Source organism: Bacillus sp. SH5-2, assembly GCF_008368905.1.
In the GTDB taxonomy this organism is placed as follows: domain Bacteria; phylum Bacillota; class Bacilli; order Bacillales; family Bacillaceae_G; genus Bacillus_A; species Bacillus_A luti.
Window position 1 is genome coordinate 1 of record NZ_QOSD01000007.1, and the last position, 57,671, is coordinate 57,671.

The 57,671-nt window shown below is 35.5% G+C and carries 59 protein-coding genes, 1 tRNA gene, 1 pseudogene and 1 riboswitch; of the genes and pseudogenes, 19 read left to right on the forward strand and 42 right to left on the reverse strand.

Annotation, left to right across the window (positions count from 1 at the left end; translation table 11 throughout):
* Positions 1-389: 389 nt before the first annotated feature.
* The 8 genes from DN410_RS06345 to DN410_RS27860 all read right to left on the reverse strand — a co-directional run bounded on the left by DN410_RS06345 (position 390) and on the right by DN410_RS27860 (position 8,560).
* Complete coding sequence (locus DN410_RS06345; RefSeq protein WP_000117664.1) at positions 390-1,172, reverse strand: DeoR/GlpR family DNA-binding transcription regulator; 783 nt, start codon at positions 1,170-1,172, stop codon at positions 390-392.
* A gap of 40 nt (positions 1,173-1,212) precedes the next feature.
* Positions 1,213-2,397, reverse strand: coding sequence for a saccharopine dehydrogenase family protein (locus tag DN410_RS06350; protein ID WP_149175850.1), 1,185 nt, complete (start codon positions 2,395-2,397; stop codon positions 1,213-1,215).
* Positions 2,394-3,491, reverse strand: coding sequence for a 2-aminoethylphosphonate--pyruvate transaminase (phnW, locus tag DN410_RS06355; RefSeq protein WP_149175851.1), 1,098 nt, complete (start codon positions 3,489-3,491; stop codon positions 2,394-2,396). Before phnW ends, DN410_RS06350 begins: the two co-directional genes overlap by 4 nt.
* Positions 3,492-3,506: 15 nt before the next feature.
* Positions 3,507-4,301: a phosphonoacetaldehyde hydrolase gene (phnX, locus tag DN410_RS06360; RefSeq protein ID WP_149175852.1), complete on the reverse strand. Its 795-nt coding sequence runs from the start codon at positions 4,299-4,301 to the stop codon at positions 3,507-3,509.
* A 21-nt stretch (positions 4,302-4,322) separates the two neighbouring features.
* Positions 4,323-6,080, reverse strand: coding sequence for a putative 2-aminoethylphosphonate ABC transporter permease subunit (locus DN410_RS06365; protein WP_149175853.1), 1,758 nt, complete (start codon positions 6,078-6,080; stop codon positions 4,323-4,325).
* A complete protein-coding gene (locus tag DN410_RS06370) occupies positions 6,081-7,082 on the reverse strand; it encodes a putative 2-aminoethylphosphonate ABC transporter ATP-binding protein (RefSeq protein ID WP_149175854.1) in 1,002 nt (333 codons plus the stop codon).
* A gap of 20 nt (positions 7,083-7,102) precedes the next feature.
* A complete protein-coding gene (locus DN410_RS06375) occupies positions 7,103-8,179 on the reverse strand; it encodes a putative 2-aminoethylphosphonate ABC transporter substrate-binding protein (RefSeq protein ID WP_044741031.1) in 1,077 nt (358 codons plus the stop codon).
* Positions 8,180-8,407: 228 nt separating this feature from the next.
* Positions 8,408-8,560, reverse strand: coding sequence for a hypothetical protein (locus DN410_RS27860; RefSeq protein WP_000240799.1), 153 nt, complete (start codon positions 8,558-8,560; stop codon positions 8,408-8,410).
* A 146-nt stretch (positions 8,561-8,706) separates the two neighbouring features.
* Between DN410_RS27860 and DN410_RS06385 the strand changes: the two genes are divergently transcribed.
* Entirely contained in the window at positions 8,707-9,042 is a 336-nt protein-coding gene (locus DN410_RS06385; RefSeq protein ID WP_149175855.1) for a DUF3905 domain-containing protein, read from the forward strand.
* A gap of 40 nt (positions 9,043-9,082) precedes the next feature.
* Here the strand turns inward: DN410_RS06385 and DN410_RS06390 are convergent, their stop codons facing one another.
* The 5 genes from DN410_RS06390 to phaR form a co-directional block, all read right to left on the reverse strand.
* Positions 9,083-10,432, reverse strand: a complete 1,350-nt coding sequence (locus tag DN410_RS06390) for a TrkH family potassium uptake protein (protein ID WP_149175856.1) — start codon at positions 10,430-10,432, stop codon at positions 9,083-9,085.
* 23 nt (positions 10,433-10,455) lie between these two features.
* Positions 10,456-11,649, reverse strand: a complete 1,194-nt coding sequence (locus DN410_RS06395) for an NAD(P)/FAD-dependent oxidoreductase (RefSeq protein ID WP_149175857.1) — start codon at positions 11,647-11,649, stop codon at positions 10,456-10,458.
* Positions 11,650-11,744: 95 nt separating this feature from the next.
* Positions 11,745-12,830: a class III poly(R)-hydroxyalkanoic acid synthase subunit PhaC gene (gene phaC / locus DN410_RS06400; protein ID WP_000206837.1), complete on the reverse strand. Its 1,086-nt coding sequence runs from the start codon at positions 12,828-12,830 to the stop codon at positions 11,745-11,747.
* Positions 12,831-12,913: 83 nt separating this feature from the next.
* A complete protein-coding gene (locus DN410_RS06405; protein WP_000250412.1) occupies positions 12,914-13,657 on the reverse strand; it encodes an acetoacetyl-CoA reductase in 744 nt (247 codons plus the stop codon).
* Between the two features lie 153 nt (positions 13,658-13,810).
* Positions 13,811-14,293: a polyhydroxyalkanoic acid synthase subunit PhaR gene (gene phaR, locus DN410_RS06410; protein ID WP_149175858.1), complete on the reverse strand. Its 483-nt coding sequence runs from the start codon at positions 14,291-14,293 to the stop codon at positions 13,811-13,813.
* Between the two features lie 198 nt (positions 14,294-14,491).
* On the opposite strand from phaR, the gene phaQ reads away from it, so the two are divergent.
* From phaQ to DN410_RS06445, 7 genes are all read left to right on the forward strand, one after another.
* Positions 14,492-14,944, forward strand: coding sequence for a poly-beta-hydroxybutyrate-responsive repressor (phaQ, locus tag DN410_RS06415; RefSeq protein ID WP_149175859.1), 453 nt, complete (start codon positions 14,492-14,494; stop codon positions 14,942-14,944).
* Between the two features lie 42 nt (positions 14,945-14,986).
* The gene (phaP, locus tag DN410_RS06420) at positions 14,987-15,511 is read left to right on the forward strand and encodes a polyhydroxyalkanoic acid inclusion protein PhaP (RefSeq protein ID WP_071709899.1); all 525 of its coding nucleotides are present in this window, start codon (positions 14,987-14,989) and stop codon (positions 15,509-15,511) included.
* 101 nt (positions 15,512-15,612) lie between these two features.
* Positions 15,613-16,056 (forward strand): MaoC family dehydratase, encoded by a 444-nt coding sequence (locus DN410_RS06425; protein ID WP_071709900.1) that lies wholly within the window; start codon positions 15,613-15,615, stop codon positions 16,054-16,056.
* A gap of 146 nt (positions 16,057-16,202) precedes the next feature.
* Positions 16,203-16,388, forward strand: a complete 186-nt coding sequence (locus DN410_RS06430) for an alpha/beta-type small acid-soluble spore protein (protein ID WP_000241212.1) — start codon at positions 16,203-16,205, stop codon at positions 16,386-16,388.
* A 114-nt stretch (positions 16,389-16,502) separates the two neighbouring features.
* On the forward strand, positions 16,503-17,822 hold the full coding sequence (locus tag DN410_RS06435) for a TrkH family potassium uptake protein (protein ID WP_149175860.1): 1,320 nt from the start codon (positions 16,503-16,505) through the stop codon (positions 17,820-17,822).
* 38 nt (positions 17,823-17,860) lie between these two features.
* Positions 17,861-18,026, forward strand: a riboswitch (yybP-ykoY riboswitch).
* Between the two features lie 90 nt (positions 18,027-18,116).
* Complete coding sequence (locus tag DN410_RS06440) at positions 18,117-18,911, forward strand: TerC family protein (RefSeq protein WP_149175861.1); 795 nt, start codon at positions 18,117-18,119, stop codon at positions 18,909-18,911.
* 202 nt (positions 18,912-19,113) lie between these two features.
* Entirely contained in the window at positions 19,114-19,965 is an 852-nt protein-coding gene (locus DN410_RS06445) for a formate/nitrite transporter family protein (RefSeq protein ID WP_149175862.1), read from the forward strand.
* Between the two features lie 27 nt (positions 19,966-19,992).
* Here DN410_RS06445 and DN410_RS06450 read toward each other — a convergent pair whose 3' ends face one another.
* The 9 genes from DN410_RS06450 to DN410_RS06490 all read right to left on the reverse strand — a co-directional run bounded on the left by DN410_RS06450 (position 19,993) and on the right by DN410_RS06490 (position 28,116).
* On the reverse strand, positions 19,993-20,304 hold the full coding sequence (locus tag DN410_RS06450) for a cyclic-phosphate processing receiver domain-containing protein (RefSeq protein ID WP_149175863.1): 312 nt from the start codon (positions 20,302-20,304) through the stop codon (positions 19,993-19,995).
* 14 nt (positions 20,305-20,318) lie between these two features.
* The gene (locus DN410_RS06455) at positions 20,319-21,041 is read right to left on the reverse strand and encodes a prepilin peptidase (RefSeq protein ID WP_149175864.1); all 723 of its coding nucleotides are present in this window, start codon (positions 21,039-21,041) and stop codon (positions 20,319-20,321) included.
* A 112-nt stretch (positions 21,042-21,153) separates the two neighbouring features.
* A complete protein-coding gene (locus DN410_RS06460; protein WP_149175865.1) occupies positions 21,154-21,864 on the reverse strand; it encodes a LutC/YkgG family protein in 711 nt (236 codons plus the stop codon).
* Positions 21,864-23,285 carry a LutB/LldF family L-lactate oxidation iron-sulfur protein gene (locus DN410_RS06465; RefSeq protein WP_149175866.1) on the reverse strand — a complete coding sequence of 474 codons (1,422 nt, stop codon included), beginning with the start codon at positions 23,283-23,285 and terminating at the stop codon, positions 21,864-21,866. Before DN410_RS06465 ends, DN410_RS06460 begins: the two co-directional genes overlap by 1 nt.
* Positions 23,286-23,301: 16 nt before the next feature.
* Positions 23,302-24,021 (reverse strand): (Fe-S)-binding protein, encoded by a 720-nt coding sequence (locus DN410_RS06470; RefSeq protein WP_149175867.1) that lies wholly within the window; start codon positions 24,019-24,021, stop codon positions 23,302-23,304.
* A gap of 168 nt (positions 24,022-24,189) precedes the next feature.
* Complete coding sequence (locus DN410_RS06475) at positions 24,190-24,879, reverse strand: FadR/GntR family transcriptional regulator (RefSeq protein ID WP_255446690.1); 690 nt, start codon at positions 24,877-24,879, stop codon at positions 24,190-24,192.
* A 194-nt stretch (positions 24,880-25,073) separates the two neighbouring features.
* A complete protein-coding gene (locus tag DN410_RS06480) occupies positions 25,074-26,474 on the reverse strand; it encodes a sensor histidine kinase (RefSeq protein WP_149175869.1) in 1,401 nt (466 codons plus the stop codon).
* Positions 26,475-26,477: 3 nt separating this feature from the next.
* On the reverse strand, positions 26,478-27,149 hold the full coding sequence (locus tag DN410_RS06485; RefSeq protein WP_149175870.1) for a response regulator transcription factor: 672 nt from the start codon (positions 27,147-27,149) through the stop codon (positions 26,478-26,480).
* Positions 27,142-28,116, reverse strand: a complete 975-nt coding sequence (locus tag DN410_RS06490) for a YncE family protein (protein ID WP_149175871.1) — start codon at positions 28,114-28,116, stop codon at positions 27,142-27,144. Before DN410_RS06490 ends, DN410_RS06485 begins: the two co-directional genes overlap by 8 nt.
* 127 nt (positions 28,117-28,243) lie before the next feature.
* Here DN410_RS06490 and DN410_RS06495 point away from each other — a divergent pair, with 127 nt between their 5' ends.
* The 4 genes from DN410_RS06495 to DN410_RS06510 all read left to right on the forward strand — a co-directional run bounded on the left by DN410_RS06495 (position 28,244) and on the right by DN410_RS06510 (position 33,510).
* Positions 28,244-29,368, forward strand: a complete 1,125-nt coding sequence (locus DN410_RS06495; RefSeq protein WP_149175872.1) for a CdaR family transcriptional regulator — start codon at positions 28,244-28,246, stop codon at positions 29,366-29,368.
* Between the two features lie 117 nt (positions 29,369-29,485).
* A complete protein-coding gene (glcD, locus tag DN410_RS06500; RefSeq protein ID WP_149175873.1) occupies positions 29,486-30,898 on the forward strand; it encodes a glycolate oxidase subunit GlcD in 1,413 nt (470 codons plus the stop codon).
* The gene (locus tag DN410_RS06505; protein WP_149175874.1) at positions 30,895-32,223 is read left to right on the forward strand and encodes a (Fe-S)-binding protein; all 1,329 of its coding nucleotides are present in this window, start codon (positions 30,895-30,897) and stop codon (positions 32,221-32,223) included. Before glcD ends, DN410_RS06505 begins: the two co-directional genes overlap by 4 nt.
* Positions 32,224-32,688: 465 nt before the next feature.
* On the forward strand, positions 32,689-33,510 hold the full coding sequence (locus tag DN410_RS06510) for a CAP domain-containing protein (RefSeq protein WP_149175875.1): 822 nt from the start codon (positions 32,689-32,691) through the stop codon (positions 33,508-33,510).
* A 40-nt stretch (positions 33,511-33,550) separates the two neighbouring features.
* On the opposite strand, the gene DN410_RS06515 is transcribed toward DN410_RS06510, so the two are convergent.
* From DN410_RS06515 to inhA1, 11 genes are all read right to left on the reverse strand, one after another.
* On the reverse strand, positions 33,551-34,156 hold the full coding sequence (locus DN410_RS06515) for a DUF1648 domain-containing protein (protein WP_149175876.1): 606 nt from the start codon (positions 34,154-34,156) through the stop codon (positions 33,551-33,553).
* Between the two features lie 91 nt (positions 34,157-34,247).
* On the reverse strand, positions 34,248-35,171 hold the full coding sequence (locus DN410_RS06520; RefSeq protein ID WP_149175877.1) for an RluA family pseudouridine synthase: 924 nt from the start codon (positions 35,169-35,171) through the stop codon (positions 34,248-34,250).
* A 98-nt stretch (positions 35,172-35,269) separates the two neighbouring features.
* Positions 35,270-35,686: a histidinol dehydrogenase gene (locus tag DN410_RS06525; RefSeq protein ID WP_149175878.1), complete on the reverse strand. Its 417-nt coding sequence runs from the start codon at positions 35,684-35,686 to the stop codon at positions 35,270-35,272.
* 101 nt (positions 35,687-35,787) lie between these two features.
* A complete protein-coding gene (locus DN410_RS06530) occupies positions 35,788-37,980 on the reverse strand; it encodes an MMPL family transporter (protein ID WP_149175879.1) in 2,193 nt (730 codons plus the stop codon).
* Between the two features lie 108 nt (positions 37,981-38,088).
* Positions 38,089-38,736 carry a phosphatase PAP2 family protein gene (locus tag DN410_RS06535; protein WP_149175880.1) on the reverse strand — a complete coding sequence of 216 codons (648 nt, stop codon included), beginning with the start codon at positions 38,734-38,736 and terminating at the stop codon, positions 38,089-38,091.
* A gap of 59 nt (positions 38,737-38,795) precedes the next feature.
* A complete protein-coding gene (gene potD / locus DN410_RS06540) occupies positions 38,796-39,845 on the reverse strand; it encodes a spermidine/putrescine ABC transporter substrate-binding protein PotD (protein ID WP_149175881.1) in 1,050 nt (349 codons plus the stop codon).
* A 38-nt stretch (positions 39,846-39,883) separates the two neighbouring features.
* Positions 39,884-40,684 (reverse strand): spermidine/putrescine ABC transporter permease PotC, encoded by an 801-nt coding sequence (gene potC / locus DN410_RS06545; protein ID WP_000714187.1) that lies wholly within the window; start codon positions 40,682-40,684, stop codon positions 39,884-39,886.
* A 6-nt stretch (positions 40,685-40,690) separates the two neighbouring features.
* Positions 40,691-41,539: a spermidine/putrescine ABC transporter permease PotB gene (gene potB / locus DN410_RS06550; RefSeq protein ID WP_071709917.1), complete on the reverse strand. Its 849-nt coding sequence runs from the start codon at positions 41,537-41,539 to the stop codon at positions 40,691-40,693.
* The gene (gene potA, locus DN410_RS06555) at positions 41,536-42,519 is read right to left on the reverse strand and encodes a spermidine/putrescine ABC transporter ATP-binding protein PotA (RefSeq protein ID WP_000720332.1); all 984 of its coding nucleotides are present in this window, start codon (positions 42,517-42,519) and stop codon (positions 41,536-41,538) included. The genes potB and potA overlap by 4 nt, the downstream gene beginning before the upstream one ends.
* 238 nt (positions 42,520-42,757) lie before the next feature.
* Positions 42,758-44,125, reverse strand: a complete 1,368-nt coding sequence (locus DN410_RS06560) for an aldehyde dehydrogenase (protein WP_149175882.1) — start codon at positions 44,123-44,125, stop codon at positions 42,758-42,760.
* A gap of 273 nt (positions 44,126-44,398) precedes the next feature.
* Complete coding sequence (inhA1, locus tag DN410_RS06565; RefSeq protein ID WP_149175883.1) at positions 44,399-46,786, reverse strand: M6 family metalloprotease immune inhibitor InhA1; 2,388 nt, start codon at positions 46,784-46,786, stop codon at positions 44,399-44,401.
* Between the two features lie 344 nt (positions 46,787-47,130).
* On the opposite strand from inhA1, the gene DN410_RS06570 reads away from it, so the two are divergent.
* A complete protein-coding gene (locus tag DN410_RS06570; RefSeq protein WP_000276217.1) occupies positions 47,131-47,265 on the forward strand; it encodes an anti-repressor SinI family protein in 135 nt (44 codons plus the stop codon).
* 90 nt (positions 47,266-47,355) lie between these two features.
* The gene (locus tag DN410_RS06575) at positions 47,356-47,679 is read left to right on the forward strand and encodes a helix-turn-helix domain-containing protein (RefSeq protein WP_149175884.1); all 324 of its coding nucleotides are present in this window, start codon (positions 47,356-47,358) and stop codon (positions 47,677-47,679) included.
* Positions 47,680-47,752: 73 nt separating this feature from the next.
* On the opposite strand, the gene calY is transcribed toward DN410_RS06575, so the two are convergent.
* The 6 genes from calY to DN410_RS06605 all read right to left on the reverse strand — a co-directional run bounded on the left by calY (position 47,753) and on the right by DN410_RS06605 (position 52,700).
* Positions 47,753-48,346, reverse strand: coding sequence for a biofilm matrix protein CalY (gene calY, locus DN410_RS06580; RefSeq protein ID WP_149175885.1), 594 nt, complete (start codon positions 48,344-48,346; stop codon positions 47,753-47,755).
* A 346-nt stretch (positions 48,347-48,692) separates the two neighbouring features.
* Entirely contained in the window at positions 48,693-49,502 is an 810-nt protein-coding gene (locus DN410_RS06585; RefSeq protein WP_149175886.1) for a DUF4047 domain-containing protein, read from the reverse strand.
* A gap of 117 nt (positions 49,503-49,619) precedes the next feature.
* Positions 49,620-50,207 carry a CalY family protein gene (locus tag DN410_RS06590; protein ID WP_149175887.1) on the reverse strand — a complete coding sequence of 196 codons (588 nt, stop codon included), beginning with the start codon at positions 50,205-50,207 and terminating at the stop codon, positions 49,620-49,622.
* A gap of 62 nt (positions 50,208-50,269) precedes the next feature.
* Entirely contained in the window at positions 50,270-50,839 is a 570-nt protein-coding gene (gene sipW / locus DN410_RS06595; RefSeq protein WP_149175888.1) for a signal peptidase I SipW, read from the reverse strand.
* Positions 50,840-51,032: 193 nt separating this feature from the next.
* A complete protein-coding gene (locus DN410_RS06600; RefSeq protein WP_149175889.1) occupies positions 51,033-52,319 on the reverse strand; it encodes a D-alanyl-D-alanine carboxypeptidase family protein in 1,287 nt (428 codons plus the stop codon).
* 153 nt (positions 52,320-52,472) lie between these two features.
* A complete protein-coding gene (locus DN410_RS06605) occupies positions 52,473-52,700 on the reverse strand; it encodes a hypothetical protein (RefSeq protein WP_000251865.1) in 228 nt (75 codons plus the stop codon).
* A 436-nt stretch (positions 52,701-53,136) separates the two neighbouring features.
* Between DN410_RS06605 and DN410_RS06610 the strand changes: the two genes are divergently transcribed.
* The 5 genes and pseudogenes from DN410_RS06610 to DN410_RS06625 all read left to right on the forward strand — a co-directional run bounded on the left by DN410_RS06610 (position 53,137) and on the right by DN410_RS06625 (position 55,542).
* Positions 53,137-53,892, forward strand: coding sequence for a class I SAM-dependent methyltransferase (locus tag DN410_RS06610; RefSeq protein ID WP_149175890.1), 756 nt, complete (start codon positions 53,137-53,139; stop codon positions 53,890-53,892).
* Positions 53,893-54,160: 268 nt separating this feature from the next.
* Positions 54,161-54,385 (forward strand): hypothetical protein, encoded by a 225-nt coding sequence (locus DN410_RS06615; protein WP_149175891.1) that lies wholly within the window; start codon positions 54,161-54,163, stop codon positions 54,383-54,385.
* A 189-nt stretch (positions 54,386-54,574) separates the two neighbouring features.
* A tRNA-Val gene (locus DN410_RS06620) sits at positions 54,575-54,647 on the forward strand.
* A 173-nt stretch (positions 54,648-54,820) separates the two neighbouring features.
* Positions 54,821-54,928: pseudogene (locus DN410_RS28720) on the forward strand (integrase); the annotation flags it as partial.
* Positions 54,929-55,032: 104 nt separating this feature from the next.
* Positions 55,033-55,542, forward strand: a complete 510-nt coding sequence (locus tag DN410_RS06625) for a hypothetical protein (RefSeq protein ID WP_149175892.1) — start codon at positions 55,033-55,035, stop codon at positions 55,540-55,542.
* A 394-nt stretch (positions 55,543-55,936) separates the two neighbouring features.
* Here the strand turns inward: DN410_RS06625 and DN410_RS06630 are convergent, their stop codons facing one another.
* The 3 genes from DN410_RS06630 to DN410_RS06640 all read right to left on the reverse strand — a co-directional run bounded on the left by DN410_RS06630 (position 55,937) and on the right by DN410_RS06640 (position 57,646).
* A complete protein-coding gene (locus DN410_RS06630; protein ID WP_149175893.1) occupies positions 55,937-56,533 on the reverse strand; it encodes a DUF4878 domain-containing protein in 597 nt (198 codons plus the stop codon).
* Between the two features lie 168 nt (positions 56,534-56,701).
* Positions 56,702-57,247 (reverse strand): hypothetical protein, encoded by a 546-nt coding sequence (locus DN410_RS06635; protein WP_149175894.1) that lies wholly within the window; start codon positions 57,245-57,247, stop codon positions 56,702-56,704.
* A gap of 39 nt (positions 57,248-57,286) precedes the next feature.
* Positions 57,287-57,646 (reverse strand): hypothetical protein, encoded by a 360-nt coding sequence (locus DN410_RS06640; protein WP_149175895.1) that lies wholly within the window; start codon positions 57,644-57,646, stop codon positions 57,287-57,289.
* Positions 57,647-57,671 lie beyond the last annotated feature (25 nt).

Consider the following 57,671-nt stretch of genomic DNA (forward strand, 5'->3'; position numbering starts at 1 on the left):
ATCAATTACTTACAATATATGATAATGAATATCATTATCAATGTCAATGGTAATATTACATTAAATTTTTATTTATAAATATAAAAAATAAAAAACCCTTTATCTAAAGGGCTTTTTTACTTAACGTATGAAGAATTTCACTTTTTTCCTTCTCATTGATTACACCGATTTTTTGTAGGATATTTGTATACAATACAAGTTTGTTATAAATCCGTTCTGACATATTACCCCTTCTTTCCTCCGACCAACTTTTTTTATATTGGTAAATTATATGAAGGAAACAAGAAAATGTGTCCATTTTTTGCATAAATGCAAATCTTTTATTCCTTTATTTATGGACAGTAAGACTCCCACCAAAAAATTAGGTGGGAGTCTTACTGTCACTTTATTTAGCAAACTGTCCATTGAATATTATGCTTTTTAGCTTCTTCTTCAAAACTATATGGCATTTTTTTATCACAAATAACATGCTGAATACGAGAAAATGCTGCTATTCGATAATTCCCTTTTACGCCTACCTTTGTATGATCACATAGAATATATGTTTTTTCCGCTAATTTCATCATCGCTTCTGACAGTTTTGCTTTTTCTAATTCAAAGCTGGAAACTCCAAAACTAGGCAATAACCCATCCATCGAAATAAACGCTTTATGAAAATGAAATTGATGAATTACTTGCTGAGAAATAGACCCTGATACGCGTGAATGCTTTGGAGATACTTTCCCGCCAATAAATAAAACTTCGCCGTGAAACATCTTTTTATTAATAGAAGAAATTAATTGTGTTGCAACTGGAAAAGAGCTCGTAACTATCGTTAAATTTTTACGATGAACAAGATATGGTACCATTTGAAGTGGTGTACTCCCATCATCAATCGCAATAACATCTCCATCTTCCACAAACGTTGCTGCTTTATAACCAATTCTTTTCTTCTCTTCTATATGCAGCATTTCTCTCTCTAACATCGGTGCCTCTACCCCAGCACCAGGAAGTTGAACAGCTCCACCATACACTTTCTTCAGCTTCTTTTCACGATCTAATTCTTCTAAATATCGACGAATTGTTTCTGTTGATACAGCAAATTCTCTCGCTAATTCTGAAACTTTCACTTTCCCTTTAAACTCTACCTTTTCAAGAATGGTTCGTTTTCTTTCTTCTCCTACTACAGACATAGCTTCACCCCATTTATATCTACCTCATAAACTTCCTTGCTTATACAAAGTTATACTTTTCTTTGTAAGTAGAAACCTCTTCATGAATATGAATACCACGCTTTTCTAACTCATCAAAAATCATTTGTGGATTCTCAAAGGCTTCTTCGGGTGTAACAATACCAACTCTATTTACATTTCCATTTGCAATTAGCTCTGTAGCAATCCCAAACGGAATACCAACATTTCTCGTATACGCCCTTAATTTTTCCCATCCTGCAATAGATCCATCAGATAACGGATGCGTATGATACAATACATGCCTTTGCTTCTCATTATTTTTCATACCTATTACTTCTACATGAAGTGCATAACCGTAAACTTCCGTCTCTTGACCTTCTTTCGATTCCAATAAATATTTCGAAATACAATCCATGATACCGATTTCTTCCCCATTTATTTCAATCCGATCATTACGTAATATACCATAATCATATAAAGCACGTACGAGCTGCATATTTTGCTTTGGCCAAGTTCCTCTCGTCTCTATCAGTTTGACACCTTTATTTTCTAGTGCTTTTGCTAATGTAATTGTTTCCGAATGCGGTATGATATACTGCGTTGCCTTACCATAAGGCGCCGGTAATTCGATTTCTCTCGGACGCGCAAACGGAGGTGCTTGCTTAAACTCACCATCTTCATACACTGTACGCGATGGCAAATGTGGATCATACTCATATGTCGTTGTCTCTGTAATGGATGCAGAAAAAGCAATCGGACGATATGAACCATGACTTACACGAACTGACTCTACAGTATCTAGCTGATTTGCTGCATGCATCGCCATCATTTGCGTTACACCTGGCGTCATACCAAATCCAGGTAAACATATTTTTCCATTTTGAACAAATATAGAATGCGAATCATTTTCTTCACCAAATCCGTTCAAGTTCACACCATGACAACCTGCTTCTGCAATACATCGAGTAGACAATCCATTTAACTTAATTGTCGTACCATCCATTACAATGTCATAGCCCTTCATTTTTGCAACTGTATCCTCATGATTTGTTACATCTACTTTCACAAAATCAACGCGAGGATCGTTGAGCCATTCTACTACTTTAAGGCCCTCTTCTTCATTAAAATCAGCTACTGTAATCGTCTCAAAAGATGAAAATTGCACTAAATCCAAAATTGCTTCACGACAAATTTTACCTGCTCCACCTAAGCAAAATACTTTCATCCTATAACAACTCCTTTAGCGATACTATCAACTAAACGATTTATGTCTGCCTCATGTACATCACCGATATTTCCAATGCGGAACGTATCTACTTTTGAAATTTTCCCAGGATAAATAACAAATCCATAGCGCTTTAATTCGTTATATAACTGTTGAAACTCGAAGTTCTCTTCTGGATAAATGAAAGATGTAATAATAGGAGATTGATATTTCTCATCTACTAATGCCTGAAAACCAATTTCTTTCATTCTATTCACCAATAACTTTTGATTGTTGTAATATCGATTGTAACGTGCTCTTATCCCACCCTCTTCTTCTAATTCAAGCAAAGCTTGATAAAAAGCATGTACAACATGTGTAGGTGACGTAAAACGCCATTTCCCATTTTGATTTTCCATCGTTTCCCACTGATCGTATAAATCTAAAGATAATGAACGTGCCTGCCCTTTACATTTCAACAATTCATCGCGTTTTGCAATAACAAAACCGAACCCTGGAACTCCTTGAATACATTTATTCGCACTACTAATTAGAAAGTCCATTTGCAACTCAGCGATATCTATTTCAATGCCACCAAAACTACTCATTGCATCAACTAGTGTTACTTTTCCATATTGCTTCCCTAATTTACATACATCTACAATTGGATTGATAATACCTGTTGTTGTTTCACAATGAACAACTGCAATATGTGTAATCTCTTTATCTTGTTGTAATATCTTTTCTACTTCTGCAATATTAGTAGGCTCCCATTCTTCCGTTTGACTAACCACCACATCTATATGTAACATCTCTGCCATTTGTACAATTCGCTTACCGTACGCACCATTTGTACAAACAAGCAACTTTCCATTTCTAGGAATAACAGAACCAATTACTGCTTCAACTGAAAACGTACCGCTTCCTTGCATGAGAACAGTCGTATATTTTTCTTCTTCCTTCGTTGCTAACGATACAAGTTTAGCTCTTACATCTTGCACCATCGTGTTATATTCAGCATCCCACGTACACCAATCGTATAACATAACTTCTTTTACTGTATTTGTTGTCGTTAATGGTCCTGGCGTTAATAATAAGTAGTGATTTTCAGTCATGATCCTATTCCCCTTTTATGAAATAATAAGTTCTTGTTTCTCGATATGTTCCATTACGCTTTCGAGTTCCTGCATCGTTTCTATCGTAAAGTGCGCCCCATTTTCAACGAAACGATTGCGAACTACTTCTATTTTTTCACGAAGTTCTACCGAATCCATATTCTCCACTTCTTCTTCCGTTAAACCAAGCTCGCTACTGCCAAGAATTACACCAACTGTCCACATTCCAGCATTTCTTCCCTCTTTCATATCCGATACCGTGTCTCCAACTTTTATCATATGATTCATTGGATATACACCAAGTTCCATCGCATTTTTATAACACATCCACGGATATGGACGACCCGCTGGAACATCATCTGGCGTTACAAGAAAATCAGGTTTATACCCTTGTAGCTCTGCTTCTCTTGCTACAATATCCATCATTTCTCTCGTATAACCAGTCGTTGAACCAATTTTAATTCCTCTTTCACGTAAAGAAGCAATCACTTTTTTTACTCCATTAATCGGCGACGCATAGCGCGGTAAAATAGCGAAGAGAATTTCTTCAAATTCTTCATACATCTCCTGGATATCTGCTTCTGTTGGTAATTGTCCGAAAACACGATTCCACTCACTCGCAATACGAGGCATCTCTGTTAATGCCCTAACATGATCAATTTTTAATAACCCCATTGGCTTACGAGCTTCTTCTGCAGTAATTTCAACACCGCGTTTATGGAAAATCTCCATAAATACTTCCAGTGGTGCAAAACATCCATAATCAACTGTCGTACCTGCCCAATCAAAAATAACTGCTTCTATTTTCATTCAATCCATCACCCTTCTTATTTATCGTTTTTGCCATTGTGAAGTTCGGTTACGAAGTGCTTTCGTTCCCCATTCATATACAACTCTTACTACAATATTTGTAACAACAATAAGTACACTCATTGCAGCTGCTGGCGCTACATTTCCTGCATCATCCATATTTACAATTGATACAGCAGCTAGTTTAAAATCAGCTGCATATAGGAATACGACTGCCGAGACAGTTACCATTGAATTTACGAAGTAGTACATTACCATTTCTAAAATCGCCGGTAAACACATCGGTACTGTTACTCGAAAGAATGTTTTATAAAACGGAATTCCCATCGACTGTGAAACAAGTTCAAACTCTCGATCTAATTTCTTTAAAGCTGTCGTTGCTGTAACAAATGTTACAGAATAAAAATGAATGATATTGACTAGTACTAGCACAGCGATTGTTCCGTATAGAGAATGAAACGGATTCGTTACTGAAAGTCCAAGTATTTGAATCGTTGGTTGACTAAAGAAAAAGACGTATCCCAATCCAAGTACTAGACCTGGAATTGCTAAAGGTACGATCGAGAAAAAGTAGCCTGTTTTTCGGAAAAACTGTAGCTGATCTATTTTCTCAATCGCATATGCGAACATAAATGTTAAGATTGCCCCAATAACTGCTGTAATTGCTGAGACAATTACACTATTTTTAAATGCTTCAAGTCCATCTCCTGTTAAACTCGAAAAATTAAAATGCTCAAATGTAAAACTCATATTATATGGCCATACTTTCACACTTGCCGCAATACCAACTGCCACAAATAAAAGAATGATCATAAGTGTAATCACACTACAATATATGAATGAGACTACATCTCTTTTCTTATTAGCCGTTATTCTATATGGCACTGCTTTTGAAGATAAGAAATTTGCCTGCTTTCTTTGCGTAATACGATCAACTGCAAACGCAAATATAGCCGGGATTAATAAAATCATTCCGACAGTTGCACCCATCGGCATATTTTGTTGTCCAATTACTTGTTTGTATACATCAGTAGCAAGTACATTATATTGCCCACCAACAATTTTTGGTGCGCCAAAATCAGTAAAACTAAGTGTAAACACAACAAACATCGCACTAATTAATCCGTACTTTACACTAGGTAAAGTAACAGTGAAAAATTGCTTTATTTTACTCGCTCCCAACATATTAGAAGCTTCATATAAACGATAATCAGAACCTTGGAAAGCAATTAATAATATAAGAAATGCTTGCGGAAATGTATACATAACTTCAGCCATCACAATTCCTACTGGTCCATATAAAGGGATTTGTATTCCTTCAAATAAGCCAAACATTCCTTTCGTTACTAATCCTTGATTACCAAATAAATATGTAAGTGCGATACCATGCATCATCGTCGGTGCGAATAATGGTAATAACGCTACGTATTGAAATACACGCTTCCCAAATACATTCGTACGAGCGATCGCATAGGCGTAAGCGAAAGCAAGTGTCACTGCAATAATTGTTGTCGCGCCCGAAATCCATATCGTATTTTGTAATGATTGAACTAACGTTGGTGTTGTGAAATATTTACTGAAATTCGCAACACCAATGAAAGCTCCATCTTTATCATAAAAAGCTTGTGTAAACAATTGTAATAGTGGCAATACAAGCATGATCAAAAAAGCAAGAATCATACCAATAATTAATAGTCTTTGTATCCACTCTTCTTTACCGATACGTCTCTTAATCTTTTTTTTCGTACTTTCTACCTTTAAATCTTCTAACATCTCCATCTATACAACAACCTTCTTCCCATATGACAACATATGATTTTCTGAGAAAGAGATTTGAATCGGCTTTCCTTTCCTAATAGCTGTTTTTTCTACTTCTGAGGCTAATATATCTACAACGATTTTCTCATTATATAGATGTGTTTTCTCATCTATAACTCGCACTTCTGTCCGGTATACAGATCCGCGAAACTCCATGCTTTCTACAATTGTTTTAATACCATTATTTTGTACCACTGTTACATGTTCCGGACGAATTGCATGTTCTTCGTTATTTTTCGAAAAGAAGTTAATAGAACCAATAAAATCTGCCACAAACGGATTGGCTGGTCTTTGATAAATTTCCTCTGGTGTGCCAATCTGCATAATTTCCGCATGATTCATTACAACAATTTTATCAGCCATCGTTAATGCCTCTTCTTGATCATGCGTGACCATAATAGTTGTTACTCCTACTTTTTCTTGCAAATCACGCATTTCTCTACGTAACTTTTCACGTACTTTTGCATCTAAAGCTGATAACGGCTCATCGAGTAACAAAATATCCGGAGACAGAGCGAGTGCACGTGCAAGTGCTACTCGCTGCTGTTGTCCACCAGACATTTGAGCAGGGTATTTATCTTTTACATTCAGTAAATCAACTAGTTCTAACGCCGATAGCGCCTTCTCTTTTACTGCTGCTTTTCCATATTTTTTTGTCTTTAAGCCGTATTCAATGTTTTCAAGTGCTGTTAAATTCGGAAATAATGCATATGATTGAAACACCATTCCGAAATTCCTCTTTCCAGGAGGTAATGCTGTAATATCTTTTCCATTCACAGCTATACTACCTGTTGTTGCCTCTTCTAGCCCTGCTAAAATTCGAAGCAATGTTGTTTTCCCACAGCCACTTGGGCCTAATAAACATACAAACTCATTTTTTTTCACAGTAAAAGAAACATCTTTTAACGCTGTAAATGCATCAAACTGTTTTTGAATGTGTTGAATTGATAAATATTCGCTCATTTTTTCTCTCTCCCACTCACTTACTTTTTCGGTTCTGCTTTTTGGCCAAACTCTTTTTCCCATTTTTCTAAAATTTTGTCGCGATTTTCTGCTGCCCACTTAAAGTCATTCTTTTTGTATAACTTTTCCGTTACATCTTTCGGGAATCCATCTGGAAGTTTATAATCATTTTTAATTGTCGCAAATCCATTTTTCTCGAAGTACAACTTCATTACATCATCCGTAATTGCCCAATCTAAAAATGCTTGCGCTAATTTTTCATTTTTGGCATTATCTTTTTTAATAAGTGCGTTCGCTTCTACTTCCCAACCTAATCCTTCTTTCGGCAATACAACTTCAACTGGTGCACCTTTTTGCTTCTCTTTCAAAGCACTATAAACCATCGATACGCCCACTGGATATTCACCTGCACCTGCTAATTTCGCTGGTTTTGAACCTGAATGAGTATAAGTTGCCATATTATCATGAAGTTTCTTCATGTAATCCCAGCCTTTATCTTCGCCCATAATTTGTAACCATGCAGAAACTGTTAAGAATCCTGTTCCCGAAGATGCTGGATGTGGCATAACAAGCGTTCCTTTATACTCTGGTTTCGTTAAATCTTCATACGATTCCGGCATTGGTAAATTTTTCTTTTTCAATTCTTCTTTATTTACAGCAATCCCCGTCATAAATGCAGTATTTCCTACCCATTTTTCCGGTTGCTTATCATCTTTAAATTGCGGAAGAACACGATCTGCTCCTTTTGGAGAGTATCCTTTTAACATATCTTTTTTATCTAAAGCTAATAGACTTGATGCAGCAGTTCCCCATACAACATCTGCTTGTGTATTTTTTCCTTCCGCTAGCAATTTCGCTGTAATAACTCCTGTTGAATCACGTACAATGTTCAACTTCACATCGGGATATTTCTTTTTAAAAGAATCAAGATAAATTGGTACAAGTTCTTCTTCAATCGCTGTGTAAACAGTTAATGATCCAGATAATTTATCATCTTTTACTTTCGCCCCAGCACTTTCTTCTTTCTTTGCACCACACCCCATTAATAACGAAAATACCATTCCAGTTGCTACAGCTTTAAAGATTGTTTTTTTCACTGTCTCTCTCTCCTTTTACAAATCTTATGTACAACTCAAATATAAACAACTAGTGTAAAAGCAGTATTAAACCAACATTAATCTTTTGTTTGTTGTTTGTTTTTGTGTAATACGTTGCTACTTCTATGTTTTTTCATATTTTTCTGCTAATAGAAAACACAAAATTTACAAACAATTAAAAAAACCTTTATAATCCCACAAAAAAATGAGGCGTTTGTAAAAAACGCCTCATTTTTGTTTACCTTTTTTTGAATTACGATTTGCATACTTTGCGCTATTTTCTCCTTCGTACTCTAATGCAAATTCTGCATCTGGTAAGCTTTCTTTCGGAGTTTTATTATTATTGATTGCCGCATTTTGCTTCACTTTTCTTTTTACCAATACATTCACCTGCTCTCAAAAATTCACTTTCTACTCTAGTTTGAAGCAAGCTGAAATAATTATTACTGGCAAGTGTTAACAAGTACATAAGAGCCGCTAGATGGAAATACTACATATGAACAAATGATTAAAAAGGAGCGATGATTTTGAAGAAGAAAGAAGAGATTCAGTCCCCAATTTTAGACGAAACGCTCCCCCATCAAATGAATTTTCCATCTTTTAAAGGAACAGGAAAGAAAATGCAACAACCTTTCATAAATCAATATGACGTCGTAATCGGAGACAGTAAATATGATTCCGAGAACAGTCCACTTCACAATTGGAGTGATGAAGTAGATCCTGCCATTATGGCTGGAGAAGAATGGATCCATCCTACAAATGATATTGGGTGGGTTTCAGAAGAAAATCAAGAGTTGCTAAAAAAAGAAGTGGACAATAAGAATGAGGCTTTTATGCATCCGCAATTTGGCATTAATGACTAAAAAACCATTCTACCTAACATAGGTAGAATGGTTTCATATGCTATCCAATAATGATTCGCTCTTTCGGATATTTATAGCGTGGCGGCTGTTCCCTTCCACCGCTAGCTAAAATAAATGTTAAAATACCAACACGTCCAATAAACATGAGTACAATGAGTACAAGTTTACCTACAGTTGTTAAATCTGGCGTAATACCCGTTGATAGTCCTGTCGTTCCAAAGGCCGAACAAACTTCAACGATTAAGCTCATAAGTGGCACATTTTCCGTAATAGATAAAATGAATAACGCTGTGGCACATAATAAAATCCCCATCGTCATAACGACTGATGCTTTCAGTACGTCCTCTTCATGTAGCTGACGTTTGAAGACTCTAACTGTTCTCCCGCCCCTGGCAAACGTGTATAGCGATAAGATGCTAACAGCAAATGTTGTCGTACGTATTCCGCCCCCAACCGAACTTGGTGATGCCCCGATAAACATTAATATACTCATAAACAAAAGCGTCGGTTGTGACAGTTCGCGTATATCCATTGTAGCAAGTCCACCACTTCGCGTCGTCACAGATTGGAATAATGTATAAAATACCGTTTCATGCCATGATTTCCCTACTAAAAAATGATTGCGTTCTAGTAAAAAAATCATAATAGTTCCAACAACAACGAGTGCAAAAAATGTTGTCGTCGTCAGTTTTGTAAATAATGAAAAACGAAATAGTTGCTGTCTCCTTTTACTAAGAAATTGCTTCACTTCCATTAATACAGGAAAGCCGATAGCTCCTAAAATAATAAGCAACATATGAATCATTTGAACAATATAATCTTTTTTATACGGAATTAATGATTGTCCTGTTAAATCAAATCCACCGTTCGTCGTTGCACTAACAGCCGCAAAGAAACCGTGGAAATAAGCTTCTTGCCAAGTCGGAAAGTAAAGTAGAAATCTTGTCCCTAACAGTATCGCTCCAATAAGTTCTATTGAAATAATTACAATTAAAATAGAACGCATCAATTCTACAAGCCCCGATAAATTCCCTTGATTATGGTCTGCCATAATTAATCTTCTTCTCTGCAAACCAATCTTTTTCCCCGTGATTATCCAAACAAATGTACCAAGCGCCATAATTCCTAAACCGCCCAATTGCAAAATAAGGGCTAAAACAATAATGCCTGCTGTAGTAAATGTATCTGAAATTGTAACAACAGATAATCCCGTAACACTTACTGCACTAACGGATGTAAATAAGGCGTCGATAAACGTCCATTTCACACCAGCCTTCGTAACAAACGGTAAACTAAGTAATATCACTGATACGACTACTGCTAATAAATAAAACAAAACAATGAGTTGTACAGGACGTAATTTTTGTAAAAACTTTTTTATATCTCTCATTCCATCACTTCGCTACCTTTTTTCTATCGATTAAATAAAGAAAAATCTTCGTTTTCTTTATTTGTAAATAACTGCTCAAATAATTTGGCAAACACCATACCATACACAGTTCCATTACCTCCATACGGCAATGCATAAAATAAATTATGTATATGCGGATCTTCTTTTAATATAGGGAGACCATCATGACTTCCCCCAAATGCTGCTGCCCAATAGTACTCTGCCTGTATATTTTTATACTGCGGAAACATTTCTTTTACAATGTTAATAAGGATATCGCGCTTATGCAATAATTTCGTATCACCAACTGCTTGAATTTGCATTGCTTCATCTAATCCACCTATAATAATGCGTTTTTGACACGTTCGAAAATACAAATAAGGACGTGCTGTTTCCCAAATTAATGATTGCTCATGCCATCCCTCAAAATGATCTACCTCATTTGTCACAACTGCATAAGATGTTTCTACTGTTATATTTTTTTCTTTTTTTCCAAAAAGTGCTTCATAACCTGTAGCCATAATAATATTCTTTGCTACGATTTGATTTCCTGCTTTCGTATAACATATTAAATCATTTTGAAGTTTTTTTATATGTATTGCCTCTGTATGTTCATGTATAGTGGCTCCCATTTGATTTGCTTTATGCAAGAGACTATGCGCTAATAAATATGGATTCACCTCAGCATCACCATGCGTATATAGCGCTGCTTTTCTTATAAAAGAATAATGTTTTTTAATATCAGATTCTGCAAAGTATTCAACTGGAAATCCATACTCATGTAACGTATTATATTCCTCTTGTAAAAATGAAACATCTTCACTTTTACTTGCATAATACAAACTATTTCGTGGAATAAAATGTGGATTTATATCGAGAGTTGGCACAACTTTCTCCATTGTTCTTAACGCTTCATAACAGAGTCTATATGCCCGTACCCCTTTTTCTTTACCAAATGTATGAATTAGAGAGGTTAACGATTTATCATGAAGAAATTGTAATAAACCTGTATTAGCAGCTGTGCTACCACATGCGATTGCTCTTTTTTCAATGAGCGTAACACTCATTCCAATTTTCGCTAACGAATACGCTATATGAGCGCCTGCTTCCCCACTTCCCACTACGAGCACATCACATATCATATCACTTTCTAACGGTGGATAACAAGGTACAGAAACGTCTGTATTCCAAAACAACTTACCAGTCATAAGTTTCATAATTATACTCCTACAATGTAAATTTCTCCTTTCTATGTTTTGTTATTTCCCATAAAAAAATCCAACTAACGTGCGCTAGTTGGACTTTTTTATTTTTAATTCGAACGCTCTTCAAGCCAATTTCCAATCGTCGGATATGTTTGTTTTACAGCTGTTCCACCGTAAACGATAGACATATGTCCTGTTGGTAAACATACATATTGTTTATCTGTGCTAGAAATATGATCAAGTAAAGCTTCTACTTGACATGGCAGAGCAATATGATCACGCTTTGCGGAAATATTTAAGACATTAGCCTTAATATTTGCAAGGTCTACCTTTTGTCCGCGAATAACGAGTTCACCCTTAACCAGTTTATTATTTTGATAGAAATCACGAATCCACTGTCTATATGATTCACCTGGGAACGGAATACCATCGCCAACCCACTTTTGAACTAATTTCCAACTTTCGACGAAGCGCTCATTTTCTGAGCGATCAACTAAAGCAACATATGGACCAACAAAGTTTGTAATTGGCTTTAACATCTTGTTTCCGAAATCAATCATTTCTGGTGGAATGTTTCCGAATGTATCAACCGCTTTATCTAAATTGAAATATTTTTCATCTAGTAAAGGACCATATAATCCTGTTTCAGAGAAATCAAAAGGACTTGTCATGAAAATTAAATTACGAATTGGCATGTGCGGATGAAGTGCTGCATAAATAGATGTTAACGTTCCACCCATGCAATAACCAAGTAAAGAAATCTCGTCCGATTTTGCAGTTCGCATTACTTTTTTCACTGCTTTCGCAATATAATCGAACACGAAATCATCGAATTTCAAATGACTATCTTCTAAACCAAATGTGCCCCAATCTAGCATATACACATCAAAACCACGATCTACTAAATATTCCACTAAACTATTTCCTGGAGTTAAATCCATAATATATGGCTTATTAATAAGAGCATATATTAATAAGATTGGTACTCTCTGTGTTTTTTCTTGTTTTGGAATGTAACGATAAAGCTTCGTTTTATTCTTCGTCCAAATAACCTCTTTTGGTGTTAAACCAACTTGTGGTTCTGGTTCGCGTAATAAAATTTCACTCGCTCTTTTCACACGACGATATGCTTTGCGATATTCTTCTGGGTACAACTCTAATTGCTTTTCCCATTCTGTTACGAATGTAGTCATTTTTCTATCTCCTTTTCGGTCGATTTCTTTCTAAAAAAAAGAAGTGCATTCCTGCTATGGATATGCACTTTTTTCTTACTTCATTACATGTATAATCCGCCGTTAATATTTAATTGCTGACCTGTGATATAAGCACCGTCACGGCATAGGTATACTACACCTTTTGCAATTTCATCAGCTTGACCAAAACGTTTTTTCGGGATTTTCGCAACGATTTTTTGACGTACTTCTTCCGGTACTTCTGCTACCATTTCAGTATCAATAAATCCTGGGCAAATTGCGTTTACAGTTACATTTGTTTTTGCAAGTTCTAACGCTAATGATTTTGTAAATCCTAGCATACCTGCTTTCGCTGCTGAATAGTTTGTTTGTCCAAATCCACCAGCTTGACCGATAATAGAAGAAATACTAATGATTCTTCCTTCTTCTGCTTCCGTTATGTATGGAAGTACCGCACTTGTCGTATTAAATACACTGCTTAAGTTCACGTCAATTACGCGCTCCCAATCTTCACGATTTAACTTTTTGAATGTACGATCTCTTGTAATACCAGCATTATTAACAAGAATATCAACTTTACCAAAATGATTCACAGCTTCTTCTACAAGACGGTTTGCATCTTCTACTTTAGAAACATCCGCTTGAACTGCATAAACGTCATGTCCTTCTTTTCCTAGTTCATTTACTAAATTTTCAGCCGCTTCTTTACTGCTGTTATAATTAATAACAACTTTAGCGCCCTCTTGTGCTAATGCTACTGTAATTGCTTTTCCAATTCCTTTTGCCCCACCTGTTACGATTGCTACTTTGCCATTTAATTGAACCATTTCTTTTCCCCCTTAAATGAATTTGTGAACGATTGTTATGAATCATTTCGGTACTCATATGAATAGAGTCCATATATTAATTATGTTTCGTTGTTTATACATGAAAAAGAGATTCTCCCTGTCTCTCTTACACGTTATAAACAAACGCTTTTATCATTTTTTATTTTCCGGCTTATTCGCAGGTTTTACTTCTTCTTTTACAGGTGCTTGTAATTTAGCTAGTACCGCATTTTGCTTTTCTAGCAATTCTAAAATTTGATCAACTTTCGTTTCTAACGTACGAATATCTTGTTTTACTTTCGTAACATCACGCTTTAATGTAGGAGCTTGTCCTAAAGAATCTACTTTCTCCTCTAGAAACTCCTCGATGTTATCTACTTTATTTTCCAAGTTAATAACAAGCGTAGCCACTCTTGCAATATCCTCTTTTGTCGGCACATTTACTTGTTCTAAATAGCTTTTTGTCGTATCATTTAATGCTTTTTGATAAAACAAATTCAAATCTAGAACGCTGCCCATCCAAGCAGAATATTCTTCTGTTTTAATTGTTTCATTGAGCGCTTTTCCCCAAAATGTTTCGGTTTGTTCATAAGCATTTTTCCATGCTTGTAGTGGATCGAATTTTTGATCAATCACTTTACCTACACTCCCTTTTTCGTTTTTGAAACAATTCAACCTATTCACTATTTTCTAATATTCTGAATAAAACTTCAAGTCTATATTTTATTTTTCTTTATTTTCCAACAAATGTATTGACATTAAAAACAGATAGGTGTAAATTGCACTTATAAGCAAAAAATTCCATCTTACTGATTCATGAGGTGATGCACAATCATGCTACAAAATGAACCAGAACAACGCGAAAGTTTGGAAAGCAACCAAGCGAAACAACCAAACTCCATGCCAAAAAACTTCTTAGTTCCCTTCTTACTTCTCTGTCTAAAAGACTGGAGTCTTCATGGTTACAAACTTATTCAAATGCTAATGGATATCGGCTTTTCTTCTGTTGACCAAGGTAATGTGTATAGAACACTACGCAAATTAGAAAAAGAAAACCTTATTTCTTCTACTTGGGATACAAGCGATGGAGGGCCAGCAAAAAGGATTTATTCTTTAACTGAATATGGAGAGCAATATTTAACAACATGTGCAACTTCTTTTGAGCATTACCAAAATATGCTGCGGACGTTTTTCACGTTATACACCAATGCATTCTTTCCATTTTCTACTTCTCCAGAAAAGGATGAAAAGGATTCTTCATCTTCACCTGGTGGTACAGCAGATTAATCTGCGTTCACAATATGCAAAAAAACATTTGGGGGTCAAACAATGGAAACTAAGCCATACGAATTAGTCGATGCATTTTGGAAAAACTGGTCTCAATCTCTTTCCCTTTTCTCTTCAGCTGGGAAACAATTAGAACAACTGACTTTAGAAACGTTAAAACAACAACAAGACGCTCTGCATAAATTAACATCAGGAGTAGATGAACTAGAAAAAGAACTACAACAATTCACTGCTCAGTTCAATAACCAATATACGGATTACGTAAAGCAATTAACTGGAAACTCCTTAAATGATCAAATTAACGAGTGGCAAGAAAAATGGAATGAGCTTTCTACTCAAATGCACCAACTTACTGTTTCTCCTACGAAAACATCTCTGTCTATTCTTACTCAAACTAGCGGTCAATTTGAAGAAACAACAAAACACTTTATCGAACAACAACAAACGCAACGTGAAGAGGTTCAAAAACAGTTAGAAGTTTTTTTGGGAGAGTTCAAAGCCAAACAACTAGAACTCGCAAAGCAATTCGAGGAAAACTCAAAAAATCTATTTACTTCCATCAAGTAAGAAAAATGTGGCAACTAACCGCAGCACAAACAAAACTCTTTCTTCCTCCTACTACATCAAGATGGCTGGCATTTTTCGATATGGAAAAGAAGGAGGACAAAATGAATCCATTTCAAGAAGCACAAACTGTTCCGGAGCTTCGTTATGATGAGATTCAAGTCGGTGATCAAGCATCTTTAACAAAACAAATTACGGATGAGGACGTTATCAATTTTGCAAAATTGACTGGAGATGTCAATCCCATTCATATTTTAGATTCGTTTGCAAAAACGACAATGTTTAAAGAGCGTATTGCCCATGGCATGCTCGTTTCCAGTTTTATTTCTACCATCCTTGGAACGAAACTCCCAGGCAAAAATACGATTTACTTATCTCAAAACGTTTCATTCCGTGCTCCTGTCAAAATCGGCGATACACTTCGTGTAGTGGCAGAAGTTATTAAAAAACGGGATGATAAAAAAATCATTACATTACAAACAAACATCTATAATCAATCAGGTGATATTGTCGTAGAAGGTACAGCGACAATACTGAAAAAAGAGTAGCAAATTTGCTACTCTTTTTTCTATCCAAGAACTTCTAATCACACCGATTACTTCCGGGTATGTACACATCGTTTTCACATAAAATAACGTTACCAGTTTAAATAGTTCTTTGCTAAACTGGACTACTCATAAGGATGTGTATCAACATGGTAAAAACAAACAAATTACTAGTTCCAGGTGCAGAACAAGCGCTTGAACAATTTAAATATGAAATTGCACAAGAATTCGGTGTTAGCTTAGGATCTAATACAGCATCTCGATCTAACGGTTCAGTTGGCGGTGAAGTAACAAAACGCCTTGTTGCTTTAGCTCAACAACAATTACGTGGATAATACTATAACATATGGCTTAGAGGCAGATATTCTCTGCCTCTTTCTATTTTTAACATACATAATAGCGCTTTTTCACATACTAGTAAAAGCAAACCAAAAGGAGCGATATGTGACATGAAACGGATTAATATTAGCATGAGTCCTCCCCGCGTTCTTACTTTATCTTTCATTGTGTTATCAATTGTGGGCACATGCTTATTAAAATTACCAATTGCTACAACAACGTCTATTTCATGGCTCGATGCCTTATTTACAACCGTTTCTGCTTGTACTGTTACTGGGCTTGGTGTTGTGGATACTGGAAAAGTGTTTACTTTGTTTGGACAGTGTGTCATTTTAACGCTTATACAAGTGGGTGGACTTGGCATTATGAGCTTTGCTGTTTTAATTGCCATTATGCTCGGCAGAAAAATCGGGCTTCAAAACCGAATTTTACTACAACAAGCGTTAAATCAGACGAATATTGGCGGTGTCATTCGTCTTGCCAAAGCATTATTTTTATTCTCTTTTACAGTCGAATGTATTGCTACTTTGTTTCTCTCTTTTGAATGGGTACCAAAATACGGGATTGCTAAAGGGCTATATTATAGCTTTTTTCATTCAATCTCAGCCTTTAACAATGCTGGTTTTTCTGTGTGGAGTGATAACTTAATGTCCCATTCCCATAGTATTCTTGTCAATCTTGTTATTTCCTCTCTCATCATTTTAGGCGGGATTGGGTTTACAGTAATCGTAGATATAAAAAGAAAGAAAAACTTTAAAAATCTTACTTTACATTCAAAACTCATGCTTTCTTCTACTCTAATCGTCAATATTATTGCTACCGTGTTTATTTTTATATTCGAGTTCCATAACTCCCTTTCTATGAGAGGGTTTACTCCCTTTGAAGAAGGAATGGCCGCTTATTTCCAAGCAATTTCAACGCGAACTGCAGGGTTTAATACGGTTGATATTTCTGCATTATCCAAACCTTCCCTACTATTAATGATGCTCCTTATGTTTATTGGTGCCGGTAGTGCTTCAACTGGTGGTGGAATTAAGTTAACGACATTTTTAATTATGTTTTTTGGCGTATTTAAATTTTTACAAGAACAAGATGATATTGTCGTGTTTAAAAAATCCATTAAAGATACTCTCATTGTCAAATCATTAACCATTACTATTATTTCCATTTCATTTATCTTTTTTGCTATTTTGATTTTGAGTATTACTGAGCGTGTTCCTCTATTGATGAGTGCTTTCGAAGTATTTTCAGCATTCGGTACTGTTGGTCTCAGTATGAATTTAACTCCCCATTTAACTATGATCGGAAAAGCTATTATTATCTTTATGATGTTTTTTGGGAAAATGGGACCTTTAACATTGGCTTTTTCCTTTGCACGTAAAAAGAACCGGAAAATAAAATATCCGAATGAAGATATTTTAACAGGTTGACAACCGTATAAATTATCCATATAATGAGAATACAATAGCATATCTCCAAAGGGGAGTAGCGTCCAAGAATGTTTCTTGGAAACAAAGTCGTCATTACGTAGAACTTGGTTCTTCCGGCTTTGTTGGCATTTTCATTACATATGTCTAGCAAGACCTTTGCCTATTAACGGCAGAGGTCTTTTTTGTATTAACTACCAAATTCTTCCAAAGTTAATAGGCAGGAGTATGGGGAAACTAAATAGTGGGGAAATTCTTCACTTATTTAGTACTTATAGAAATGAGAGGAGAATGTACATGGATGTATCATTATTATTGGAGTACGGTTGGGTATTACTCATCCTAATTGCACTTGAGGGGATTTTAGCTGCTGATAACGCGCTTGTTCTTGCAATTATGGTAAAACATTTACCAGAGGAAAAACGTAAAAAAGCACTATTTTATGGATTAGCGGGGGCATTTGTTTTCCGATTCGGATCGTTATTTATGATCTCGTTCTTAGTCGATGTATGGCAAGTCCAAGCAATCGGTGCCATTTACCTTATGTTTATCGCTGGTAATCACTTATTTAAAACGTATGTTAAAAAGAATACAGATGAAGAAACAGAAGAAAAAGAAGCAAAGAAAAAACAAGAGAACTTTTGGTGGACTGTATTTAAAGTTGAAGTTGCAGATATAGCCTTCGCAGTTGATTCTATTTTAGCTGCTGTTGCATTAGCAATGACTTTACCAAAAACAGGATTAGGTACAATTGGTAGTCTTGATACTGGGCAATTCGTTGTTATCTTTGTAGGTGGACTTATCGGATTAATCATTATGCGATTTGCAGCAACTGCTTTCGTACAAATCTTAAAACGTAAACCAGGACTTGAAACTGCAGCATTCTTAATTGTAGGTTGGGTCGGTGTAAAACTAGCAGTTTATACATTAGCACACCCTGCATTAAATGTAATTCCGCATTCATTCCCAGAATCTACACCATGGAAGCTTACATTCTGGATTGTATTAGTTGGAATCGCAGTTAGCGGTTGGTTCTTCTCTAAAGAAGTAGAAGTAAAAGTAGAAAAGAATTTAGACGAAAAAGCGCTGTAATTACAGCGCTTTTTCTTTTTCCCTTCCTCCCCTCAATGTCCAGAAAAAATTCCATTATACTATCTTTTGTAAACGTTTTCTCAATATATGTATGTCCTTTTTGTGAAACATTGCACAAACTTATTGAAACTGTGAACAATTCCATGTACTTTATTCATATAAGGAGTATTTATAGATGATGTACTAAAGGAGCGTATTACTCATGCTAGAACAAGGATTAGATTATGTTGTCAAACTGGCTAAAACCAAAAAACAAATACTAGATACAAACCCAATGCAATATTTCATTCGTGCAGCACTTGCGGGTATTTATATCGGTTTTATTATTGTTCTATGTTTTAAATTAGGTAACTTTTTTCACATTGCAGATTCACCAGCAACTTATTTAGCAGCTTCTATGTTTTTCGGAATTGCCCTCGTACTTATTATATATGGCGGTGCTGAATTGTTTACTGGAAACACAATGTACTTCACTGTAGCAACTTTAAGAAAAGAAACAACAATTTCTGATACACTTCGTAACTGGGTTGCTTGTTATGCAGGTAATTTAGCTGGCGCTTTATTCTTTGCCTTACTATTTTACGCGACTGGCATTTTCGAAGCAATTGATCACGGTCATTTCATGAATAAAGTCGTTGAAGGAAAAATGAATACACCTACAATGCAATTATTCTTTAAAGCCATTTTATGTAACTGGCTTGTATGTCTTGCTTGTTTCTTACCTTCTCAAGTTAAAGGTGATACAGCAAAAATTATGATGATGATGCTACTCGTTTTCACATTCTTCTTATCTGGTTACGAACATAGCATTGCAAACTTATCTCTGTTTGCTTTATCTTTAGTTTCACCACATCCTGAGTCAATTTCTTTTGCTGGTGCTATTCATAACTTAATTCCTGTTACAATCGGTAACATTATTGGCGGTTCCGTATTTGTCGGTATGGTTTATCATTACTTAACAAAGAAAGCACCTACTGTTAAAGAGGAAGAAACTGAATTAGCAGCAGTTCAAACAGAGGAAATCATTCCTTTACAAGCACATATGAAACACTAAAAACTCCAAAGTTTTACTTTGGAGTTTTTAGCTCCCCACATATTTCACAATAATGTGTGCTTCAATCTCTCCTTGTTCTTTCCCCCTTTCTATTCTTTGTCTCATCTTATGCATACCAATGACATCATTTGTATGAAAGTGAATTTCCTTAACATATAATTGCTCTTCACAAAAAGCAGCTACGAAATCAAGCCCATTACGTTGGCGCCATCCCATATTAAAATCAAGGGAAAGAATATTCACATCATAATCCCGAACCATTTGCAAGGCACAATCTACTGTCGTTGCGGGCACATATCCGAACGGGCAACTTCTTTGATCATCCATATATACATTCATTTTCTATTTCCTCTCTACTTTGAATAGGCGACCAATACATAACATATTACCCCAAGACTAATAAAAGGACCAAACGGAATTGGCTTTCGTGCTTCTATACGTTTTAATGCAATACCAATCCCGAAAAAACAAAGACTAAAACAAGATGCTAAAAATAAAATTATAAAAACCCCCTTCACTCCTACTATAAATCCAAGTAACGAAAGTAGTTTTATATCCCCTCCGCCAAGACCCTCTGGATAAATCCTTCGCACACAATATAACAAAATAAAAATAATTCCACTGCCAGCTATACTATCTACCCAAGTAACTAATGGTACAAAAATACATTCTAAAGTAAGCAAAAATGCAAACCAAATTAAAATACGATTAGGTATTAACATATATACTAAATCTGTAACGGAAATAATGAGAAGTAAAGAAAAGAGCGATAAAATAAGAATAAGCTCGCGTTCTATTCCAATTACATATGCCGTAAGAACAAATAAATTCCCTGTAATAAACTCAAATATTACGTACAAACTTGAGATTTTTCTTTTACAATTCGTACAACGGCCCTTCTGTATACAAAATGAAATGATTGGAATCAGTTCTTTCGGCTGTAACGTATACTTGCAGTAGTGACAATATGATCGCGGTGTAATAATAGATTCACCTACAGGAACCCTCATTGCGATTACCATAAAAAAAGAACCAAACACCATCCCTGTTAACAGTGCATATACATAAGTGAACATCCCTTCCTCTCCTTTCCAAAAGAACATAGCAAAAAAAGGAGAGAACTTCTACTTCATATTATCCTTTATTCTACTAAAAAAGCAGGCCATTTTCTGGCCTGCTTTCCCCTTTTTATACGATGAAATATACTGCTTTTAATGGTCCATGTACTCCGACAACAAGATTCATTTCAATATCAGCCGAGTTACTTGGCCCTGTAATAAAGTTAATACAAGATGCCACTGTCTCGCCCTTTTCTACACGTGAGTTCATATCCCGAACTGCTTGCGTAATACGAGGCACCAGTGTTTCACGTGGAATAATCGCAAAGTATACAGTCGGTAAAAAATGTAAAGAACGTCCTTGTCCTTTATGACTTTGTACAACAATTGTACCGGATTCAGCTAATGTATAATCACTAAATGCAATACTAATATTCGCTTTTTCAGCTAAACGCATATTTTCTTCTTTTTTCTCTGGATCCCATACGTTTACTTCAACATCTCGCTTTGGAAGTTCGTCTTTAAATAAAGATGTTAAACCATAGGCATCAAAACGTTCATCTGCTGATAATAAAATAGGTCCCCCGCCATTTTCCATGATTACTTTTTGAAGGTCTTCATACAAACGATCATTTGTCGTTTCTACTACAGTTGTATGAATGTTTGTACATTGCCTTTTAAATACTTCTAGTAATTCGTCTTGTGAATAATCTTTTAACGTCTCTACATTCACATTATTCTTCCATACTGGGCGCTCTACACCTTCTGTTTTACGCGCGCGCCCAAGCTCTTTTGCAATGTTATCTAGAAAGGCATCACGGTTTTGAATTAATCCTGTCATTATTGATCGCCGCCTTTCTTATGATCTTTATACCAATCACGGAATCGTTCTTTACTTGGCGCTGGGAATTCACGAATGTCCGTCCAGTTTTTAAGTGGCCCCACACCTTTTGATACACGATTACCCGATGTAAATGGACTCATTGCTGCCGGTGCCATTTTTGACCCCATTTTATATAAAGCAGCTGAAGAAGCACCCATACTAAACATTTTCATCGCTAGTTTTTCTGCAAGTGGTGCACGTCCTTCTTGTTCAACAATTACTTGACGATGTTTTAATAATAAATCATGTAAAGGAATCTTTACTGGACAAGCTTCCGTACATGCTCCGCATAAACTAGATGCATAAGGAAGCTCTTTGTAATCGTCATATCCACCTAGAAGTGGTGTTAATACCGCACCGATCGGTCCTGAATAAATAGATCCATATGAATGTCCACCGACATGACGATATACAGGACATACGTTAACACAAGCTGCACAACGAATACATTGCAATACTGAACGGAATTCCGATCCAAGAATTTGAGAACGTCCATTATCAACAATAACTAAATGGAACTCTTCTGGTCCATCAACTTCCTCTTCTTGAATTGGTCCTGCTACTGTTACATAACTAGTTAACTTTTGACCTACCGCACTACGGCATAGTAAACCAACTAAAACATCTAATTCTTCCATTGTTGGAACCATACGTTCCATACCCATTACCGCAATTTGTGTTTTCGGAATCGACATAACAAGATCCGCATTCCCTTCATTCGTTACTAAACAAAGAGAACCCGTATTTGCAACAGCGAAGTTACAACCGGTTACACCAATTTCTGCATCCATAAATTTTTCACGAAGTTGTTTACGAACAAACTTTGTCATTTCATATGGATCATCCGAATTTTCATAGCCAAGCTTTTCTTTAAATACATCACGAATTTGCGTTCTATTTTTATGAAGCGCAGGCGCGATAATATGTGAAGGTGGATCGTTATCTACTTGCAAGATATACTCTCCTAAGTCACTCTCTAACACTTCACAACCAACTTCTTCAAGCGCATGGTTCATACTAATTTCTTCTGTCACCATCGATTTTGATTTCACTACTTTTTTCGCTTGCTTCTTTTTCGCAACGTCTTGAATATACTTTGCTGCTTCCTCTTTCGTTTTTGCAAAGTATACGTGTCCGCCTCTTTTTGCTACATTATCACTTAACTGCGTTAAGTAATAATCAAGATTTTCTAACGTATGTTGACGAATTTGTTCACCTAGTTCACGCCACTCTTCCCAGTTCCCTAATTCGTCCGCTGCTTTTAATCGATTCGTGTATAAACGTGTTTGTGCAGACGATACCGCACCGCGCATAAACGAATCTTGAATTCCATCGCCTACGCGATCATTAAATTTTTTCTCACTGATTTTCATAGACATAGCTTATGTTCCCCCTTCATGAGCGACTATTCAGTACCTCAGCAATATGCATTACTTTTACTTCTTTTCCTAAACGTTCAATACGTCCGCCAATGTTTAACAAACACCCACAATCTGCACCGATTAAATAATCAGCACCTGTTTCCATTACGCTATCTACTTTTTCATCTACCATTTGCTCAGAAATTGGAGTCATTTTAACTGAAAACGTTCCCCCAAACCCACAACAATTTTGCACGTTTGGCAACTCTCTCACAGTTAACCCTTTTACGTTTGATAATAAAATTCCTGGTGCTTCTTTTACTCCAAGCATACGTGTCATATGACACGATTTATGAATAGTAGCTATCCCTGGTAAGCTTGCACCAACATCTGTAACTTTTAAAACATCTACAATAAATTGTGTAAATTCATATGTTTTATCAGCAACTTTTTGTGCACGCTTAGCCCACTTCGGATCATCTTTAAAAACATGCGGATACTCATGAAACATTGTCGCACAAGAACCGGATGGCGTAACGATATATTCTGCATTTTCGAAAGTTTCAATCATATGCTTCATTGCTTCTTTTGCTGCTTCTACATGGCCGCTATTATAAGCAGGCTGACCACAACAAACTTGTGCTTCTGGAAATTCAATTTCACAACCTAAACGCTCCAACACTTCAACTGTTGCTTTGCCGACGTTCGTTTCAAACATATCGACTAAACAAGTAACAAATAAAGTAACTTTCATAATTATTACTCCCCCTTTTTACAACTCCACCAACAAACGTATGGTCATCAGATGACTTAGAAAAGAAGAAGTAGGCTCAACCATGGCCTATCCTCTCCCTCTTCTAAAGAAAACGCTTACTTAATCTCTCTCTATTTTATCAGAAAATTAGATTTTTAAAAGATTAAATTACGAATTTATATCTGTTTTACCTGTGACAATATGTTCTACATTTGTTAAATGGTCTAGCATTGCTTGCTGCGCTAATTCTACATCTTGCTTTAACACCGCATCATATATAACTTGATGCTCTTCTATAAGTCGTTCTGATGTTGTTTGTTCACCATATAAAATAATGCGTCTTGATTCACCAATCGTTTCAGCAATCATCTCTGAAACATGATTCATGAGTTCAAGCAAAATGTTATTATGCGAAGACTCCGCAATTCCCATATGGAACTGAAAATCTGCTTTTTCACCAGCCTTTTCATCTCCAATGCTCTTTGCCATTTCATCTAACCAATGCTTCATATTTTGTAAATTATCTTCCGTACGTTTTGCCGCAGCTGCTCGAACTGCCCCCACTTCAAGCACCTTTCGTACTTCTAATAAATTCAAAATATCTTCTTTCTTCATTAATAATCTATTGTTTAATGATTTCGTTAATGAAGAAGAATCGAAATTCTTCACATATGTACCTTCTCCTTGTTTCATTTCAATTAAGCCCATCGCTCTTAGCGCACTTAGTGCTTCACGAACAGCAGATCTGCCAACTTGAAACTGCTCAGCTAATTGATGCACAGGAAGTAGTTTGTCACCAGGTTTTAATGTACCATTTTTAATCATTGTTAAAATAGCTTCAGATACTTCTTCGTAAATTTTTTTCGGTTTAATAGATTTGTACTCCAGTTAAATCACCTCAGTATCTTCCAAACAACAATTGAAACGATTTATAAGAACTTTGCATCATAACTATTTTAGAACGAATTGGTAAGAAGTACAAATGTTTTGTTCATAAAATCGTCAAAATTTTAATATTTATTTATATTTAATAAAAAGCATGTCCTTTTACATTAGAACATGCTTTCCTCATCTTGTGTCTTTAATTTTATACTAACTGTCGTTCCATTTCCTTTTTCACTTTCAATGCTCCACTGTCCATCATGTATATGAACAATTTGCCTTACAATAGCAAGTCCTAAACCTGTTCCGCCATGTTGACGACTTCTCGCTTTATCAACTCGGTAAAAACGCTCACCAAGATTGTCTAAATGCTCTATATCAATTCCTATTCCTGTATCTTTTATTTTCAATTCACAATAATCGTCTATTTTCTCTAGAGTTATTATGATATCCCCGTCTTGATTCGTATATCGTATCGCATTATCTAACACGTTATGAAGCACTTGTTGCATACGATCCTCATCAATCATTATAATAATCTCTGGATCTAAATTTGTTGCAATACGAATTTTCTTTTCTATAAACTTAATTTCATACGTGTCTAATACATCTTCAATAAGTTGTGAAAATACGATAGGTTGCTTCTTAAGAGGAAAATGTTCCCCTTCTAATTGCGCTAAATCTAATAAATCATGTACAAGACGCTGCATACGATCTGCTTCTTTATGGATGAGATGCGTTACCTTTTCCTGCTGCGGCCCCTTCGCTACGCCATCTAAAATAGCTTCACTATACCCTTTTATATAACTAAGGGGGGTTCTAAGTTCATGCGAAACATTGGCTAAAAACTCCTTACGTTTCACATCTTCTGTTTCTAAAGAATTCGCCATTTTATTAAACGCTTTTCCTAATCGTCCAATTTCATCTTCTGAAGAAACCGTAATCCGCTCCGAGAAATCCCCAGTAGCCAGATGGTTCGCAACCCGTTCCATTTGCGAAAGCGGCTTCGTAATGGCAATAATAATTTTTCTACCAATCCATATTGTGAGTAGAATCATGGCAATTGCTAATGGTGCTAAAATAAGACCCATATCATATATTAAGTCTTTTATACTTTTTAAAGAAATATAAGAATATACAATTCCAACTAATTTTTTATTTTCTAAAACAGGGATGACAACACCCATAATATTACGATCAAAATGTTCTTCATACCCTATCTTTGTGACTGTTTTTCCATCTAACAACGTCTGCCGATCGTCTTCACTTATAAGAGAATGATGATGCACATCAAAAGGCAAGCATGCGCTTAAGTCACGTGGATTTGAAACGAAAAGAACGTCTGAACTAGATATTTGATCAAATGCTCTTACTTTCTCTTCAAAAGTTGATATTCCTTCTCGCTTATCATATTGCATTGCAAGATTTTTCCCTTCCATTACTAACGAGTCTTTTACATTATCAACGTATAGTTTTTCATACGAATATAATGACACAAAATAAAGAAAGGAAACTGTTACACATACTGCACATACTACTGTAAGCCAAAGCTTTTGTACCATTGTAAACATATGTTACACCTCAAATTTATAACCTACACCCCAAACCGTTTGAATGTAGTTTCCACTTTCTCCAAGCTTCAAACGCATCGTTTTCACGTGCGTATCTACTGTTCTTGTACTTCCGGCATAATCATATCCCCATACCTTTTCAAGTAATTGCTCCCGGCTGAATACTTGCCCTGTATGTTGGCAAAGAAAATATAGTAAATCAAACTCTTTTACTGTAAGAGAAATCTGTTCACCATTCGCCTCAATTCGCCTACTTTTTTCATTAATAAGAATCGGTCCAAATTGAACTTCCTCTTGCTGCTCTTGCTTTGTATATCTTCTTAACACAGCTTCCATACGAGCAATTAATTCACCAGGACTAAACGGCTTTACAATATAATCATCTGCTCCCATACGTAAGCCGTTCACCCGATTCCACTCTTCACCTTTTGCTGTTAAAAATATAATTGGTACATCTGACGTTTTTCTAATTTCTTTACAAACTGACAGTCCATCCATTTCAGGCATCATAATATCTAGCACAACGAAATCATAATGATCCGATTCTAATTTTGTAAGAGCCTCTTTTCCATTTTCGGCTTCTCCCCATTCGTATCCGAAATTATCTAAGTACATTCCTACAAGTTGTCTCATATCACTTTCATCATCTACAACTAGCACTCTATATTTACTCATTACCCTTCCCCTCCCTCTCTATTAATTGAAACGGTCCTTTTCCGACTTTAATTGTTTGTTTTATTTTCATATCCTTCATATCCATAACACACACTTCATCACTGTCATAACTCGCTACGTACCCTTCTGTTCCACTCTTCAAAAATGCAAATGGGTTTGATCCTACTTCAGCAGAAGCTACCTCTATATATGTGCTACTATCAAACTTCCTCAGTGTATTCGAACCGTGGCTTAATGCATATATGTACTTTTTATCCTTCGTTATATTTACAGGCATAAAAGGAGCATGTAAAGAACGCACCATTTCGCCACTCTGTAAAGAATACACTAATACTTTCTCATTCACTTGATTTCCATCACCATGTCCGCCAATCCATATTTCTTTCCCATCAGGACTAACCGTCGCTCCAGTTGATGCTGGCGGAATCATAAAGGACTGTATAATTTCTTTTGTCTTTGTATCAATTGTCGTTAATTTCGTATCATAAAAGTTTAATACAGACAGTTGGTTATGATGCTCTACCATCGTTATTGGCCCTTTTCCTGTTGATACACTCCCTGTCTCTTTCCCTTTTATCGTAAAGAACCTTACCCTTTGGGCAGTTTGATCGGCAGCGAATAATTGCTTTTTATCTTCTGATACGACTACATTCACAATGCCTTTTCCAGTTTTATATTTTTCCACTTGCCTTCCTTCTGTTAGTGAATATACATACATGTACTCTAATTGCTTGCCGTATATAAGTATTTCCTCGCGGTTTGGAAGAAGTGCAATTCCTGCCATCGGCTCATTTAGTTCCCATGTCGTAATTAACTTTTTAGTTTGTTTATCAATAAAACTAATACTACCTTCTTTTATATTCGTTGTTATAATAACATTTTTATCTTTAGCAATTGGTGTATAGGAACTTCCTTGACACCCTACTAATAGAAATAAAAAACAGAGAAGAAAAACATACTTTCTCAAAAGATTCCCTCCATCTTCGGATGATTTCGCTATAATTGTAAAATAACAAATAAATGTGTGGAAAGTGTGAAATTTTCCTTTCTTGCTTCATTTACATATATAATGTACAACAAATAGAATTTGAGGTGTGTCAATTATGCTTTTTCCTGATTTAGCGAATAAAATTGTACGGGAAGTACGCAGACTAATTACTGAAAATATTATTATCATTAATATACAAGGTCTTATTATCGCTAGTACAGATGCAGAAAGAATCGGTCAATTTCATGAAGGTGCACTCCGCTGCGCGATACAAAAGAAAACCGTCATCATTACACAAGAAGATGAACAGCGGCTACAAGGCGTAAAAGCTGGGATGAATCTTCCTTTACTATTTCATGATGAAGTAATCGGTGTCATTGGAATCACTGGAGAACCTGAAAACATTTCACAGTACGGCGAAATATTACGTAAGATGACCGAACTATTAATTCACGAAAACTACTTTTTAGAACAACTAGAACTTGAGCATCGTTCGTATGAAGCATTTGTCTTTGATTGGCTTCAAAATACAGACTGGTCTCCTAGTTTTCTCGATCGTGCAAAAACACTTGGTATTGATTTATATAAGAAGAAACAACTTATTTTGTTCTCTATCGGCCAAAATGACACGATGCTCCAGCGTAAAATTTGGCAGCATATACGCAATACATTAACAAAGGAACATCTATTTGTTCGCTGGGGAAATGATCGCTTTATTTTATTTACAGCAATTAACTCCAAAGAGCATACTTACCAATTTTTAAAACGGTTAAAACAAGATTGTGAAACTTTGTTTTCTATTTCTTTATATATTGGAATTGGACAAACAGTTAAGCCAAGCAATATGAACATCTCATATGAACAAGCATTACGAGCTCTTTCTGTATCAATTGAAACAAAAAAAATTGTATTTAATGAAGATTTACGTTTAGAAATGTGCTTACAAGATATTTCTGTTGAAACGCGGGAGCAGTTTCTAGAGCGTACTATCGAAAACTTATTATCATCTCCTGAGCTTATGCACACTTTACGCTTATTTATCGATTATAACCAATCTTATAAACAGACAGCTAAGCAATTGCATATACACATTAACACATTGCACTACAGGCTTAAAAAAATTGAGGAGTATACAGAACTTGACCCGAAACAATTCAAAGATTTAAATGTTTTATACTTCGCACTCCTTTTGTTAGATAATCATACAAAAAAGATCGATAAAAAAGAGTAATCTTTAGTTGATTATACATAGAAAGAATCCCTCAACTTTTTTATCATTATAATGAAAACACTGTTACAACGTTTTTTATTATGACTAACTACGTTAACAGTTTGAGGGGGATTTCCAATGTTAGAAAAGCAAATTATTGATTCATTCGTATCCATTGTTGGCGAAGATAATGTAGATACATCGAATATGGGGCGTTTAACTTATAGTTATGATGCCACTCCAAACTTCCAAGCAATGCCTGATGCAGTCATTGCTCCTCGTAATACAAATGAAGTAGCTGAAGTGTTAAAAGTATGTAACACTCAGAAAATACCTGTGTATGTTCGCGGATCTGGAACAAATCTTTGCGCAGGAACATGTCCACTTGAAGGCGGTATCGTCCTTCTTTTCCGCCATATGAACAACATTTTAGAAATTGATGAAGAAAACTTAACAATTACTGTTCAAGCGGGTGTTATTACACTTGATATTATTAAAGCGGTTGAAGAAAAAGGATTATTTTATCCGCCAGATCCAAGTTCGATGAAGATTTCTACAATCGGTGGAAATATTAATGAAAACTCAGGTGGGTTGCGCGGATTAAAATATGGCGTGACACGTGATTATGTAATGGGACTTGAGCTTGTTTTACCGAATGGCGATATTATTCGTACTGGTGGTAAATTAGCAAAAGATGTAGCAGGTTACGATTTAACACGTCTATTTATCGGTTCTGAAGGAACACTTGGTGTGGTGACGGAAGCGATATTAAAACTTGTTCCTATGCCTGAAACGAAGAAAACGATGCTCGCGCTCTATGAAGATATTAATGAGGCTGCTCGTGCTGTTTCTTCTATTATTGCAAATAAAATCATTCCAGCGACACTTGAGTTTTTAGATCAACCAACAATTGAAGTAGTAGAAGAGTTTGCACAAATCGGTTTACCAACTGATGTAAAAGCAATTTTACTAATTGAACAAGACGGTCCACCTGAAGTTGTGAATCGAGATATTGAAAAGATGGCTAACGTTTGTCGTTCTATGAATGCAGTTGATGTTCGCGTTGCAAAAGATGAAGCAGAAGCAGACGCCCTTCGTACAGCACGCCGTAGTGCTTTATCAGCACTTGCAAGATTAAAACCTACTACCATATTAGAAGATGCAACGGTACCACGTTCACAAATCGCTCCGATGGTTGAAGCTATTAATGCGATTGCAAAAAAATATAATATTCCTATTTGTACATTTGGACATGCTGGTGATGGTAATTTACATCCAACTTGTATGACAGATGCTCGCAATGAAGAAGAAATGCACCGTGCTGAACAAGCCTTTGCTGAAATATTTGCGAAAGCAATTGAACTTGGTGGCACGATTACTGGTGAACATGGTGTCGGTGCGATGAAAGCTCCATATTTAGAAATGAAATTAGGTAAAGAAGGTATTGCAGCTATGCAAGGTATAAAGCAAGCCTTCGATCCAAATAACATTATGAATCCAGGAAAAATGTTCGCGAAAGACTCTCGTAAAAGAGTGGTGGTTGAGCGATGACCACATTAAATAAAGAAAACATTCAAAAGGAATTTAAAGAACGATTAAGCGAAGATGAACTACTAAATTGTATGCGATGCGGTTTCTGTTTACCAACTTGCCCTACTTACATTCAATCAGGTTATAAAGAATCACATTCACCGCGCGGACGTATCGCATTAATGAAAGCAGTCGTTGATGGTTTAATTGAACCAGATGAAGATGTTGAAAATACATTAAACGTCTGCCTTGGCTGTCGTGCTTGCGAACCTGTTTGTCCATCTGGTGTGAACTATGGACATTTATTAGAAGAAGCTCGTGATATTATTAATCAAAATAAAAAGTTCTCAATGCCAGTGAGAGCTGTTCGTAAAGTCGTGTTTGAAGGACTATTCCCGCATCAAAATCGAATGAGAACATTAACAGGCCTAATTGGATTTTATCAACGTTCTGGTTTACAAACGCTAACACATAAAACAGGGATTATGAAGTTATTCCCTGAAACACTTGCAACGATGGATCTTGTTTTACCAAAAGTCCCTAAAATGAAAGCAATGAAAGATCGTCCTGCATTTTTACCTGCTGAAAGTACAAAGAAGAAACAAGTAGCATTCTTCACAGGCTGTTTAATGGATACGATGTTTTTAGAAACAAATAACGCAACGATGAAACTTCTTCAGTTAGCTGGTTGTGATGTCGTTATTCCGAAAACACAAAACTGCTGCGGGGCATTACATGGGCATGCTGGTGAAAAAAGTGGAGCAAAAGAATTAGCGAAACGAAATATAAAAGCCTTCGAAGATTTAAACATCGACTATATTATTACGAATGCAGGTGGTTGCGGAGCTTACCTCGTAGATTATGATTATCTTTTAAAAGATGATCCAAAATGGGCTGAACGTGCAAAGCAATTTGTTTCTAGAATTAAAGATATTACTGCTATACTAGTAGAATTAGATTTCCATAAACGAAACGACTTACGACTCACGCCACAAATCATTACGTATCAAGACTCTTGTCACTTACGCAATGTTATGCGAACATCTTCTGAACCTCGTATGTTATTAGAAGCAATCCAAGGCGCAACATACCGTGAAATGAAAGATGCGGACCGCTGCTGTGGTTCTGCTGGTATTTACAATATTGTTCATTCAGAGTTATCAATGGAATTTCTAGATTACAAAATGGACCGTGTACATGAAACAGACGCAGCAACCATCGTTACTGCAAATCCAGGTTGTCTATTACAAATGAAATTAGGTATTGAGCGTGAAGGCATTTCTCATAAAATGAGAGGAATTCACATTGTAGGTTTATTATTAGAAGCAATTGAAACCAACTCGTAATAAATCGTAACATACGTAATAATAGGAAAACGGCTATCTCCTTCGTCTATGTAAAGAGATAGCCGCTTTTTTGTCCGCTACAACATTAAAAATATGTTACTTTATTATAAAAAAGAACAACAGAAACATTACAGTTTTGTAAAGATCAATCCATTATATTCCTCAAAAAAACGCTCAAACCATTGATACAATGGGATTCCTCATTTTTAACATAGGTAGATTTATCCAAAAAAACACTCTTAAAACCAAGTATAAAAATGCTGAAAATTCCTTTTATACTCTATGTTTCTCTTATTTCTCCCCTTTCCTCTCCTTAGGATAAATTAGGTAATTTTAAAGTCTATGAATTTTTTTCCATCTTTTTTCTCGTAAATTGTGTGCTACGATGAATTTGTCAGTTAGACAGGCTGTCAAAAACAAATCGTGTGAAAACAAATTAAAACTTTATATAGGGGGACACACATCATGAAAAAGCGTGTTTTATTATCTGTAGCTGCTGCAACAGCTCTTACTCTAGGAGTATCATCTTTAGATGCACAAGCTGCAACAGTACAACCATCTAACATAAAGGTTCAAAATATTCAGCATTCAAAAGTGATGATGAAACAAATGAGCCAACAAGAATTACAAGCATTCTTACAATCTATGGGAGTTGAATCATTAGCACAATGGCAACAAGCTAACTTCCAACCAAACTGCTTCGTTCCTGGTCAACAACCTACTGAAAATGTTGTAACTGAGCAACCAACAGCTAAACCAGAAACTCAAAAGCCAGTTGAGCAAAAACCTGCTGAACAAAAGCCTGCTGAAGAAGTTCAAAAACCAGAAGCTTCAAAACCAGCTGAAAATAATAACACTCAAAACGAAACACAAAAACCTGCTGAAAAGCCTGCTGAAGAAGCAAAATCTTTAAGCGAGTTCGAACAACGTGTTGTTGAATTAACAAATGCTGAGCGTGCAAAACAAGGTTTATCAGCTTTAAAAATCGACACTGAATTAAGCAAAGTAGCACGTATTAAATCTGAAGATATGCAAAAAAATAACTACTTTGATCATAACAGCCCTACATACGGGTCTCCGTTTGACATGATGAAGAAATTTGGTATTTCTTATACATCTGCAGGTGAAAACATCGCTCAAGGCCAACGTACACCTGAAGAAGTAGTACAAGCTTGGATGAACAGTGCTGGACACCGTGCAAACATCTTAAATAATGGCTTCACTCACATCGGTGTTGGCTATGTAGAAAACGGTAACTACTGGACACAACAATTTATTACGAAGTAAATAGATTAAAAGAGTCTTCTCATGATGAGAAGACTCTTTTTTAAGTTTCATAACTTTCTATTATATATGAGTATAAAATGTAGAACATAAACAAAATAGAACCACAGCTTATTACACTAAGTAACACATAAAATCCCCATCTCAAGTTCAAAAACAATGAAATTAATATACCACATGCCATACCTTGAAAAATCCGCCTGCTCACTAGACGAATCTTTTGTAATTTAATTGGATCTTTCTCCGTACTCTTAACCTTTTTAAACTCTTTACTAAGCATAAAAAGAAACATACTAATTCCAATCGTTAGTCCTGTCTGAAAAGATATAATGCTTCCAAAATTAATAAAGAGAATGAGCATATGGATAAACAACATAAATAAAGTAATCGTTTTTATAAATCCACTTATAATGAAATGCTCTCTTTCATTAAACTTATATATATTATGTGAAATAATATACACGAATCCATGTAAGAAAATAATAAGACAAGGAATAAATAATACTACAACTTGTTTACTCATAAACTCGTTCGACCCGCCATTTTCATTCCAATGCACTGCCATACGGTTTGGTAAATATGGATAGAGGCATAGAGTAACTAAGAGACAAGCGCAACATATTCCTAGTATATATTTATATTTGACCAAGTGATTCTCACCTCTCTTTTCTCTTAACGGCTTCGCTTCTTTTAGAGAAATTCCTGCAAAAATCTACTTTTCTCAAATTAATATTTACATTTTACGCATTCACTCTTTGAAATTCTTTCATCATATTGTTTAATTTTGTAGGAAACGGTACATCAACTTCTATCTCTTCTTTCGTAATTGGGTGTAGGAAATTAATTTTCATTGCATGTAACGCTTGCGCTGACATATATTTTGTTTGTCCACCATATAATACATCCCCAACTAACGGATTACCATTATAGCTCATATGAACACGAATTTGATGTGTTCTACCAGTTTCTAATTGTAACGTGACGAATGTTATATCTTGCTTCTTAAAGTATTTTTCTACTTTATAGTAAGTGATAGCTCCATCCCCCTTTGGAGAAACACGGCGCCTCGTAGCATGATGTCGATCCCTTCCAATGGATGCATCAATTGTTCCCTGCTTCTTTTTTACTTTCCCTTCAACAAGCGCCGCATACGTTCTCTTAATTTTCCGTTCCATTAATAAACGATCCATAATTGCACCCGCAATTCTATGTTTTGCGAATACAACACCACCTGTTGTATCTTTATCTAAGCGATGAATATGACGAACCTTCGTCTCTAAACCTTGCATTTGAAAATAAAACGCAACAAGGTTTGCAAGTGTTCCTGTTCCACCTTTTTCAGCAGGATGCGTATCCATTTGCTCTGGTTTATTTACGATGAGTACGTGATCATCTTCAAATATTACATGTAACTCACCATATTCGGGTTCTACACCGTACTCCTCCTCCATAAACATATGAACTTGCAATTTATCGCCCTCTTTTAAAGGTTCATTCCATCTTCTCTGTTCCCCATTAACAGTAACACCTTTTTCCATACGAAGCTGATGTAATAATTTTTTCGGTATTTCCCATTCTACTTTTAATAACGATTCGATACTTATACCATTCCATGTAGCTGGAACAGTCATTTCGCACCATTCGCCCTTTTTCTTTGTTTCCATATTGTATCACCTTATTTCTATTGATTCTCTCATTGTAACGGAAAACACACTTTGATGCACCGCCAAAAATAGAGGACAGTCTTATAGTAGACTGTCCCTCACGCTCTAAGCCTTTTCATTTCCTGCAACAATTCTTCAGCTTTCTGTTCATACGATAAATCTTTAAAGAAATCCGCCAATCGTTTATAGTCGTTATACGTATCTAATAAATCATCCATCTTTTCCACTTTCATCACTTGGTGTTTTTGCTTCATTTTTACTGGATAACGATAGCCTGATACCTCTTGAATTTTATAATACTCATCCTCTACTTGAATGACCTTTACAAGTTCCTCTTCTTCGGCATCCATCGTGTACCCGTCAAATTCTCTAAGCAGTTCATAAATGATATGAGTCCATTCATCCTTTGGATAAAATCCTTTTTCTAACCGATAACCGACAATGCGATACATATGCCCATCATTCTCAGCAAACTGTACTGTATCATTTAACTTAAACTTAAAATAACGAAACATTGCCTTCACCTACTTGTATGTATTGTTCTTATCACATACTATTTGCAAAATGTAGGTCTTGCTATTCATAAAAAAATACTCATCTTATAGATGAGTATTTTTTACGATGATTTTTCTCTTTTCTTTCGAAATGGTAACCACCAGTTCCAGTCTCCAAACAATTTCATTAAACTTGGTACGAGCATAAGGCGAATAATTGTTGCGTCAAGAAATATCGCTAATGCAACACCCAGCCCCATTTGCCTTACTGGTAAAATATCAGTAAATGCGAACGCACCAGTTACAACAATCATAATTAAAGCAGCTGACGTTATAATTCTACTCGTTGAAACAAGCCCTTCTAACGTTGCTTGATCATTATCTCCTGTTTCTTCATAGAGCTCATGAATACGTGAAATAAGAAATACTTCATAATCCATGCTAAGCCCAAATACGAGGCCAAAAATGAAGATCGGTAATACAAAGAGAACAGGACTTGCTTCTAAACCAAAATGACCACCTTCAAATAACCAAACAACAATTCCAATTGTTGCGCTTAAACTAAGTATATTCATAATAATAGCCTTAATTGGAATGAGTATAGAGCGAAATGCAAATAATAATATAACAAAGGTCGATCCAAATATAACAGACATACCAATTACCACATTATCTTTAATTTCATCTTCCAACTCTTGTTGGAACGTCGTCATTCCGCCTAGATAGTACGTAACATCTGTTTCTTTATAATTCTTTTTAAAATCACGAACCCACTGTTTAGCAGTTTCAGTACGTGGTTTTGTTTTCAAAAAGATTTCTATCGTTGTCTTATTTCCTTTCGTGTACGCTTCAAATACAGGAGCTAGTTTCGCTGCTTCTGGCGACTGCAATATTCCAGCTACTTGATCTGCTTTCATTCCAGTTAATCCGTCATATAAACTTCTTACTTCATGTACTTTTTTATCATCTTTTAACTTTTGAACGACTTCTTCTATCTGTTCTAAACTTTCTTTTTCTTTCATATCTTTTTTCGTTTCTACCACTAACGTAACATCAGCGTGTGTTTTAACAGTTTTATTGAATGCTTCTTCATACTTTTCATATGCAATCCTTGTATCACTCTGTTTAGGTAAAGCTTCCACGTCAGGGAACTGCAAATTCGCAGTACGTAACGGCAATAAGCAAATAACAATAAATGTTGTAACAACAATAATCATTGCGATTGGATGTTTCATTACAAATTGCGCAAATGTACGCCACGCCTTTGCCGGCGTATGTGCTACTTGATTCTTTTTTAATATTCTTTTACCGATTAACGATAATAGCGCTGGAAGAAGTGTGAGTGAGAATACAATACTCATAATCACAACGATCATTCCGCTAATAGCAACAGACTGAATATAATCTATTTTAAAGAAAAACAAACCAGACAGTCCGACAAATACACATAATCCCGAAAATACGATAGCGCGACCTGCTGTCTGATATGTAATTGCTATCGCTTCTTTTACCGTTCGTTTTGCAACTTCCTCTCGATAGCGATTTACAAATAATAGAGCAAAATCAATGGATAGTGCCAGTCCAATCATCGGTGCAACATTTAATACGAAAATAGATAGTTCTTTATCGCTACCTATGAAATATAAAATGCCCATTGTACTAATAACACTAAGCGCTCCATTTAAAATTGGTAAAATAGATGCTAAAAGACTACCAAATGAAAATAGTAATACGAGGAATGCAATGGGTAAGCCAATCATCTCTGCTACCTTTAAATCATTTTGCGTTCTTTCATTAATCTCTTGATTAATTTTAGGGAACCCTGTAGGTGTGACCTTTAGCGTCTTATTACTTTCTTTCTCAATTTTATCAGCAAATTGTAACGTCTGTTCCATTCGTTCTTTATTTGTTTTCCCGGAAAATAAAATCGTCGCATAACCGATATCTTTTTGTAACATTTCTTTATTTTGTATTGGGTGATGGAAAGATTCATACGTCTCTTTCTCTTGAATGCTCTTTACTATTTTCTCTATTTGCTTTTGGAATTCCTCATGTGAAGCATTCTTATTTTTTTCAAAAACGAGTAGGAGTGTATCTTGAGACCTTTTAAAATCTTTATCTAAAATTTCTTTCGTTTTTTGATAGTCCCCTTCTGTTTGAAAACCATCACCGCCTAATACTCCTGGAAGCTTTGGAGCGAAAATACCGAGTGCTATTGCGAGTAATAGTAACGCCACAATTACCGTATAACGAAACTGATATAAAAAAGAGCCTAACTTCCCCCATCTATCAACTTTATGTACATTTGTCTTCACACATTTTCACCTACTTTAAAGAATTCAACCGTCATTTATACTGTATCACATCTTCCTACAAACAAAAAACGTCTAGAAAAACTAATAATAGTTTTTCTAGACGTTTTTCTATCTCTCGTTATTAAGCCCAAACCTCTCGGTAAGCAAACGATGAAAATAAATTGCTATGACTAGCAAAATACCACCGAAACAGTAACCCGCTAAAATATCAGTTGGATAATGTACATTTAAAATGATTCGACTTAATCCAATCCATACGATTAATATACCTAGCAAAATCGTAATAACATATTTCCCCGTTACACCCTTCAAATTTGCAGCAATGATATAAGCAAGAAAACCAAATGTCATAATAGATAGCATTGCATGTCCACTAGGAAAACTATATCCAAGTGCGTCCAGCGCTTCATTTAATGACGGACGATCTCTTTTCACAATTTCTTTAATCCCTTTATTAACAAGATGTGTTACTAAAATACCTAATGGATACACAATCATCGCAGCATAATAACGCTTCTTCCAAAAAACAAGCAAACTTATAACAAGCGTAGTTATTATCCCAATCTCAGACCCCATCTTTGTAAAATATGAGAAAAATGTAAGTGAGCCTTCTGTCTGTAACCCTTTTACCAATCCACGGACATATGTATCCATCACTGTAACGCCACCTGCATGTACTCGCCAAGCAATAAGGCTAAATACAACAAGTAATAAACCGATACACATTACCTCATATTGATGTAACTTCTTCTTCAAACGATTTCCTCCTACTATGAAAAAATGCGATTTCTACGTTAGAAACCGCATTCCCTTACTTATTTACCTTTTGTTTTTAACTCTGTCCAATAACGATCGTAGTCTTTTAACTTATCGTCTACATCAACAAGCCATTCTGTACGATCTAATTCTTCTTTCGTTAAGAAGATCATATGATTATCACGATATTCTTTACTGTGAAGAGGATGAGCTTTTTCATTCGGATTACTGTAACCAATTGACTCGTAGTTTTTCACACTTACTTTTTCATCTAATAAGTAGTTCATAAACTTCTCTGCAAGCTCTTTATGTTTCGCACCTTTTGGAATCGCTAACGTGTCAGCCCAAATTGTGCCACCTTCTTTTGGTACAACGTATCCTACATCTTTATTGTCTTTCGCAATAAATGCTGCGTCTCCAGACCATACAGTCCCAATCCAAGCATCTTCTGTAATAAATTTCTGTTTAATATTATCTGTATCGAATGCTAATAAGTTTGGAAGTAGCTTCTGTAAATCAGTTGAAGCTGTCTTTAACTCCGCATCAACTTTCGTGCTATTTGAGAATCCATTCTTTTTAAGTCCCATTCCTAGCACTTCACGAGAATCGTTTAATAAAGTAACATGCCCTTTATATTTCTCGTTCCATAAATCTGCCCAGCTTGTAGGTACTTCTTTCACATACTTTTTATTGTATGCAATGCCTGTTACACCCCAAGTATATACTAGAGAATACTTATTCTCTGGATCAAATGCAGGTGTTTTAAAGTTAGAAACAAGGTTCTCAATGTTCGGGATGTTCTTCTTGTCTAAAGGCTCTAGTAAGTCCATCTTCGCCATTGTTTTCACCATGTAATCAGATGGCTGAATTAAATCATACGTTGCGCCGCCAGCTTGTAATTTTGCAAGCATTTCTTCATTACTTGCATATTTGTCATAATTGACTTTCACGTTATATTTCTTTTCAAAATCTTTTAAAACTTGCTCATCAAAGTTATCAGCCCAACTATAAATATTTAATTCTTCTTTCTTCTCACCACAGCCCGCAAGTACACCTGCAACAAGGCCGAAGCTAATAGCTGCGCCAGCTAATGTCTTCACTAATTTCATCAGTTTATTACCTCCTCGTACTTTCTATATCATTCGTATTATAAAGGAAGGTGTCCTCCAGAGTTTTCTTCACCATCTGCACCTTTGTTACGGAAGATTTCAGATAGAACCATTAATCCTACGATAACAACAATTAAAATTGTAGAAAGAGCATTAATTTCAGGTGATACTCCGCGCTTAACCATACTGTAAATGTATAATGGCAATGTTGTTGATCCTGGTCCTGATACGAAGAAACTAATTACAAAATCATCAATTGATAATGTGAATGTTAATAATGCCGCCGAAACAACTCCCGGTGCAATTGCTGGAAATGTTACATAGCGAAACGTTTGCCACGGTGTTGCTCCTAAATCATTTGCGGCCTCTTCTAAATCACGTCCCATACTAGACAGACGCGCTGCTAAAATAACAACAACAAATGAAATACTAAATGTAATATGCGCAATAATAATCGTTACTTGTCCAAGTTCCATACCTAATTGACTAAATAAGATTAGTAAAGATAATCCCATTAAAATATCAGGAATTAAAATTGGTAAGTATACAAGACCATTAATTGCCCCTTCAAAACGATATTTATAACGGTGTAAGGCAAGTGCAAAAAACACACCAAGAATTGTCGTTACAACCGTCGTTATAACTGCAATCGTCATACTATTTATAAACGCATCAATAACATCTTGTTTTTGAAATAAATCTGTATACCAATGGAATGTAAAACCTTCCCATTCCGCATTAATGCGCGAATCGTTGAAGGAATATACCATTAAAACCATCATTGGAAAATACAAAAATAATAAAATTAACCAAGAATAAGAAACTAAAAACTTCTTCATCTTTGCCTATTCCCCTCCGTTTCCATCATATTTATATACTTTCGTTGCACGATAATATAAGTAAATTAACAGAACAGAGAATAGAACAACAATCATAGATAACGCGGAACCAAACGGCCAATCACGCGAGCCTAAGAATTGATTTTGAATTACGTTTCCGATTAACGCTACTTTCGATCCACCCATAACGTCTGATACAACAAACATTCCGATAGAAGAGACGAATACTAAAATAGAACCAGTAACAATCCCTGACATCGTCATTGGTACTGTTACATTCCAAAACGCCTTTACTGGTGTTGCTCCTAAATCATAAGCTGCCTCTAGCTTACGCTTATCCAGCTGCTCAATAGCCGCATACACTGGTAAAATCATAAATGGTAATAAAGAATATACCATTCCCAGTATTACAGACGGTGTATTATATAATAAATTTAAAGGTTCACTAATAATACCTAATTTCAATAACAATGTGTTTACAAGACCTTGTGAACGTAAAATAACAATCCATGCGTATGAACGAACAAGGAAGTTAATCCAGAACGGGATCGTTGCCAATAATAAAAGGATAGAACGATATTTGCGATCAACAATTGTAATTGTATAGGCAAATGGATAACCAATTACTAAACAGAGTACCGTCGTAATAACCGCGATTTTTACCGTTTCCCATAACGTCCCCATATATAATGGATCAAACACGCGCACTATGTTATCTAATGTAAACTTCATTTCCACTGTCCCGTATGCTCCGCGCTGCATGAATGCAAATGCGAGTACGAACAGAAGTGGAATTAGGAAGAAGAGTAACAGCCATACGACTGTAGGTAATGCGAGTAATTTCCCTTTTTTCAATTTAAGGTCACCTCGTCCTCTTGCTCCCAGCCTACATATACATTATCTCCAATGCTCCACTGTGCTGCTTCTTCAGCAGTTTGATATGCCATTAGTAATTCTGATGTTTTCTCATCACGTACATAAAGCTTTTCCATATTTCCAACAAACTCAATATCTTCAATATGTCCAAGATGGTATTCTTTTAAAATTGGCTCTTCAACCGAACGAACCTTTACGTTTTCAGGGCGAATTGCTACGTAGCTTTCCCCATTTTTCACAATATTATTTTCACCGATGAACGTCGCAACGAACAATGTTTTCGGTTGATTATAAATCTCTTTCGGCGTACCGACTTGTTCGATATGCCCTTTATTCATAACGACAATACGATCACTCATACTCATCGCTTCTTCTTGATCGTGCGTTACGTATATGAACGTAATTCCTAAATTACGCTGTAAGTTCTTCAATTCACGTTGCAAATCTTTTCGTAACTTAAAGTCAAGCGCTCCAAGTGGCTCATCTAATAATAATACGCGTGGGTTATTAACAATCGCTCTCGCAATTGCTACACGCTGCTGCTGTCCACCCGAAAGCTTCGAAGGTTTACGATTACGAAACTCAAGTAACTGCGTTAAACGCATTGCCTCTTCAGCACGTTCTTTCTGCTCTGCTGCTGGTACTTTTTGCATTTTCATACCGAAACAAATATTTTTCTCCACACTCATATGCGGGAATAATGCATAATGTTGAAACACTAAGTTCATATGACGCTTATATGGTGGCAAATCGTTAATTCTTTCATCATCTAATAAAAGATTCCCTTTAGTTGGCGTTTCAAAACCCGCGATCATACGAAGTAACGTCGTTTTCCCGCAACCACTCGGTCCTAAAATTGTTAAAAATTCTCCTTCTTTAATATCTAAAGAAAGAGGTGGGATAATCACTTGATTTCCAAAATGTTTTTCTACTGCTTCAACTTTAATGATCTTTTTCATTTTCCCGTCCTATCTACCTTAAATTTTAATTTTTATATTCATGAATAAATATTTATGTTCTATAGACTATTTTTTGTTTCGATCCAAACAAAAATGATTATTTAACAAGCGTTCGCTTCTATTCTTTATGTAGTATGTTTGATTCATTTTCGCACGATACATAACGTCGAACAGAAAAACCCCTTCCATTGCGAAGGGGCTATTATCATACGGCTACGCCTACTGATAAACACCATCATCATTTTAACAACTTTCGTATGAATTTTAAAGCACTTTTTGTAGAAGAGTAACGAATTTTCATGTCGAATGCTGTAGATTGGGCTAAAATGCTTTTATAATGTGAAAAAGTCCGAAAACTTTCTTCCCCATGATAACTACCTAATCCACTACTTCCGACGCCTCCAAAAGGTAAATATGGCGTTGCAAGATGATAGACCACATCATTAATACAACCTCCGCCATATGAAATATTACTCGTCACTTTCTTTTGTACTTCTTTATCTTCAGAAAATACATATAAAGCTAACGGCTTCGGATGTTGCTGAATTGTGTCAATGACATCTTCTATTTTGTCATATTCTATAATTGGTAAGATTGGCCCAAAAATTTCATCTTCCATAACAGTACTTTGCCATGTAACATTTGTTAACACTGTCGGTTCAATATGTAACGTTTCTTTTTTATAATTTCCACCGATTTCAGTTTTACCATCTTTCAAAAATGTACATAATCGTTCAAAATGCCGCTCACTCACAATTCGTACGTAGTTGTCATTATTGAGCGGCTCTTTTCCATACTGCTCCGTAATTTCATGTCGCAGTGCCTCAATTAACTGTTCTTTCACAGAAGAATGCACGTACATATAATCAGGAGCTACACACGTCTGCCCAGCATTTAAAAACTTGCCCCAAACAATTCGTCTTGCGGTTACATCTATTTTTGCATCTTTATGTACAATACAGGGGCTCTTTCCGCCAAGTTCTAACGTAAGTGGCGTTAACTGTTTCGCTGCCGCTTCCATTACAACTTTCCCAACGCCAACACTACCTGTAAAGAAAATATAATCAAAAGGTTCCCCTAGCAAAGCTGTACTCTCTTTTACGCCACCTTCTACTACCGCTACAAACTCTTCTGGGAATAATTCCTCTACTATTCTCACAATCACTTTTGAAACGTTTGGCGTTAACTCTGATGGCTTTAAAACGACTGTATTGCCAGTTGCCAGTGCTCCTACAAGTGGTGCAATTGCTAATTGAAACGGATAGTTCCACGGTGCAATAATAAGTGTCACACCATACGGTTCTGGTACTATTTTCCCCTTTGATCCGAAATGAGTAAGTGCTGTTCGAACACGCTTCGGTTTACTCCACGATGAAATATGTTTTAATTGAAAAGAAATTTCTTTTAATACGTATCCTATTTCTGTTGTAAATGATTCGTGAACTGACTTATTTAAATCTACTTTCAATGCTTGAAATATCTCATCTTCATAACGCTGAATTCCGTCATAAAGCTTCTTCAAATTTATTTTTCTTGTTTCTATACTTCTTGTATGTCCATTATAAAAATATTCCTTTTGTTTCTTTACAATAGAAGAAATGCTCATCCATTCACCTTCTCCCGCTAGTTTTATCTCGCTATTAACGAGCAGTAAGACTCTCACCTCAAAATCCAGCGAATGCAAGGATGTTAGATGCGAGCCGAACTAATAATCAGCCGGGATGCCCCCTGATTAAAAATTCACTTTATCCAATTCTTTCATTATTTATATAGAACTTTTTTATTCGTAAAGTTACATTATATATAATTTTTTCTTTTTTATAAAATTCATTGCTCATAAAAAACTACCGAAAGAAAATCTCCCGGTAGTTTTACAGTATTAACGATACAAACGAACAGCACCTGCAGAATTATCATCAGCTTGTCCTACTACTTCAAACTTTAGACCAAGCTTCGGTAAAATACGTCCTGCATCTGGAATTTGTTCATTGATATACTTTTTAGAATCATCAAACTTCGGCACACCTGCTAAGCCATTATACGTAAACGTTCCACGCGTTGGAGATACAACTTTCCAAGCTGGCGTTTTATCGAATGAGAACGCCGCATCAGCGATTTGGAATCGTGTACTACTCTTAACTGTCGGTTTACCATTTAAAGTTCCTACAATTGCTTCTGGGTGAGAATCAACTACACCAAGGAAACCGTGTCCTGGATGTACGCCAACCCAGTTATCTGTGTACTCTGAATCCGCATACCATACAACCATACCTGTGTTATATTCTGGACCGCGAGCAAATTTCAATGCGTTATCTGAACCAGCATAGTTTCTCCACTCTACATAGTAGTTATGTTTTTTCTTCTCTGTTCCGTTAGAAACAGCGAAACCATCTAATTTGAATTGTGGTGCACCTTCTGCATCATCAGAGAATGCAACTTTACCATCTACTGTTAATGACGCATTATCAAGAGCGAATCCGTTTAATGCTAAACCACCATCAGTAATGTAATCAAATGTTAATTTTACTTTCTTACCTTTGAATTGGCTTAAATCATATGACTTGTCAATCCATTTTCCGTTTGTCGAATCTGCGTTTCCGCTATTTGCTTTTTCGCCAAGTCTTTCAATTAACGTTTGTTTCCCGTCTTCTGTTACAGCGTGTACTTCAAGGAAATCGTACTCTGCTTCAATTTCATATAATGATTTGAAATCAAATTTTGCAGTCGTTGCATTTGTTAAATCAAACAGCGGTGTTTCCATCTTTGTATGTAGATCATCACCTTTTGTGCTGTAGTAATACTGTTTACCAAATGCTGGAGCAATCGTTTTTACATCTTTATCCGGTAAGTTAACACGAATCAAACCTGGTCGATCAGATTTCGTAACACTTTGGTCTAAATATGTTGCTAGACCGATACCTTTATTTAATTTCTCGTAATCTACTTCTAGGATATTTGCCCAGTTACCACCGATTGTCTTTTGGAAAAACTCTTTATTTTGTGGTGAGAAACTCGTTGGCGTTGTTCCTGCAATTTTACCAGCCCAGCTTCCGCCACTCATGATAGACCAAGCTTCAACCGGCTCACCTTGACCGCTATATTGTGTATCATACTCATCTGGCAGACCTAAATCATGTCCATATTCATGTGCGAATACACCAACAGCTCCATCTTCTGGTTCAATTGTGTAGTCAAATGCTGCCATCTTTCCGCCCCAATATGGAACTTTCGCTTGTGTACCTTCAATTTGGAATGGTTTTGGCCCAACTGTCCAGCGATGTGACCAAATTGCATCATCACCTAATTTACCGCCGCCAGCTTCTTGTCCAACACCCGCATGAATAATCATTAAGTGGTCGATTAAACCATCAGGTTGATTTTGATTTCCATCACCATTTACATCGTATTGATCGAACTGATCAAACTGTGATAAATCAAGACCGCTATCTACAGCTGCTTTTAATGCATCTTTTACTAGATCACGTGGTCCTTTTGGTCCTTTATTATCATGACCTGTAGCAGCATCAGCACCGTAATCAGCAGCTTTACCAGGAACTGTTAACCATTTTGTAACTGTTCCATCTACAGTATAACTACCACCAGATTGCTCTTCATAATATTGTTTAAACGTTTCGATTTTACTTCCGTCATCTAACGTAAACGGCTCGTTACCAAATAACATTTTTTCATAATGTTCTTGATTAAAATCGTTGGAATACATGTAACCAGGTTCTTTATCAATATTGTTATGTTTGAAATCAGCGTACTCTACAAGTAAAACGAGTACTTTATCTTTACGAACTTCACCGTTATATCCTTTTTGTTTTGCTGGTGAAGTTGGTACTTTACCATTTAAACCACCTTTCACTGGACCTGTCGCTGCAGGTGTCCCCGTTGCAGGTTGCTCTGATTTTTCTTTCGTATCTGCTTTCGCATCTTTCACTTTCTTTAAAAAGTCAGATGCTTCTTTCGTAAGTGGGTCCCCATTTGTTACTTCTTTCCCAGGATTTTCACCCTTTTTGTTCTCTACGTATTTTTCGACAGCTTTCTTTGTTTCTGTCTCTGAAGCTTTCGAATCAATTACCCCACGTTCTTTTAGCGCATTTGCTAAACGCTCCTCTGGAATTAAATGATCATCAACTGGGCTCGTAGCTGTCTTATTCACAGGTGTTTCAGCATAAGCAGATTGAGTGCCAGCGCTGAATGAAATACCTAGAACAGCTGTTAAAGCAATTGATGATAACACTTTAAATGGTTTCTTTTTCATCCCTTATTTCCTCCCCTAATAAATAATATGTATTACATATTGAATTTTATTAAAAATTCAATATTTTTTCAATATTTAGTTATATTATGTAATTTTTTTAATATATTTGTAAAAATTTCATAGTTAGCATACGAATATATCACGATTCAACAATGTTTTCTGAAAATATTGAAAATATTTATCGAACAATTTATAATTATTTCCATTGAGGGAGTTTAATGGGGATTTTATCTTTGTTTTATCTACACAATACTTGATAATTCGATACATAAAATACAAAATTCGATTCATTATCATTTATTCTGTAGCAGCAATTATGACCGATAATTAGGGAGGAATTACACTTGTACAAAGATAAGACAGACGCACTGGACCAAGAATGGATTGATTTAATACTTGAAGCTCTAGATGCCGGTATCGCCCTGCAAGATATTGAACACTTTTTCCAACGTATGAAGCCATCAAGTCAGGCTCAATAGCTTTGTTCTTTTTAACGAAGTTTATGCTATAATAATGTTATAATAATGACATCATAAGACGACTACATATTGATAGAAAGGTGCGCAAATATGATTGGAGAACGTATAAAACGCCTTCGTTTACAAAAAGGCATTTCATTAACTGAACTTGCCGAAAAAGCTGGTGTTGCTAAATCTTACATTAGTTCGATAGAACGAAATTTGCAAAAAAACCCTTCCATTCAGTTTCTTGAAAAAATCGCAGCAGTTCTACAAATTCCAGTTGATACTTTACTTCATGATGAAACAACAAAGGAAGCTAACCTAGACTCCGAATGGACACAGCTCGTTAAAGAGGCGATGAACTCCGGTGTCTCCAAAGAACAATTTCGTGAATTTCTTGAATTTACAAAATGGAAGCAAGATCACAAATAATACATAGAAAGAAGTGCTTACAACTGGCACTTCTTTTTCTTTATAAAAAAAGCGGGGGATACCCGCTTTTTTATTATTTTTCTTCGCCAGCTTCTTGGCTAGCATTGAATGTCCATTTTAAATTCAATGAATCACCTTGGAAAATATTTTGGTCTTTTCCATCGTCTACGAATTCAAACTGTACCCATAAGTAGTCTTCTGAATTTGGTGCTAAACCACCATTCTCAGCCCACTCAGGAGCAAAGACGTCTTTAGCTATTACATCCGGATCCAAATCTTTTAACTCTGCTAAAGTTTTTTCATATACAGGCTCGCTTTCTTTATCCCAGTTCCAAATGAATTTTACTTTAATATGCTTAGCTAAATCTTCACCAGCATTATCACCTTTTGCATCGTTCACAGTATAATCTGTTATTAATTTAACATCTTTAATTGTTAACGAACCACTGTTCTTTAATAAGAACTCTTTCTTAACAGAATCCCCTGGTTTTAAATCTTTAATATCTACAAGCGTTTTAGGGTTTAATGTAAGATCTAACGTCCCAGCTGCAAATGTATTGTTTGATACTTCTTTATCGCTAAAGAATGCAAATGTTCCTCCACCAATTAAAGATAACCCCAATGCCGCTGATGCAACTCCCATACCTAATTTCTTTTTCAGACTCACAATCAATTCCCCCTAGCTGTTTTTTGTATTTTTATATTGTTATCTCTTATTTCGAAATAAGAGGTGTAACTAAAAATAGATTGGTCTAAATAACGTTTGTTCTTTTTTAAAAACCTTAAGTTCATTATAACGAACAAAACTATATAAATACAATACATATTTATTAATATTTTCAGTTATTTTTATTTCTCAATATTATTCTGATTTTTCCGAAGTTTAATCTTTATATTAATACATAGGAGTGCAAGGGAATATACTCCCTCACACTCCTATGTATCGTTTTTTCATGACGAACGCCATATTGTTCTATTATATTCTCTGACTCAACACCAATTATTTCTCTTGATTAGTTGGTGGAAATCGTTTCATGAGTTCCTTGCTCAGGCTTTTTAGCTGTTTCTACTTGTTTCTGTTCGTCTGCTTGCTTCTGTTCTTTTACTTGTTTCTGCTCTTCTGCTGCTCTTCTACTTGTTTCTTCTCTTTGGTTTTCTTCTTCTTTCTGCTCTTCTGCTTTTTTCTGCTCTTCTACTTGTTTCTGCTCTTCTGCTTTTTTCTGCTCTTCTACTTGTTTCTGTTCGTCTGCTTGCTTCTCTGCTTCTATTGCATCATTTAATTGCTGATGAAGAGACTGAATTTGTTCATCAATAGCTTGCAAATTAATTTCTTTCTCAATATAATCGCGTTTATCTTTTATACTATGAAAACCTTCATTCACATATAAAGCTACTTGCTGAATCGACTCACCTTTATTCACTTTTAATTCTTCCTGTATTTGATTGTAAGGGGCTTCTATTTCAGTATATACATTTTGGAGTGCTTCCTTCTCAGAAACAATTTTCTCACGTCCTTGTTGCCATACAGTGATTGCCTGTTCTATTTCTTCAATAGATGTCACTGCTAATTTCTCCTTCATCGTCCCATACTCATGTTCAATAAACTGTTTATGTTGCTCAGCCTGCTCTTTAAACGTATTTACTGTTTTCGGAAATATAATTGCTGTAGAAAGGGTCGCTTCTACTTTCGTTTCATGAATGAATGCCGCTTCTGTATGCGTCATAATTTGAGATCCTAAATAAAACGTAATAGAGCACATACACGGCAATATAAGCATCTTTTTTAAATTACGCGGTCTTTTCAGCATCTTAATCTCTCCCATCGAACATTACGTTCTTTATACAGAACACTATCTTTATTATAATAAAGAACGATACAAAATGATAGCTATATACTAGAAAAATAGAAAAAGGGCTACCTATTTGATAGCCCTGTTTTATTATCTTTCTTCACCTGCTGTTTGCTGTGCCTCAAACGTCCAATTTAATTGTAACTTATCGCCTTGGAATTCATTTTGATCTTTTTTATTATCAACAAACTCAAATTTCACTTTGAATGTATCAGATTTACCTGCAGAAATACCTTTCTCATCCCAGAACCAAGCTGATAAATCGTTATCAACCGCTGTAAGTGTATCCTTCTTCAATTTATCTAATGTAGTTTTCTTCACAATAGTCTCATGCTTATCTACATTTTTTAAGAATGTTACTTCGATATGTTTACCGAAATCATCTTTATTATCATTCTTCGCATCTTCTACTTTATAGTCTGTTGACAGTAAAACCTTTTTAATATCTAAAGAGCCTTTATTTTCTAGTTTAAATTCCTTTTCAATTGTATCCCCAGGTTTTAAATTTGATACATTAACAACTGTTGATGGATTTAATGATAAATCAAGCGTACCAGCCGCAAATGTATTGTTTGACACTTCTTTATCGCTGAAAAATGCAAATGTTCCTCCACCAACTAACGCTGCTCCTAGTACTGCTGATGCGATACCCATTCCTAATTTTTTCTTTAAAGTCATGTCCATATCCCCTTAATCTATATATTTGTCAACTTCCTAAACGGAAAGTATAACCAAACACACTAGACGGATTGTTCTGCTTTTTTCTCTTTCTTTTCTCCGTCGATGCTACGAATTGCACTAAAAATAGAAATCGCAGAATAGCCTAGTAAAAAGACTCCTGGAATAATAAGAAGCAATGCAGCCCCAGCCTTTGAACTAGCATAATTTAATGCATATCCTACATAAGGAACTGTAATATCCGCATATTTCCCAATTACATTCTCCACAAGCACTGGCTCTAAATCTGGCCCGTTGTTGTTATCCCCTTTTGTTTCATACATTACTTTTCCATTTGTATCTTTCACACCGATAATACGGTGAGTGATAATTTTTCCATCTTTCTCTTTAAAGGTAATCACATCACCTTTTTGATATTTAGAACCATCTTTCGTTGGCTCTATCGCGATGATTGACCCTGTTAAAAATGTTGGTTCCATCGAGCCTGATAGCACGGATTTAAATTGATATCCCATCACTGTCGGATCCCCACCACTCGCCTTTGACGAAATAACTATAAAAGCTAAAAAAACCATCAATGCAAATAAAACAAATGAGATAACGTTGCTAATAATCTTCCAAACGAATTTCATCGTCTCTCTTCCTCTCCGTTGTTTTATATTATTTGAAATATGTAATACCCTTACGTTCTTTAACGAGAACACAAGTAAATAATATAACGAACTTTATATAATTGCAATGAGAAAATTTACAATTATTAGTTAACTCTCTTTTTAATCATAGAAAAAGACTGTGACGAAATCTCTTCACAGTCCTCATGCGTTTTTACTTTTCCTCTGATTTTATCCCTTGTCTATTTCGGCGCAACACTACGTATACAATGGCTCCCAATAATACAATCGCGCCTATCCCAACACTTATCACTTTCACATTTGATTCCTTTACTTCCGGCGCAACTGTATCTTTTTTAGGCATCGCAAAAGTAACATCTTCTTTTGAAAGAACATTTATCGTCGCAATTGTTTGATTATTTTTCGTAATATCAACTGCACCAACTACCTCACCACGCTGGATTCCCTTATGATACAAAGAGTCTTTATCTAATGAAGCTGCTCGGAAAATAGTTCTCACATTCTTCCCTTCATCTTTCTTAAGCATAAGCTCTGCACTTTTTTCAAGTTCGCTATCAATATCTTTATTTAAATACGTTGTCTTTTGATGCCAACTCTGTTTATCTAGCACCGTTTGCTTCACAAATTGCCCAAAAGAATACTCCGCCATCTGCTTTAAATCTTCATAAATTTCAGGTCTTTGAGAAGCCATTACTACATTTATAATGCGATTTCCATCTTTCTCATTTAATAAAACAAGTGTATTACGCGCTTCATTCGTAAAGCCCGTCTTACCACCAATACTGTATGGATTTTCAAAATAAGTAGATTTATTAAAAATAGAAACCGTCTGCCTAGATGTCGTAACACTTATTCTTTTCGTATTCATCGCTTGCAAAATCTCAGGATACTTTTGCACACCTCTCGTAATCATAGCCATATCATACGGCGTCGTATAATGATTTGGATCATGCAATCCATTCGGTGTTACAAAATGACTATCTGTCGCCCCTAATTGCTTCGCCTTTTCATTCATCATATTAGCAAAGTTCTCAACGCTCCCGCCAATACGCTCCGCGATCGCAAACGACACATCATTCGCACTCAGCACCATTAAAATCATAAGTGCAGTATTGCGATCAATTGTCTCGCCAGGTTGAAACTCAATTTGATAATTACTCTTCTCCTGATCTAACGCTAATTGCGAAAACGTAAATTGATCCTCAGGCTTCGTATGCTCCATAAGTAAAATTGCTGTTAACACTTTCGTCATACTAGCAGGAAATGCACGATGACGTGCGTTTTTGTCATACAACATATCTCCCGTTTTCGCATCAACCGTAGCTGCAAACTGACTAAAAACATTTGGTCCTTCCGCAGGTGGTGGTGCCACTTGTTCTGGATTTACTCCGATATTTGTCTCAGCATGTAATGTCATAGGTGTCAAAAAAAATAAACAAATAACTGTAATAAAAGCCAAAATCTTCTTAAATTTTACCATATGACTCTCCCTTTTCAATTTACTCCCCTAACAAAAATATGAATCCACCAATCTTTATGTAATTTGTATTAAATTGGAAGAACATTCACTGTTTTTTACTATATCATACTTTTACGATAAGGAACATAAATATACAATAAAAATAAGAAGGAATTACTCTTTCTTATCCTTCTCATCAATCAACGAATCTATTAAATTTTGACTAGCTTCCTCGGGCGTAATCTCATCCGTCATCCCCATAAATGACCACCCTTTAGAATCGACCCACTCAACAAACTCTTGCAAAAACTCATCATGTGTAACATCCACATCAAGAATCGAACCATTAATCGAAATCGTTCTATTTCTAGACACACGCATCTTGAACGTTTTTCTCACCATTACAATTTTTCTCCCTCTACTCCTGAATATTTATAAAATAATCTTGTATCTCTGTTATACATGATTTTAAGTAAATTGTAAAAAGGATATATTGGCCAATTCGGATATTGAAAATGGCAATCTCTTATCCTACATAACCCTCGTACGATATACAAATGGTCATACATTACTAAATAGATCCTTAAAAATGTACAGTTTCAAACATAATAAAGTTGTTTAAAAAACGCTGGTCATGTTATTCAACAATTGGACCGTTTAGTTAAGTAAGGAATTATAGCCTTTTGGAAGATATCATGTAAAATAGTATAATTTGAATAAGGGAACTAAGGTAGCTCCATTTAACTGGGCTCTTACATTGTAGACTTAAAGACTGATGCGTAAATTACTATTTGGTTCCTATTTCTGTACATAATACAGCGGGAAAGAAGGTAGTACTGTGAAAACAACAGAAAATTTTACCGACAAGGCCGATATATATGCGAAATATCGCCCTAGTTATCCTAAAGAATATATTGATTATTTGCTCTCGGCTAACGAACTGAATGAGAATCAGATTGTGGCCGATATTGGTTCAGGTACGGGGATATTTAGCCGTCAGTTACTTGAAAGTGGTTTGCATGTTATTGGAGTTGAGCCAAATGATGACATGAGAAAAATGGCAGAGCAATCGTTAAAACGATATCCTCTTTTTCAATCCATAAAAGCAACTGCCGAAAATACCACTTTAAAAGAAAATAGTGTGGATTTAGTAACTGTTGCTCAAGCATTTCATTGGTTTGATAAAGAAGCTTTCAAAATCGAATGCCAACGAATTTTGAAACAAAAGGCAAATGTTGCTCTTGTTTGGAATAGTAGAGATGTAACTAGTCCGATTATTAAAGAGAATGCAGAAATTTGCCAGAAGACCTGCCCGAATTTCAAAGGATTTAGCGGTGGAATTGAGGAAACGTCAGAAATTTTTAACAGCTTTTTTAAAGATGGAAAGTATGAGTTTAAAGAATATCAAAATGATTTACTTTTTGATTATGAAAGTTTTTTGGGAAGGAATTTATCAGCGTCCTATGCTCCGAAAGAAAATGACGAAGAGTATAAAAATTTTGTTCTTCTCCTATCAGAGTTATTCGAAAAATACAGTAAGAACGGAAAAATTGTTCTCCCAAACTTAACACGGAGTTATATGGGCAATGTGTAAACAGCCTTCACCAATCGGGCACGATCATTGAATAAACCTTAGCTTTATTGATATATGTTGAGTACAATGAAATACACTATATCGAAAATTAAGCGAGCATACTCCCGTCCTAAATTCAGAACCGGGGTATGCTTGTTTCGTGTGATGAAATTTAATAGTTTTATTATCTTTTTACAAAAAACTCACATTTTATCACTTCAAATACACTTGACTGTCGTACAATAAAATGGAACATATTAGAAAACAACTTAAAATAAGGAGGAAATCCATGGCGTGTTGTACATATTGTAAAACAAAGTGGAAAGTAAAAGAGGTTTGGTCGATACTCACGACATTTGAAAAAGATTGTCCATATTGCTTCGGAAGGCAATATTTATCAAAGAAAACAGTGAATGCTATGCCAGAACTTATAAGCTTACCTTTACACTTCTTATTTCCTTTTCTAGTTGATTTGAGTGATGAAGGGCCTTTGGATTGGTATCGGAAATCATAACACCTCAGTATCTTCTATTTATTAAATATAAAAACATACATACTAATACAACTCTAAAATAAAGACTATTTTCTATTACACTACCTCTTTAAAAACTTACTACACGAAAAATATTGTAAATTTTCAGTTAATTATATATAATTGCTTTAACATAATGATTAAAAGTGCAAATACATAATCATTTTTGAAGATCCCGTAGCTCAGCAGGGAGAGCGCCACCTTGACAGGGTGGAGGTCGTGAGTTCGAGCCTCTCCGGGGTCATAAATCCTAATAGTACCAAGGCTTGAGAGAATATTCTCAAAAGCTAAAACTGTGGAGGCCTCCATCAGACACCACAAGTTAAAAGAGGACTACTTCTAGTCAGCTAATCAAGCTGGCTCAGAGGTAGTCCTCTTTTTTTGTTTCCATACAACTGAGAAAGGACTGAAAAGAAAATGCTACTTAAGTTTGCTATGAAGAATTTCAAGGAGAAAAAGGAGTTCGCTAATCTGTCCCCTCGTACAATTCAATCTTATATGGCTACCATGAATGAATATTATATTCTCATTCACAAATTATGTTAGAAAGAAATGGACAACCATACAAGAAAAAAGACTCATTTTGCATTTAATATATTAAATCTTACTAAAAAGGAGTTTGATTATTCTTGGATTTAAATAGTGCAAGAAATTTCATACCCTGTGCGTTTCCCGTTTCAGAACCCATATTTATACCTCAATCAGGCTTTCGAGCTATTAATAGAGCATTTGAACAAATTGTAGGTCCAGCTGATCTAACTTTAATTTCATATCCTAATGAGATATTTGATTTAAACAATGAATATAATCCCATTACTTCAACTTTTACTCCAAAACAAAATGGAGTATATCTAATTATAGCAAGTATTGGTTTTTTCCCTGATGTTCCTGCAAGTTATAGCGCAAGGATATTTATCACAATAAACGGAGAAGCTGTAGTTGCTGATAATGATTTTTTAAGCGAAGAATTAGAGATTGTTAATCTAGTGAGTGTTTCCACTATCTTAAAATTACCTGCAGGATCTAATGTACAAGTTATTGCCCAAGCTACCACAGATGGTAAGACTGTTCCTGAACCACTTTTAGGTACCGTAGATTTTATGCACTTTGAAGCGGCAAGATTCCCTTCTCCAACATAATAAAACAAGTTTATTCTCTTAACTTCCTATAACGAAAATTATGTAAATATATAATGTTATCAAACGAATAAACGAGGTACCGTTACATTATCATAAAGCTAAGGTTTCACACTATTCATTAAGCAAAAAAGACGTTATTCTTACTGTAGAATTATAGGAAGGGATGGCGTTTTTTGTATGTCTAATTCTATATCTGACGACTTACAATTATTTGCCCACTCAGCTAACAAACTTATTAACATCAAAAGTAACTCTAACGAATACACTGATTCATACAACATCCCTAGAGTCCAGTTCACAAGTTGATCAAGGAGGAAAACAACCCTTATGAATAAACAAGAGACACCATATCAACCTTTTACGTGATATAGTGTCTCTTGTTTATCTAAGTCAATTATTTCCCACCAAACATCTTCTCCAAAGATTTCGCATTAGCAAACAACACTTCTTGTAGGTTATCATCACCAACAATTTTGTAGTCGCCATCTTTGTCTTTCTTTAAGTTCAATGTAACTTCACGAGTTGCCATTATTGCATCTTTATCTGATAAATGTTTGATGATAGTTGATGTCATTGTTTTTTCGATTGCTTTTTCAGATTGCTCTTTATCTTCACTAAAGGCGCTAGCGAAGGCCATTGGCATAACTTCTCCTACTGCTTTTGTTACAGCAACGGATAGATCGGCAGACGTAACTTTTACTTTCACTTCTGCTTTGTCATCCTTTTTCGATACTTCTTCTAGCTTTTCAAATTTAAAGTTTTTCGTAATTGCGCTTAGCATTGCTTTCGCTTCAGCGTCGTCTGTTTTTTCATTTAGTTTACTGAACTCTTTTTCACTTATAACAAATGTACGAGCCTTGTCTATATCACCTTTTTGCACTGCTGTTAAAAATTCTTCAACAGTATCTTTCGGGTTTGCACATCCTGCTAAAACACCTACTGTTAATCCTACTACCATCATTAACAGTAATAATTTTTTTATCTTTTGCACGTTCATTCTCCTCTTATCTTTTCTAGTAATCAAGCACTATACAATAGTATAAAACTTACATTACAAACATTTTTTAGTATATCTTTTATATGATTTGTTTTCTATTTTTTCCAGACAAACAAAAAGCCTTGTAATATTTCTACAAGGCTTTACTTATATATTCTCCCATCAATCCGTATCCGTAGCACAAATCAACCACAATTTACGCTCCTTACTATCCAACACCATCCAAGTAATATCCCACGCAACATCGTAAAACCAATCTGTCCAAGGACGATAGCTTTCGAACACTTTAATATGTTCGTATCGATCTTGAAACATATATTGACATACATCGTTCGCTAATTGCTTTGCGATAACTGGTCGTTCCTTAAATCCTTCATATGCTCCGCCCCATAAAATTTGAGCGGCAATGCTACCATCAAGCATGACTGCCAGCTGCTCTTTAAAACGAAACTTATATTTGTCTGATGTATGTATTTGTAACTCTTCTAAGTTATGTATTATATCTAAAGAGTTGAAGATTCTTCTGAAAAAGTGCTCGTGTCCATCTTCTCCATGCGGTATTTCTTTGAAAAAATTTTCGTTATGTACTTTAAAACAGCTTATTACCGCTCCACCATTTAAGTTTTGTTTCTTAAATGTATCTGTAAGCTGCTCAATAGATGAGTCATTTGTTTCTATTTTTTCAAAGGTTCCCTCTTTCCATCTCATACCGTTCACTACTCTCTATTAAAATTTGTTTCTTCATTTTTATAGTACTTTCACCATCGGCCTTACTACCCTATATTCTTCACTATAAGGCTCTTTTATAATTAAAGCTGGGTGAGGATCCTTTTCTTCTACTCTCATTGTAAATACTTCTGTTTTTTCTTGTAATGTGTTAGATTCACTATTTTTAATAGGTCTTTTAATTAATTTAATTTTCTTTGTTACTTCTCCAAGTTTTTGCCCAACTTCTTCTGCTTCGGCAGGTTCATCCGTAACGTAGTATTCTTGTTCGTCCCATACTAACATAGGTGGCACTGGTTCTCGTTTATTGCATATCATATAAGTAATACTAGCTACAAGTAGTAGACAAGTTAATATAAAGAAGATAGTTTTTTTATTCATATACTATTCTCCTTATCTATCATTT

Excerpts from the sequence above, each read along its gene's own strand:
- DN410_RS06350 (WP_149175850.1), bottom strand. The coding sequence starts at position 2,397 with ATGAAAGTATTTTGCTTAGGTGGAGCAGGTAAAATTTGTCGTGAAGCA.
- DN410_RS06615 (WP_149175891.1), top strand. The coding sequence starts at position 54,161 with ATGGCGTGTTGTACATATTGTAAAACAAAGTGGAAAGTAAAAGAGGTT.
- DN410_RS06560 (WP_149175882.1), bottom strand. The coding sequence starts at position 44,125 with ATGAGCATTTCTTCTATTGTAAAGAAACAAAAGGAATATTTTTATAAT.
- DN410_RS06370 (WP_149175854.1), bottom strand. The coding sequence starts at position 7,082 with ATGAGCGAATATTTATCAATTCAACACATTCAAAAACAGTTTGATGCA.
- sipW (WP_149175888.1), bottom strand. The coding sequence starts at position 50,839 with ATGAAATTCGTTTGGAAGATTATTAGCAACGTTATCTCATTTGTTTTA.
- DN410_RS06465 (WP_149175866.1), bottom strand. The coding sequence starts at position 23,285 with ATGTCTATGAAAATCAGTGAGAAAAAATTTAATGATCGCGTAGGCGAT.
- inhA1 (WP_149175883.1), bottom strand. The coding sequence starts at position 46,786 with ATGAAAAAGAAACCATTTAAAGTGTTATCATCAATTGCTTTAACAGCT.
- DN410_RS06390 (WP_149175856.1), bottom strand. The coding sequence starts at position 10,432 with ATGAGAGATATAAAAAAGTTTTTACAAAAATTACGTCCTGTACAACTC.
- phaQ (WP_149175859.1), top strand. The coding sequence starts at position 14,492 with ATGCTACAAAATGAACCAGAACAACGCGAAAGTTTGGAAAGCAACCAA.
- phnW (WP_149175851.1), bottom strand. The coding sequence starts at position 3,491 with ATGACTGAAAATCACTACTTATTATTAACGCCAGGACCATTAACGACA.
- DN410_RS06585 (WP_149175886.1), bottom strand. The coding sequence starts at position 49,502 with ATGGGAGAGATTAAGATGCTGAAAAGACCGCGTAATTTAAAAAAGATG.
- DN410_RS06510 (WP_149175875.1), top strand. The coding sequence starts at position 32,689 with ATGAAAAAGCGTGTTTTATTATCTGTAGCTGCTGCAACAGCTCTTACT.
- DN410_RS06345 (WP_000117664.1), bottom strand. The coding sequence starts at position 1,172 with ATGTCTGTAGTAGGAGAAGAAAGAAAACGAACCATTCTTGAAAAGGTA.
- phnX (WP_149175852.1), bottom strand. The coding sequence starts at position 4,301 with ATGAAAATAGAAGCAGTTATTTTTGATTGGGCAGGTACGACAGTTGAT.
- DN410_RS06600 (WP_149175889.1), bottom strand. The coding sequence starts at position 52,319 with ATGGTAAAATTTAAGAAGATTTTGGCTTTTATTACAGTTATTTGTTTA.
- DN410_RS06590 (WP_149175887.1), bottom strand. The coding sequence starts at position 50,207 with ATGACTTTAAAGAAAAAATTAGGAATGGGTATCGCATCAGCAGTACTA.
- glcD (WP_149175873.1), top strand. The coding sequence starts at position 29,486 with ATGTTAGAAAAGCAAATTATTGATTCATTCGTATCCATTGTTGGCGAA.
- DN410_RS06440 (WP_149175861.1), top strand. The coding sequence starts at position 18,117 with ATGGATGTATCATTATTATTGGAGTACGGTTGGGTATTACTCATCCTA.
- DN410_RS06460 (WP_149175865.1), bottom strand. The coding sequence starts at position 21,864 with ATGACAGGATTAATTCAAAACCGTGATGCCTTTCTAGATAACATTGCA.
- DN410_RS06450 (WP_149175863.1), bottom strand. The coding sequence starts at position 20,304 with ATGAATGTATATATGGATGATCAAAGAAGTTGCCCGTTCGGATATGTG.
- phaC (WP_000206837.1), bottom strand. The coding sequence starts at position 12,830 with ATGACTACATTCGTAACAGAATGGGAAAAGCAATTAGAGTTGTACCCA.
- DN410_RS06435 (WP_149175860.1), top strand. The coding sequence starts at position 16,503 with ATGAAACGGATTAATATTAGCATGAGTCCTCCCCGCGTTCTTACTTTA.
- DN410_RS06405 (WP_000250412.1), bottom strand. The coding sequence starts at position 13,657 with ATGGTTCAATTAAATGGCAAAGTAGCAATCGTAACAGGTGGGGCAAAA.
- potC (WP_000714187.1), bottom strand. The coding sequence starts at position 40,684 with ATGAAGAAGTTTTTAGTTTCTTATTCTTGGTTAATTTTATTATTTTTG.
- DN410_RS06505 (WP_149175874.1), top strand. The coding sequence starts at position 30,895 with ATGACCACATTAAATAAAGAAAACATTCAAAAGGAATTTAAAGAACGA.
- phaP (WP_071709899.1), top strand. The coding sequence starts at position 14,987 with ATGGAAACTAAGCCATACGAATTAGTCGATGCATTTTGGAAAAACTGG.
- DN410_RS06480 (WP_149175869.1), bottom strand. The coding sequence starts at position 26,474 with ATGTTTACAATGGTACAAAAGCTTTGGCTTACAGTAGTATGTGCAGTA.
- DN410_RS06605 (WP_000251865.1), bottom strand. The coding sequence starts at position 52,700 with ATGGTGAGAAAAACGTTCAAGATGCGTGTGTCTAGAAATAGAACGATT.
- DN410_RS06455 (WP_149175864.1), bottom strand. The coding sequence starts at position 21,041 with ATGTTCACTTATGTATATGCACTGTTAACAGGGATGGTGTTTGGTTCT.
- DN410_RS06430 (WP_000241212.1), top strand. The coding sequence starts at position 16,203 with ATGGTAAAAACAAACAAATTACTAGTTCCAGGTGCAGAACAAGCGCTT.
- DN410_RS06635 (WP_149175894.1), bottom strand. The coding sequence starts at position 57,247 with ATGAGATGGAAAGAGGGAACCTTTGAAAAAATAGAAACAAATGACTCA.
- DN410_RS06485 (WP_149175870.1), bottom strand. The coding sequence starts at position 27,149 with ATGAGTAAATATAGAGTGCTAGTTGTAGATGATGAAAGTGATATGAGA.
- DN410_RS06445 (WP_149175862.1), top strand. The coding sequence starts at position 19,114 with ATGCTAGAACAAGGATTAGATTATGTTGTCAAACTGGCTAAAACCAAA.
- potD (WP_149175881.1), bottom strand. The coding sequence starts at position 39,845 with ATGAAATTAGTGAAGACATTAGCTGGCGCAGCTATTAGCTTCGGCCTT.
- DN410_RS06640 (WP_149175895.1), bottom strand. The coding sequence starts at position 57,646 with ATGAATAAAAAAACTATCTTCTTTATATTAACTTGTCTACTACTTGTA.
- DN410_RS06365 (WP_149175853.1), bottom strand. The coding sequence starts at position 6,080 with ATGGAGATGTTAGAAGATTTAAAGGTAGAAAGTACGAAAAAAAAGATT.
- potA (WP_000720332.1), bottom strand. The coding sequence starts at position 42,519 with ATGAAAAAGATCATTAAAGTTGAAGCAGTAGAAAAACATTTTGGAAAT.
- DN410_RS06425 (WP_071709900.1), top strand. The coding sequence starts at position 15,613 with ATGAATCCATTTCAAGAAGCACAAACTGTTCCGGAGCTTCGTTATGAT.
- DN410_RS06470 (WP_149175867.1), bottom strand. The coding sequence starts at position 24,021 with ATGAAAGTTACTTTATTTGTTACTTGTTTAGTCGATATGTTTGAAACG.
- DN410_RS06520 (WP_149175877.1), bottom strand. The coding sequence starts at position 35,171 with ATGGAAACAAAGAAAAAGGGCGAATGGTGCGAAATGACTGTTCCAGCT.
- DN410_RS06525 (WP_149175878.1), bottom strand. The coding sequence starts at position 35,686 with ATGTTTCGTTATTTTAAGTTTAAGTTAAATGATACAGTACAGTTTGCT.
- DN410_RS06395 (WP_149175857.1), bottom strand. The coding sequence starts at position 11,649 with ATGAAACTTATGACTGGTAAGTTGTTTTGGAATACAGACGTTTCTGTA.
- DN410_RS06575 (WP_149175884.1), top strand. The coding sequence starts at position 47,356 with ATGATTGGAGAACGTATAAAACGCCTTCGTTTACAAAAAGGCATTTCA.